Below are 57,671 nucleotides of genomic sequence, written 5' to 3'. Positions count from 1 at the left end.
TCGAAGCGAATGCCGATGAGGGCATCACAATGTGCTTTTAATGCAGCGATATCCATGTTTATGTCGGTTGCCTATTTTACGACTTATAAAATCAAGCCCGCTTCTTTCAAGCTTTGACGTAACGCTTCTGCACGTTTGCGGTTCGCACTGAAATCTGAATAACCCACACGAGACTCTGAACGCACAATCAAATTGTCACCATCAATACGCAGTTCAAGATCGTCCACGAAACGGAAGACACTGCTCACCGATTCAATGCGTGCGTAATCTTTTGCGCGATCACCAGAGCGAGAACCTGGCAGTGTCAGTGCGACTTCGATAATTTGCGATATCGTGACATCGTCAGACACTAGGGTAAAAGGCGCTAACTGGTAATCTTCTCGTTCATCAAGCGTGGATACACAGTTTGGCTTATCACCACAAGGCGTGAGCGATTTGTCTGTCATGGCGGTATCTCCTTGAGCGCAACCGACGGATAACAAAAGTCCAAGGCTTGTGAGTGAGCCAATTATCGTTTTTTTCATAGGGCCTTCCTTGTAGGGGCTTCTTAGCGAGCGATAAAGTAAAAGGCGGCAAATCCAAGCCAACTCAGTACGAGCAACACCCAAGGTAGGGAGGATGTGTGTGTTGAGTCGCTGTGCGATACCACTACTTCGCGATCAGCTTGCTGAGATTGTTCGCCTGCGTTTTTAACTTTGATTTGTTTCTTACGTTCTTTGTCACGATCACGCGCTTTGACTTTTTGCTGTTTTTTATAAAGCGCGATGCCTTTTTCAATACCTTGTGCAATGAGCTTAGTTTGCTCTTTTGATTGCCCAGGCTTTTGCGTCGCTTTTGCGATTTTCATCGCTTCATTTTGCGTCTCTGGAGAGGGGGTTGGATTGCTCATCATACTGTTCTTGTTCACTTGTTAGTCTGGATTATACCTTTGATAACAATATGCCACGAAACCAAAATCCACTATTCGTGTCAAAGTTCCAAATATAGGAAAAGAAGACATGGTCATGATCTTAACCACGACACCTTTGGTGGAAGGGAAAAGTATCACGGAATACCTCGGCGTCGTTGTTGGATACGCGATACTTGGCAAGAACTTGTTTAAAGGTATCTTCGCCAGCGTTCGTGATATTGTCGGCGCGCGCTAAGAGGCTTGCAGAGGGTAAGTGTCAGTGACACTGCAATAAATGTGATGCACATAAAATCCCGCAGTGAAACTGCCTGCGCTGCCCCGCAATTTTCTGCGTCAACACTATGCCGTCCGTGTAAATATTGAGACAGTGAATACGTGGTTGATGAACATTGTTTTATTGGCCGTACCGTAATAAAGAGGGGCTGCAGGCCCTAAAACATGAATGAATACACCTTTGTACCAATCACCTGATTATTTCGACAAACATGGCAACGCGAAGCCCGCGCTTTTTTTCTGGCTCGCGTGTATTTTTCTCGCGAGAGCGTGGATTGTGTTTGTCATTGCTGGCGTAAGCCGCGAACAAGGCGCTGATATGCTTGCCTTGATTTACCCAAACCATGACGCGCTCTATATGGGGTTAGCGGTCGGTTTTCCTTCCGTCGCATTAATGCTAATGGCAGGTAACCTGCACCGATACCCGAGGGTGATAGAAAGTGTCTGGCATTGGGGAAGAGCCATTTTATTAGCAGCGTTTAGCTGCGACTTAGTACTACAAATTAAGCATTTAACTGTTGGGCACTGGCGTTTTCATTGGAGCAGTGCGGTGACATTACTGATTGCGCTTTGGCTAGTGATCTACTTATTAAGAAGCCGTCGCATTCAGTTTCTATTTGCTTCTCCGATTTACCGAGAAACAGAAAGAGAAAAAAAATGAACGAGTGGAAGAAAGGACTTGTCCTGTTTAGCGCAATGCTTAGCCCGTTAGCCATGGCTGACTGGCAAGTAGACGTGAACTTTGAAATTGATCGCGCAGGTAAACATCAACGTGCGCAAAGCTCGGTATCGCTGATCCCGGGTGAAGAAACCATTCTATTTGAAAACAGCCAACAGCACGGCGTATTGATTGGTAAAGCCGAGCTGCTTGAAGTAACGGCTGATGAAGTCAAAATTTCTCTGCTTATCCAAGAGCAATGCAGCGACGGAAAATGGCGCACAATCATGTCTCCTGTTGTTCAGGCTGGATTGAACGCACCAACCTCTATCGAATGTGCTAACACACAGCGTGATGAGTTGGCGTCTTTGAAAGTCGAAATAACGTCTGTTTAATCATCATCTCGTCACGTTTCCAGATCTAGGACAAAGTCTGAGCATTTCCCTGCTACTATGCTTGGACTTTTCGCACTATCAGACTTAAGAAGCTGAAAGAGCTGTATTTATCTGGAGGTAACAATGGCGGTATCCCAGCCAGCAATCGTGGCCGACGCAGGGCCATTTGCACTGTACGTATTGTTCAAAGTCACCGGTTCAGCATCTGCTGTTCTTGGGCGCTCTCGTGACGTGCATACGCTTGTTGATGACATCAACTCCAACCAGCCTGGCAGTAACATGAAAGCGGCCGTGTCGTTCACACCTGCATTTTGCCAAGCCAATAACATCGTAACCCCTGACGATTTTACGCCTTTCCAAGCACTTGGTGAAGGTGACACACATGCACCAGCAACGGATTGTGATGTGTTGCTGCACGTACACTCAACGCGTCATGACCTGAACTTCTATCTACTGAGAAAGTTCCTTGAAAACATCGGCTCAGACGTTACGGTTGTGGATGAAACCTATGGTTACCGCTACTTGGATTCTCGTGACATGACGGGTTTCATTGATGGAACGGAAAACCCAGAAGGTGAAGACGACCGTCGTGCAGTTGCCATCATTGCTGATGGTGAATGTGCGGGCGGCAGCGTTGTCATGATGCAGCGTTATGTGCACCGCCTAAACGCGTGGGAACCTCTGTCAGTCAAACAGCAAGAGAAAATCATCGGTCGTACCAAGTCTGACTCTATCGAGTTGGATGATGTGCCTGCGACATCGCACGTAGGACGTGTTGATATCAAAGAAGATGGCAAAGGCCTAAAAATGGTCAGACATAGCCTGCCTTATGGCTCAGTGTCGGGCGATCATGGTTTGCTGTTTATTGCCTACTGCCACACGCAACATGTTCACAAAACGATGCTAGAAAGCATGTTCGGCGAGCGTGATGGCAAAACGGACATGATGCTGCGTTTCACAACACCAGTGACAGGCGCGTATTTCTTCGCACCGTCTATGGATGCATTAAGCAAGATCGCATAGTTTATCGATGCATCTTAGAGAACAGAAAGCACTGCCAATGGGCGGTGCTTTTTTTGTTTTTAAAGGGAGGGAAGGCGGGTAAGTCATAGGCATTGGCGTCGATGGTGCCGGTGTTTTTCCTCGATTTGTGACTGATGCAAAACAATCATTTTTACTAAGTTTGACCGCGCTTTGCTTTTGCGACACATCATAAAAATGTCCAGTGAATCTCACTCGACGCACCCTCGCTCAGTGTGGTGATCTTCAGGGTAATAACGTTATAAAAACAGACGTGCTGGAGAAGATCATGAACATTGTTGCCATTACTGCCTGCCCTTCAGGTGTTGCCCATACTTACATGGCCGCTGAATCATTAGAACAAGCTGCGATTGCTCGCGGGTTGACCATTAAAGTTGAAACCCAAGGTGCGCTTGGGGCGGAAAACGAAATTACATTAGACGATGTGGAAAACGCCGATGTGGTCATCGTGACGACTGACATTGAACTGGCGGGCATGTCTCGCTTTGATGGCAAAACCATCGTCGAAACAACGGTGAAAAAGCTGGTGGTGAGTGCCGCTGAAATACTGGATGCAGCTTGTGACGTAGCGGTGGCCTAACCATGACCATGTTGAAACTAGACGGCCAATGGCAACTCACTTCTTTGATGGATGCGTCCATCGTTGCCCTTATCACCTTGCCGGGCGATGTGCACAGTGCGTTGCTTGCTGCGGACATTATTCCTGACCCTTACCTTGGCTGTAATGAAACCAAGGTGCAGTGGGTGGGCGAACACGATTGGGTGCTTGAGAAAACCTTCATCGCAGATGCCGATCTTCTGAGTGCGAAGGCAGTGGACCTGATCTTGAGCATGGTCGATACCATGGCTGAGATTGTGTTGAACGGCGAAACTATATTGCTGTGCAGCAACATGTTCCGCCATTACCGCCGCGATGTTCGCCCGTATTTGTGCAACGGTGAAAATACACTGAAAATCACGCTTAAACGCGCAGACATTGAAGCCAAAGCACGTGCTGAGCGCTTGCCTTTCCCTGTGCCTTGGGCGGTGGGTAACAACCAGATTCCACACATGAATACCTTGCGTAAAACCCAGTGTCATTCAGGCTGGGATTGGGGCATTTGCTTATTGGTGAGTGGTATTTACGACAGCATTCGCTTGCAACCTGTGTCTGAGGTGCGTCTTCAACAGGTCCGTTCTACACAGCAATGGCACAGCGATGGCAGTTGTGATGTCACGGCCATCATTTCTGCAGAACAGATCAGCCCTGATAATGACGCTCAGATTGAATGTTGTTTGGTTAGCCCTGATGGTGAGCGCATGTCGCAATCTGTTGCGTTAACGGGCACAGAGGTGGAATGTTGTTTTCGCATGGCGCAACCTAAACGCTGGTGGCCTGCGGGTTACGGCGAACAACCGCTCTATACACTGACAGTGACAACAGATGCTCAAACCATTGAGAAACGCTTGGGTCTTCGCGAGCTGTATTTAGAAACGGGCGAAGACGACGTGGGTGCGGCGATGACGTTTGTCGTCAACGACAAAGCCATCATGGCGAAAGGCGCGAACTGGATCCCACTGGATGCGATGCCTGGCAAGCAAACGCCTGATCATTACCGACGCTTGTTGGAAGATGCGAAAGCCGCGAACATGAACATGATCCGTGTTTGGGGTGGCGGCATGTATGAGCGCGATACCTTCTATGATCTGTGTGACGAGCTAGGTCTGTTGGTGTGGCAAGATTTGATGTTCTCATGCGCCTTGTACCCGTCGACACCTGATTTCCTCCGCGACGTAGAACAAGAGATCACCGAACAAGTTCGCCGTCTGAGCGATCATCCATCGTTGGCGTTATGGTGTGGCGATAACGAAGTGATCGGCGCGATCAATTGGTACCCAGAATCCCGCGCGAATCGCGAAAAATACGTGGTGAATTACGATCGTTTAAGCCGTGTTCTGCAAGAAGTGGTTGAGCGCGAAGACACCAGCCGCCGTTTCTGGGCGAGCTCGCCATGTAATGGTGAGTTGGACTTTGGTGATGCGTGGCATGACGACAACAAAGGTGACATGCACTTTTGGGATGTGTGGCATTCCGGCAAATCCTTCGATGCCTACAGCAGCATTAAGCCGCGTTTTTGTAGTGAGTTTGGCTATCAGTCTTGGCCGTCATTACCAACGGTAAAAACCTTTGCATCAGAGGAAGAGTGGAACGTTACTTCTCCTACTTTTGAGCAACACCAGAAAAATGGCCGTGGGAATAGCATCATCACTGAAATGTTCACACGCTATTTCCGTTTCCCTTCTGACTTCTCTCAGATGCTCTATTTAAGTCAGGTTCAACAAGCGCTAGCCATTAAAACGGCGAGCGAATACTGGCGTGCGAATAAGCCTGTTTGTCGCGGTATCTTGTATTGGCAATTGAATGATTGCTGGCCTGTCAGCTCTTGGTCGAGCATTGAATACACAGGGCGTTGGAAGCAGTTGCATTACCATGCCAAACGCTTCTTCGCGCAGCAATTGGCGGTGTTTGTGGATGAAGAAAACACGGTGCGATTGAATGTGATTAATGATGAACACCGTTGCTTGGCAGCAAAAGGTCAAGTGACTTGGTATGACTGGCACGGCGAAGTGATCGACACATGGCCGATTGAGAGCATGTTGGGTGAAGACGATAACCAAGTGGTATGGCAGTGTGACCGCAACGTGATTAACGAGCGCAAGCACGAAGGCTTCTTCCATGCGGTTGTCGAGTGTGATGGTCAAACCTTTACCAACATGTGGTTTGACGATGCATACAAGCGCCTGCCATTACCTAAAGCGAACATCGAAACCAAGGTGGAAGAGGTGGATGGTCGTGTGATGGTGACCTTGAGTGCCGACAAACCAGCCTTCTTTGTTCATCCTGAATTTGATGGCGAAGGCGGTGATACCGGACGTTTTGATGACTCAAGCGTTACCTTGTTGCCCTCTCAGCCTATTACCTTGGAATACACGGGGAATACATCCGCTGAACAGGTGAAAGCAGGATTAACGGTGTACCACTTAGCGGCGAGTTACTGAGTTAAATTGATAGCAAAAAGCCCTCTTCGGAGGGCTTTTTTGTTGCTGGTCAAACAGAGACTGGGCCAAATAGAGGCAGGGGAATACAGAGGTTGGGGCAAGTAGAGGCAGGGGAATACAGAGGTTGGGGCAAGTAGATGCTAAAGGAAAAGGAATTCGAGATGAATTATTTTCCAAATGGCGCTTCGGTAGACACCCAGTTTTTAATCGTCTCTCGGTCAAGTGATACGTAATGATAGTAAAGGTGGTCTATGGCCATCAGCATAGGCAGTTGGGCTGAAATCATACCGGTACGTTCTTCACCATTGAGCGAGGCAGTGAGCAAGGTTGCCGTTGCTGATTGTGACATTTTTGATTTCGGGTTCGCCGAGATCAGATAGGTTTCGATACCGCGGCGTGTCAGGTTTTTCACCACCTTCGCCATGTCATCATTTTGCGCATTTAAACTCAGCACGATCACCAGGTTGTCGGTCGTCAAAATGTCTTGGTACATTTGCATGGAGTTCGTGTCTTGCACCACTTCGACAAACTTGCCGAGTCGTCCAAAACGGAATTTGAAATCAGCCCCTGCAAGAGCACTGAATCCGGTGCCATACACATGGATGATTTGATGCCTTGCAATGGCGTGGGTGATTTGCTCGATAACGCCTGTATCAAGGCAGTGTTTTAGTTGCTGTAAAACATCGAAGTAATCTTGCTGCAGCCCATCATTCTCCGGTTTGGTGAGGGGGGTCGCGCTATCCAACTGCTCTTGATAGAGAAAGAGAAATTCTTTGAGGTTATTCAGGCCAATCTTTTGGCAAAATCGCGTGATAGAGGCGGTGGAGACACCAATGTCCGTCGCCAGTTCTTCAATGGTTTTGACAGGACGATGTGCGAGAAAATAATCCGCAATCTTGTTGTCGGTAGTGGTGAATTTGCTCCGTGCATATTCAAACAGCAATCCAATATCTTTGTTCATCAGTACCATAGGCCATCAATCATTCGCCCCACTACCGTAGGGCGAACGCTCCTCTTAATCAAGCATGATCTTAATGGTGCGGATTTGCTTCGCACGGAAGTCGCCAAGTTGAATCACATTGCCATCAACCACCAAGGTATTCAGAGTCTTGAGCATCAGGTTGGTATCCGCTGCGTTTTTGATTGTTGCATGCCCGACAGTGAGGCTGCCTGTGTTCTCAATGCTGTATTCCGATGGATTGAAAAGACGTACATACAGCGCGTTGTTGTCGAACTGGACACTGCTACAAACAAGATGCGGCGCATCAAGGGTAAACAGGCTGTCATTATCCTTCACCGCATTGTCGAGTTGATGCATGACAAAATATTTCAAGGTATTGGTGAATTGATTGAGCGTTTGCGCTTGATAGTAAGGCGTTTTCACACTCCACGTTTGCCATTGCTGCACAGCAGTCGCCGGCGAGAAACTTGGATCGATGTGTAGTCCCAGTGTGATGTGCTGGTGGCCTTTCATCTGGCTATCAGGGGTGGGGATGTATTTAAACTGCTGACCTGATGCAATTCCTGGGCGACGAAGTAGGTCGGGCTTGCCTAACCAACCCACGCTGCGGAACAGCGTGAGGGCGAGGGTGCCGCTTGGCTGTTCCGCGCTCTCGATAAGCACTTCATACTCTTTTATGCCTTGGGCGAACACCGTCAAACTGGCTTGCTCATCGTGCAGGTTGGCGTAGTTGATCATCGGGTAAATCCCGCAAGGCTCTTCTTTCCAGCCGCGCTCACGCCAATCCGCCAATTGCGTTTGGAACAATGGGCGACGCGCAAAGCCAAAGGGTGTATCCGCAATGCTTTCTTTCGCTTTGATTGGGCTGTTAATGACGATCTGTAGGCGATGATCGTCGGCTTGATTGTCGATGGTGACATCGATCTGCAAAGGCTGTTCATCGTTGGTGAGCGTCACGTTCACGGTGTACTCGCAAACAGTGTCGCGGAAGCCCTGAGCACGAGCCTCTAAGTTTTCTGGTAGCAACCATGAGCCTTTCAAGGTCATTTGTTGCTTACATTGACCGGATTGTGTCGTGCATGCTGCGTGACTGAATGACAAGGTGATCACCCAATCATTTTCAGGTGGTGAGTAGTCGTAGGTATCGCCATCGTCACCGCCATCACGCAACGTGAAGGCTTGCGGCCAATGCTGGCCTGTTTGCTTGTCAGTAAGGTTCAATTCGCCGTTTTGATAGTCGATACGGTATCGATCATTTTCGATGTGTTTCCCAAGAACCGTGGGTAGCACTAACGCATCTTTTTCTGCTACTTCTTGAATCACGAGAGACGTGAAACCTAATGCGGGAAGCGCATATTGAACGGCGATGTCGGTTTGGTAGTAGTAGCCATTCGGGTCATTGTCTTCGGGATTGCGTTGAATGCTGCCGTTGTAGTGTTGGGTTTGTGCAGTTACATCAAATGCTACGTTCTCACCCGCTAAGGTGCTTAGCGTGAATTGCGGCGATTTGGTTGAAAGCGTGATGTCTTGAACCTGCTCTCGTGAGACGGGCAGGGTATTGAACAAGGTCAGGCGCGTGCCGTTATCGAGTTCAGGTTGAGAATCCGCCAGTTTGCGTACCAAATAGTCTCGCGCTGCACTTGATGTTTGATCAACCTGTTCAAAGCGTTCAAGGATGATCTTGTTGGTTTTGTCCGTGTTGCAACCTCCGGCACTGTCGTGGGCATGATTGCGGGTCATGGTGCGCCAAAGGTTATTAATGAGTTCAGGCTGATAGCCGATACCATAACGGGTGGCCAGCGCCATAAGGGGCTCAAGCTCAAGGGTGATACGTCGCTCAAGCATATCGTTCAGGCGCTTATGATCGGCGCGTGACGAGTAAATGGAACGGTGGATTTTCGATACTTGCCCATCGATCATCTCGCCGCTCAGCGTGTCCATTGGCAGGTCTTGCGCATTAAGCGAGGCGAACAGTTTGTCGTAGCTGCTTTCAATCAGTTGGCTATCGATGTTGGCGTCTGCCAGCTTTTGATTAAACAGCGCAATGCGTTCTTTGACATTGCGATCAACGAAGCGTTGGTCGCCACCCAATGGCAGGGCAACGTGATCGCTAAGGCAGTCTTTCTCGACTTGGTTAGTTAGCGAGATAGCATCGTCGGAATAGATCAGTTGCCCGCCCACGTAATAGCCATCTTTGATGTTGTAGAAAAGCACATGGCTGCCGTCTTCACTTTGCCATTGACCTTCTCGGTACGGATAAACGTCCGTAGACAGTCCACGCCAAAAAACCGTTTTATCGATGCCGACACCGTTATAGATTTTTGGCATGTCCATGCTTTGACCAAAAGCGTCCGGCACATAGCCCAGCATTTCGCAGCCACCGAGTGATTCACCAAGACGAATACCCAGTTGCAGGTTTCGGATGATGGACTCACCCGAAATGATCAGTTGATCGGTTTGGCTATACCAAGGGCCGATCTTGAGTTTTCCGCTTTCGACCAAATGACAAAAACGTTCTTTGTGCTGCGGGCAGGCAGATAAATAATCTTCTACGATGCTCAGTTGTCCATCCAAGTAGTAGTTATCTACTTCGCCGTTCTCGAGCGCGTCCATCACTTCTTCGAGGTGATAGATCAATTGAATGAGCGATTCATGAGCGGAGAAGTACCACTCAAAATCCCAATGAGTATGGGAGATAACATGTAGTTGTTTTTTCATAAACCTGTCCGCTTTGGAATGCTATCCGCAGAATGTGAAGGTGCGGCTCGGCGAGCGGCACCCTCATGTCATTGGATATGTAAACTCACGCAATCACGTGTTGAATGGTATCTAAAATGGCTTGCGTGTCGTTCTGTTGTAGCGTGTTTCGAATGTCGGGTTTCATCATGGCGCGCGATAACTTCGTCAGCATCATTAGGCTTTCTTCTGCCCCTGATTCTGGAATCGCTAACGACACTGCCGTGGTGACAGGTTCATCGTCCATGGTGTCCCACTCGATAGGGTTGGCAAAATGCACCACAAAAATAGCCGGTGTTTTTACATGGGCTGATTTGCAGTGTGGCACTGCCATTCCGCCAAGAAACCCGGTGCTGTCATGCGCCTCACGCGCTTGCAACCCACGTGCAAAACCATCAACGCTGTCGATGTAACCCAGTTGATGGGCGTGCTCGGCAATGAACTGAAACGCTTGCTGCTGAGAGGTTGAGTGGGCGTCAGTCAGAATATGCTCGACGTTAAAGACGTTGTTCATCAGGGTTATCCATTCACTGCGGTTGAAGTAGCAACAGCGGGTGTGGCTGTTTCCTGCTGTATGGAGCTTGATGTTGTGCCCGCTTCTTTTGCATTAGCAACTGGCTGTTTAGAAGGGCGTCGCCAGAAGCCAATGATCATTGCGGTGGTTGCGATACCCGCGAAGGTACACGCAATCCACGTCACGAAAGGAATCGGCTGCTCGATGTAACCGATGAACGTACCCAACGGAGAACCGATACCGCCGTAGAATTTCACGTCCAAGTAACCCACAAGGCCACCGGCTAGGGCTGAACCTGCCACACTGGCGGTGATGATTTGAACAGGGTTTGCCGCAGCAAACGGAATAGCACCTTCAGTTACCCCAACAATACCCATACCGAACGCAGAGTTTGCAGAGACTTTTTCAGTGTCAGTGAAGCGGTTTTTAAACAGCTTTGACGCTAGGAAAATACCAAGTGGCGCGACAGATATTGCAGCTTGTGCCGCGGTGCCTGGAACGAAGTTAGCGCCTTCAATGCCGTATTTTGCAACGGTGTCAGTCCATACCGCAGTACCGAAAATCAGTGCGGTTTTGTTGACTGGGCCACCGAAGTCGAAGCCGATCATTGCGCCGATAATGGCACCGATGATGAAGGTAGATGCGCCATACGTGTTGGTTAGCCAGTTAAGGCCTTCATACAATGCACTCATGGCACCCGCGATAGGTTGACCAATGAAGTACAACACCACGACGGTAATGAAGAAGGTTGCGATCAAAGGGATGATCATGATCGGCACAAGCGGTTGAAGCAGTTTCGGCCATTTGATTTTCTTCAGGTACTTCACGAAGTAGCCAACAAGGAAAGCAACAAGGATGGCTGATAGGAAGCCGCCGCCCGCGTCAGTGCCTAAAAATGCTGGGTCGTTTGCCATGTATGCACCCAGCATCGCTGGAGCAATCGCAGGGCGATCCGCAATGGAATTTGCAACGAAGCCTGCAAACAGTGGGATCATGAGAAGGAAGCCGATTTGACCCACTTTGAATAAGTGCGCCATGAAATAACCGAGTGGTTCTGTTTGGTCAAAGCCCCACGCGACCATACGGCCCAGGTCATCACGTTGAAAAGCGAAGATATTCGCGATGGCCAGCAACAAACCTGCTGCAATAACCATCGGTACCATGTAAGAGATACCGCTCATGATGTGCTGAACAAAACCGTTTTCTGTGGTTTTACCCAAGGTCACGTTACCGACTTTTGTGCCTTTCGCACCAAAGACAGTCGCATTTTCTTCGGCTTCTTTGATAAGTGCCATTGCATCGCGAATCGCGGCTTTTGGACGTGCCTTGTAAACACGTTTCCCTGCAAAGCGAGCAAGATCAATTTCAATGTCAGAGGCGATGATCACCAGTTCTGCATCGTTAATTTCTTTTTCGGTCAGAACATTCTGTGCGCCGATTGAACCTTGGGTTTCAACCTTTACAAAAAAATTGTGTTCTTTGCCAGCTTGCTCGAGGGCTTCAGCTGCCATGTAAGTGTGAGCAATACCAGCAGCACAGGCGGTTATCGCAACAACATTTTTGGTCATGAGGTTCTCCTTCTACGACCTTCAAATAGGGTTTTGGCAGGAAGATGATGAAAATATTTCCAATTTAAGACTGTGATTGAGCGCATATTAGTCATTTTGTTGTAAATATTTACAGTTAAAGGGTGCAGTCCATCATGGAAATATTCTCAAAAAACTGTAAATTTTTTCATCATAAAGTGAACAGTTAAAGTTCTCGTGAATGTATTTTCACATCCAATAGTGAGAGTGACACCGAATGCCCAACACGACTAACCAACCCGACACGTATTCATATTTGGTGCTTTCTGAGATTGCAGGTCGTTTAGACGGAAAGCTCAATACGGATTGCCACCGTGCATTGCCATGCAATGACATGCCGCTTTTGGCATGGTGTACGCCAGAAGAAAGAGTGGAAATAGTTGTCGAGGGGGCGGTAGACATGATGTTCAGTTACGGCGGTGGCGAGCGAGGTGTGGTGCGCATGAAGCCCGGTGATGTGCTTCGCGTAGAGGCTCACGGTTGGAATTTGCCGTATGCTGATGAGGCGAACACCTTGAGCATTTGTTGTCGTGGTGAAAAGCTAGGGCTAAGTTATAACCACTGGCAAGATGGCCGTTGCATCAGTTTGGCGAAATGGGCCATGCCACTGACATCACTCAATGCCTTGCTGCTTGGCTTGACGTCAGAAGTGAGGGGGTTGGGTGATGTGAAGCTTGATGTATTGCTACGGACGATTTCTCGTAAGCTAAGTGCTCATGCGTCGGATGTGTCTAAGCAAAAGCAGCTCTTCCATCAGATTCTGACTTACATGCGTTGCCATTTCCATGAGTCAATTTGCCGTGAGTCAGTGGCTGATCACTTCTGTATTTCATCAAGTTACCTTTCTCACCTGTTTCAGCAACACAGCGACATTGGTTTTAACGAATACATTAATCGAGAGCGCTTTGCTCATGCTCGGCATCTTCTTATTGAAAAAGGGTTGCGTGTTAAACAGGTGGCGCTGGAAAGTGGGTTTGTGGATGCGGATTACTTTTGCCGCCTGTTTAAACGGCTAGCAGGGATGACCCCAACACAATATCGTCAGCAATACATAAGCCAACAGCAGAGTTTCATTCATGAGTTTTCGAACTAACTCTTCGTGAGCAGTTAATGGCGGCGGTCAGTCGTGGCGTTTGGGAAGTGGATGCTAAGCACGTTGATGCTTGTCGGCGCAGTGAAAGCGGGCAAAATATCGTTGAGCGGATATAAACTTGAGGCAACAAAAAAGCGCAGCCGAGGCTGCGCTTTTCCTTACACATTAAGCATTACTTCTTGATGCGTAGTACTGGTGTTTGACCAACAACAACAGAACCAGAAAGCTTGTTCAGCTCTTTGATTTCGTCCATGTTAGAAATAACAACAGGTGTCAGAGTAGACTTCGCTTTTTCTTCTAGCATTGCTAGATCGAATTCGATGATTGGGTCGCCAACTTTTACAGTTTGACCTTCTTCAGCGATACGCTTGAAGCCTTCACCTTTTAGCTCAACAGTGTCGATGCCGAAGTGAACGAACATCTCGATGCCGTCTTCAGATTCGATTGAGAAAGCGTGGTTAGTTTCGAAAATCTTACCAATGGTACCGTTAACTGGTGCAACCATTTTGTCGCCAGTTGGTTTGATTGCAATACCGTCACCAACGATTTTTTCTGCGAAAACAACATCAGGCACATCTTCGATGTTTACGATTTCACCAGAAAGTGGTGCCATGATTTCAATCACACCTGCATCGCTGCTGTCGTCAGAAACCAGCTTCTTCAGTTTGTCAAACAGACCCATAGTGTATGCTCCTAAGCGTTATCAATTCTTTGCTGCCGTAGTTTAGCAGACAGTTTTTTCAGCAATGAATTTTTCTACATGTTCAGCGATTTCAGCTGCAGTAGGCATTGCCAGTGCTTCGTCTGCCATTGCTTTAACATCAGCAAAGTTGGCATTACGGATAATTTTCTTGATGCGTGGGATTGAGATGCCGCTCATGCTGAACTCATCTAGACCCATACCCATCAGTAGTAGCGTTGCACGCTCGTCGCCTGCAAGCTCGCCACACATGCCAGTCCATTTACCTTCTTTGTGAGAAGCATCAATTACCTGCTTGATCACAGTAAGTACAGCCGGAGACAGAGGGTTATACAGGTGCGAGATCATCTCATTACCACGGTCAACCGCAAGAGTATACTGGGTTAAGTCGTTTGTACCAATGCTAAAGAATGCAACTTCTTTCGCTAGGTGATGAGCAATCGCTGCGGCTGCTGGCGTTTCAACCATTACACCGATCTCGATGTTCTCGTCAAACGCATGGCCTTCTGCACGAAGTTCCACTTTGTATTCTTCGATGGCTTTCTTCAGCTCACGGATTTCTTCTACAGAGATGATCATAGGGAACATCACGCGTAGCTTACCGTGTGCAGATGCACGAAGGATGGCACGAAGTTGGTCGCGTAGAATTTCACGACGATCCAAGCTGATGCGAATTGCACGCCAGCCTAGGAACGGGTTCATTTCTTTTGGCAGATCCATGTAAGGTAGATCTTTGTCACCACCGATATCCATAGTACGGATAATCACTGGGTGACCTTGCATTGCAAGCGCAACGTCTTTGTATGCTTTGTACTGCTCTTCTTCAGTAGGCAGTGCATCGCGGTCCATGAATAGGAATTCTGTGCGGTAAAGGCCTACACCTTCGCCGCCATTACGGTTGATACCGTCGCAGTCTTTAACGGTACCGATGTTACCGCAAACTTCCACTTGGTGACCGTCCAGAGTGATTGCTGGCAAATCTTTCAATTTAGCCAGTTCTTCTTTCTCTGCGATGAATTCATCACGGATCGCTTTGAATTTGTTTAGCTCTTCTTCGCTTGGGTTGATAACAATCTTGTTGTTGATTGCATCAAGTATCAGCATGTCACCGTTGTTCACTGTTTTAGTGATGTTCATGGTGCCAACGATTGCTGGAAGCTCTAGAGAGCGCGCCATGATTGAGGTGTGAGAAGTGCGACCACCGATATCGGTGATGAAACCTAGTACGTAATCTAGGTTGATTTGCGCAGTTTCAGAAGGTGTTAGGTCGTTAGCAACCAAAATCACTTCTTCGTTGATAGCGCTTAGAGAAACGATGTTGATACCCAGTGCGTTCTTAACAAAACGTGAGCCGATGTCACGAATATCAGTTGCGCGCTCTTTTAGGTATTCGTCGTCAAGAGATTCAAGCGTCGTTGCTTGCTCTTCAAATACGCTGTAAATCGCGTAATCAGCCGCTGCGTTGTTCTCTTTAATGAAAGCTATGATTTCTTCTTCTAGCTCTTCATCTTCCAACAGCATGATATGGCCTTCAAAGATAGCTTCTTTCTCTTCACCAAAGGTGATGAGTGCTTTTTCTTTGATAGCTTCTAGCTGAAGTTTAGATTTTTCGCGCGCATCGAAAAGGCGCTGAATTTCCGCATCCAACTGATCAGCTGGAAGAGGGTTTTTATTGATGACGATTTCGTCTTCTTGAAGTAGCAGCGCTTTACCGAATGCAATACCAGGAGATGCCAGAATGCCTGAAATCATAGCTTTACCTTACGTTGACCAAATTTAAATGCTAATGGATAGAAAAAAGCTGGATTATTCCAGCTCGTCCATCAGTTTAACTAGGTGATCAACAGCTTCTTGAGCTTGTGCACCATCAGCTTTGATGGTTACAACAGTACCTTTAGTCAGGCCAAGAGTTTGCAGTTTGAACAGGCTAGTTGCGCTTGCTTCTTTACCGCCAGATTCAACAGTAATTTTTGCATCGAAGCCTTTTGCTTCCTTAACAAACTGAGCAGCAGGACGAGTGTGCAGACCGTTTTCAGCAGTGATTTCTACTTGCTTTTGATACATGATTTACCCCGATACATTATTTATTTAAGTTTATGTATTAAATCTGTTGATAGCTTAAACCGAATGACCTGATTTGGCTATCGGTGGACGATAAACTAACGAAGATTTGCATGCCTTTGCTTAATCCAAGTCAAATTTTTGTGACATTTTCGCTTGAATGGGCATGTGCCTCGAAGACGAGGCGGCTTTTTATTTCGAGCCTCGAAAATAATAAGCGGGGATTTTTTACTAGAGCGGACTAAAAAAATCAAACAAAAAAGCCCCTCAGGGGCTTTTTTGTTGTCTCTCAGACTATTGTCTGTAACAAATTGTATCTATTACTGCTGATTTTCTAGCTCAGTGAAGATACCTGCGAACAGTGCAGTACTGAGGTAACGCTCACCAGAGCTCGGCAAAATGGTCACAATGTTCTTGCCATCAAATTCAGGAAGCTCTGCAACTTTGTTCGCTGCAACAACGGCTGCACCTGATGAAATACCGGCCAGAATGCCTTCTTCTTCCATCAAACGACGTGCCATAGCAATCGCTTCGTCAGAAGTGACGTGAACCACTTTATCAATCAGTGAAAGATCAAGGTTGCCAGGTACGAAGCCTGCACCGATACCTTGGATTTTGTGTGGTGCAGGTTGAACTGCATCACCCGCAACAGTTTGTGCAATAACTGGTGATTCTGAAGGTTCAACGGCAACAGTAGTGATCGCTTTACCTTGCGTGTTTTTGATGTAACGGCTAACACCCGTTAGTGTACCGCCCGTACCTACACCAGCAACAAAGACGTCGATTTCACCGTCAGTGTCTTCCCAAATTTCAGGACCCGTTGTCTTTTCGTGGATCTCTGGGTTAGCTGGGTTATCGAACTGTTGAAGCAACAGGTATTTTGCAGGGTCAGTTGCGACGATTTCTTCTGCTTTAGCAATGGCGCCTTTCATACCCTTTGCCGCTTCTGTTAGCACGAGGTTTGCACCCAATGCTTTAAGCAGTTTACGGCGCTCGAGGCTCATTGATTCTGGCATGGTCAGCGTTAGCTTGTAACCACGAGCAGCAGCAACGTAAGCCAGCGCAATACCTGTGTTACCACTGGTAGGCTCAACCAACTCTATACCTGGCTTCAGAGTGCCTTTTTTCTCGGCATCCCAAATCATGTTCGCGCCGATACGACATTTAACGCTGAAACTTGGATTACGCGCTTCAATCTTTACCAGCACTTTTCCGTTAGATACACGGTTAAGGCGTACTAGAGGGGTGTTACCAATGGTGGTTGTATTATCTTCGTAAATCTTACCCATGTTCTTCGTTCCTTCGGTTTGCTGGGGAATACGTCTAAAATAATATCGCTGTTTGCATAAATGCAAAGGAATCGTTGGTTATATCTTATTGTGATTTCAGAACTTAGACAGTTATTTTTGGCATTTTTGATTTGGAAAGTAGACTGACGTTGGCTAATTATGAAGGCATTTGTGTGTGGAACTCTACCGCCCGTGAGGTTGGGCGGCAAAGTGAACGAGAAGTATGTAGACCTGCATACTAAAAAAGCGTTTCGTTCTTCGATATTTAGTATCGCGCGAGTTCGCCACGATATTTGTCTACCCACATTGCGGTTGCACCACACACGGCGACTGGCATGACAAACAGGTTGAGCACTGGCGTCATGGTAAACACCATGACTAATGCGCCAAAGCTCATGGTCATGCCTTTTTGTTCGCGCAGTGTTGCTTTCATTGATGGAAACGACACGCGGTGGTTATCGAACGGATAGTCACAGTATTGAATGCCCATCATCCATGCGCTGAATAAAAACCAGAGCACAGGCCCGAGCGTTTGCCCGATAGCTGGAATCCACATCAATATCAGCAAACCTAGTGCTTTAGGTAGGTAATACCAAAGCTTTTGCCATTCCCGTTTGAAGATACGCGGTAAATCTTTAACGATCCCAGCGATGCCATCATCCGGTGGGCGTTTGCCAGTGAGCTTTGCTTCCAAGTGCTCAGCAAGTAGGCCATTAAAGGGCGCGGCTATCCAGTTGGCGACCGTGCTGAAAAAATACGAACAGATCACCAACGCGAAGATTGCCAGCAATGGCCATAATAAGTAAGACAACCAGTCCAACCAAGAGGGTATATAAGAGAGCCACCCGTCAATCCATGTACTGAGTTGTGACAATAGCACGCTAATTAGGGTACCCATCAACAAGAGGTTAACCATCAGTGGAATGATGACAAATCTGCGGATACCTGGTGTAAATGCCAGAGAAAATCCACGCAGGAAATAACCTGCACCGGATGTTGGTTGTTGTACCAGTTGTGAGGGGGTCATAGTGTCTCCTTGCTTTAACCTCTGCATGGTAACGGTTTCCTGTTGGTATTGGCAATTTATGCTGACGTGGAATTTTTAAGTGCATTGCGTGTCAAAAGCCAGAAAGAACAGGCACTTTTTGAGTGTTCTTATTGGTTGTGCATTAACTTTTATGCGCTTTTTGGTACAGTAGTCAGCAAATTGTATGCGCGACATTGCCAAAGCTTGTTCCAAGGTGTTTAGATAGGGGCTTGCTCTATGGTTTCTCGTCGCTAATTAGATAAATACTGAGATTAAATGATGCAGGAATTGCGCCTTGTATTGATCATTTTGGGAGCGGTAGCGATAGCTGCGCTTCTGCTTCATGGCCTTTGGACCAGTAGGAAAGAAAAGCCTGCCAAATTTGGTGAAAAACCCATTGGTAAGCTGACAGGGAAGGATGACACTGGCTTTGATCAGGACGGTATCGGCTCTGTTCGTGTTATTAAATCGGGTGATGACGCACCCAAAGTGGACAGGAAGGAACCGGGTTTAAGCTTTGGCGATAAATCTGATGTTGATCCGCTGTTCGCTAACGAAACGCATTCTGACGATGCATCGGCACCTGATACGCGTGTGGAAAATGACCTTGAGTCAAATGTTGTCACGAATGATGTGGTTGTCGACACGAAAGAAGAGGCGTTTGATTTACCGGCTTTCTCTGCGTCTGACAACGATGCGCCATCTTTTACCGTTGATGAGCCGCGTGTTGAGGCTGAATCGGTTGTAGTTGAGCCGAAGAAAACGTCGAACGATTTCTATCAAACTGCGTCGTCTTACGATGAAGATGTGGTGGATGAGGCTGTTAAGGACGCCGTTGCTGAAACAACGGAAGAGCAGGACATTGTTGCGGTTGATGAAGAACCGGAGGCTGCAACTGAGCCTCAACAGCAAGTGCTGATCCTCAATGTGCAGGCGGGCAACAACCAAGAATTTGATGGCACAGAGCTGATTAACTGCCTTGAGCAACATGGTCTGCTGTACGGCGAAATGGAAATCTTCCATCGTCACGCTGATTTAGCGGGCACGGGAAAAGTGTTGTTCAGTGCGGCGAACATGTTCAATCCTGGCAGTTTTCCATTAGAGACGATTCATCAATTCACGACACCGGGCATTTCGTTGTTTATGACGCTGCCATGTTATGGCGAAGCGGATCAAAACTTTAAGTTGATGCTGCAGACCGCTCAGCAAGTTGCGGATCAGTTAGGTGGCTTGGTGACGGATGATTCCCGTACCATGATGACGCCTCAGCGCATTGATACGTACCGAGACAAGATAAAGAAATTCCATTCACCTGCTTGAGCAGTGTGAAGAAAAAACGCCCTTTAAGGGCGTTTTTTTATGGGATTTTTTAAAAATCACCTTATGGTTGTCTTTTACTTCACGCGTTTCCAAGGCCCGCCGTTTGATGGAAGATCGCCTTTCGTCCACCATTTCGCTTCATAATTTTCGCGCTCAAACATCACGATATCACCCGCTGAGTACGCAATCCCTTCGCTCCATGCTTGATTGTTACCATCTGCTTGTGCCGACCATACTGTGGATGTGCCCGGTTCTTCGCCTTTCGTCCACCACAGTGCGGTGTATTGCGTACCAAGATGGTTTACTGAATCTCCCGCCAGATACACGTTATTGGCACTCCAATCTGTTTGTCCTACGGGACCACTGCCTTTTACTGCAATTTCAACGATCGTTGATACGGCTGCTTGACCATCTGTCGCTGTAATTTGAATTTGCTGGCGCAGATCCTGAAGAGTGTCTGGGGCTGAATAAGTCACAGTGGCTGTGTTTCCTTGAATCGAGAAGCTACCTGCCGAGAGGGTGAAATCTACAGGGTCGTTATCTGCATCCGTAGCGGACACTGAGAATTGAACATCCTGACCGCTGTCAACAGAGACTGAGGCAGGGGCTGACAAAACAGGTGCAGAATTAACGGTGGCTTTTTTCACTTCCAATTGGAAACTGTGGTTGGTGTTTTTCACAAAGACCAAGTTGCTATAGAGGTCACTGCTGTCCCAAGCAACTGTGCCGTCTTCTGCCAATTTACCCAAACGTGCGCTTGATGATGTGTTGTTGACTGTGTCAGCGAGTTGCCCACCCCACACTGTTTCAGCGTCATTGCTAGCGTCTATTGGTAGCTTTTCGAATACCATTTCAGCACCTGAACCATCAAACACGCGGAACCACACGGTGTCGCCAGCAGAAGCATCCGTGGTGGATTTAATCGCACTGCCGATGTCGTTCCATGTTGGCGCAACAATATCACCGCCAAAGTTGAGATCACTGCAGTTATAGAAACCTTCCCCTGCCGCATCGACGCGTTGCCAGCGTGAAAAGAGTACAGCATTGCCTGTTCTATCTGTCGGGAGGGTTACTTGCATTTGGTAGTATTTTTTCTCGTTGATCACGACAACGGGCAAGTCATCGAATTCAGCGATTAAATCAATATCAGACCAAGCCAGTGGTGACGAGGCCGGATTGTAATTGGCGTTTGATAAGTAGATCTTCCAGAAACTTGGGTTGTGTGGCGTGTCGGCATGATAAAGCAGCGTCAGTTTGCCATTGGCGGCGGGGTCGATGGGCGTGGATTGCCATTCTGAAGACGGTAAATCAATACCCGCTTTATCAGGATCGCCACCAGAACACAGAGCGCCGCTTGGTATGGCTTCTTCAACGGCGGCTTGGTTGGTGTAATCAGAGACGAGCTTGGCGAACTCATGTTTTTGAATAAAGGGTATCCAACTGGATTCCCAGAACGCAGCGCGACAGGCTGTGTTGGGGATGGTTGATCCGTCTGCTGAATCCCAGAAGCCGCCATCACTGTCGCAGATTTCTTGTCGTGCGGGCGGATAATCCATATACCCATGTGCGGATACCGTGTGCGGAATTGCTGCTGAAACAGCAGAAACCATCGCGATATAGGGGAGTAATCGAGTACGTAACATGTTCCTTCCTTTTGTGTTTCTCGTTGTTTTAGTGATTGCCTCCTTGGTGTGCGCAATTATTAAAAAGGCTTCAATTCTTTGTTATCACAATTAAAAAGTGGCTCGAAAAAGAAAGCGAATTTTTTCAAAAGGATGAAAATCTTCGTCGTAAACAGGAAGGTAAATCACTAAACAGTCGTGGAGGTAAACGCAGTGCAACCTGGCTTAACATATTGAGAGATATGGAAGAAAAATGGCGTTGTTTGAAAGGGTAAGCATGAAGGCAGGGAAGGAGGAAACCGAGTGAGGGAGCCTTCCTCACTCGGTATTGATCAATGTTTGTCTAGAGCAGACTCAATCAGCGGCGCAAGCTTCTCCGCGGGTAAGTAGCCTGGTAGAACACCATCGCCAATGATCATGGCTGGTGTGCCGCGCAGGCCCAGTTGCTGGAATAGAGAAACGTTTCTCTCAACCATCTCGACGGTAGCATCGTGTTGTTTTAGTTGATCTCGCGTCCCCGTTTTATCAGCGATACGTGCAAAAGAGCGTTGATCATGAGCGCTAGGCTTGGTGAGGAGTAACTGGTGAACTTCAAAGTACTTATCACGCGCCTGCTGCCATACGTTCAATGCAAACGCCGCTGAATTCATGTCAGACAAGGGGGCGTCCATTTCTTTTAGTGGCACATAAATGTTGACCACTTTTATGTCTGGGTAGGTTTTGGCCATGTCATGCAAAACCGGATCGAGGCGTTTGCAGAAAGGGCAGTTGTAGTCGGTAAAGTTCACGATGGTGAGCTTGGGTTCAGTTGCGCCGAACTGCGTATGTTTGGGGTTGCTGTAGAGGTAGTCATGGTTGGCGGTGAGTATGCCCTTGAAGCCTTGTTGCTGCGCGACGTATTGCGTCAGGCTTTGGTGTAAGCCTGGAATAATGTCAGGGTTTTGCTGAAGCAGCGTAGTGATGGCATTCAATTGCTGTTGCTGCGTTTTATTCAACGCTGTCTCTGACACTGCATTGAAAGAGGTCAAGGTGGCGATCATCACCAACAGGAGCGAAAACAATGTATTTTTCATCTTTTTAACTCATCAATTGTTAGGAAAACCACAGGCGAGCCAGCAGACCCAGCGGCGTAGAAATGCCTGTTGTTATAGATTCAACCTTGCCATTTTTAATGATGACGATGGTAGGTGTGGCTTGAATGCCCCAGGTTTGTCCAAGTGTCCCTTTCTCGTCGTTGACGGTATCAAACTGAAGGTCATGACTATTGAGAAAGGCGCTAATCCGTCGGTTGTCGCCTGATGTCATGGCAATAGATACCACGGGATAAGAATCAGACAGCCAGTTGATAGTTGGCGTGACAAATTTGCAGGCCGGACACCATGTCGCCCAAAAATACAGCACAACTGGCTCATCATGGCTGAGGGCGACCAAGTCGATAGCATAGCCGGATATTGTCGTCATTGGCATTGCTGGCACTGCGCCTTTTGGCATGTCTTGGGTGCGCCACCAATCCATCGCAAATGCCATCACACTGAAAAGAACCACTAAAGTCGCAAACTCTCTAAGCCACCATTTGGGGTTCTTCCATTTTCGTTTGGGTTCCATTTTCTGTGGCGTGTTGTCACTCATAAGACGTTCCTTGTGCGAGCTTGATGGCATTGAGTACGGCGTCGTTGGAAAGGATCACAGGTAGAGAGATCCCATTGGGTGCATTGGGGCCATAAACTATGTTGAAGGGCACGCCATATCTGCCGTGACGTTGAAGGTACTGTGTGACGGAATCACTGGGTGACGTCCAATCACCCTGCATTCGAATGATGTTCTGACCGCTGAGTGCACTGTAAACCGGCTCTTGAAGCAATACGCCGATCTTGTTGGCTTTGCAGGTGATACACCAATCTGCCGTGACATCAACAAAGACGATTTTACCTTGTGCGACATGGTGACTGATTTGGGCGGAGGAAAGTTTCTCCCAGGTGTGATCGGCGGGTAGCGGTGAGGCCCATTTAGACGCTGTTAAGCTTGCCGTTACTATACCGACGACAAGCAACACCATGGCAAGCGCACTGACGATAATCGTTGTTTTTCGCCCGTATACTGACGATGTTCGCCACAGAATAATCATTGTCGCCACGACTACGATAGTGGCTACCCAACCCAAAGAAAAATGGCTTTGCAGTAGAGACATTAGCCATACGCTGGTGGCAAGCATCATCACACCGAAGGTGACTTTGAGTCTGTTCATCCAACGGCCGGGCTTGGGTAACCGTTGGGCGATGGATGGCATAGCGGCAACCAACAACCAAGGCATAGCCATGCCGAACGCCAATGCGGTGAAAATGACAAACAGCATGAGGTAATTTGTTGTGAGGGCAAACGCGACAGCCGTTCCCAAAAAAGGTGCTGAACAAGGTGTTGCCAATAAGGTGGCAAACATGCCTTGGGTGAAATGACCGGCGTAAGAGTTATCCCCTTTGCTGGCAAGCCACGTATTTGCTGTGCTGGGAAGGCGGATTTCAAACAAGCCAAGCATGTTGGCGGCAAAAATAGCGGTTACCGCCACCATCACGCCGATGAACAATGGGCTTTGAAATTGAATGCCCCAGCCAAATGCGTGTCCAGTGAGCTTTAAGGTGCTGATTAGTGCAGCAATCACCCAGAACGAAAATAGAATTCCCATCGCAGAGGCAATGAATTGGCGTCGGATCTGCGATTTTCCCAGTCCTTGTGCGGATATCACGCTGCTGAGCTTCATGCCGAGGACGGGCAGGACGCAGGGCATGATATTCAAAATCAATCCGCCCAATACGGCGAATAAGATGGCCGTGAAAAATGACGGTTGAGATGGCGAAGTCGCGATGCCTCTTTTCGCTGTTGATGCATGCTCTGCGATAAAGCTGTCATCGAGAAACGTCACTTTGAGTGTTTCATCGCTTAACTCAGGTTTTCCCATCCAACTGCTTGCGTCAAAGCGCGCGCGCAAGGTGTTTCCCGTCACTTGAATGTTGGGAACAGAAAAGAAAGTGTCCTGAACCGCGTCGGTGCTTCCATCAATCAATACATCCGGCGTTTGCCAGCCCGTCGTTTTTTTCGCAGTGATCTCTACCAGCTGCGCATTTTCATCCCAAATGACAGAAAGCGCTTCAATGAGCGGCGAGGGCTGAGGCACGTTGCTCATGCCTTGTGCGAATAAGTGAAGTGCCTGCGAGTCAGTTTTCAAGGCCGCCGGTGTTACTGTGAAATCAATGGGGTAGTCGGTGAGTACACACACGGTTGTGCATGACGATACCGTGACCTTGCCTTTGATGTTTACAGGCTTCTGAATATTCTCTGCCGTAAACGTGAGAGGAAAGATAACGTGCCCTTTGTAACCAAGGGTATCAATACCTAAAAGGTCAAAGCGCTGAGGAGCAGGCCAGTGCCAAGTGATATCTTTTATGTTTTCTGATGCTTGCCAGTCAAAACTGGGGGCAATGCCACCTTCACCTGGCGTTCGCCAGTAGGTTTTCCAATCATCATTCAATTGGACTTCTAAAAAGCCATCAAAGGTATTGGCGTCATAGTTCGTTGAGCCCGTTAACACGACACGGGTGCTAAGCGGAGGGTGAGCGGGGTTAGTGAGCCAGCCTGTTGACGGGGTCTCTGCTTGTGCTGCCATAGCTGCGGATAAAGCGATGCTCAAACTCACGATGAGCAAGACCAGCTTTCGTGAGAGTGTGTTTAGAACGTGCATGGGTGTATTCCTAGAAAATAAAACAAATATAAAAACGTCTAGCGTGTGCCAGTGTTTGATATGTTTATTCTCTAAAAACGCAAAACGTGAGGTGTAATCGCCGGGGCGGAGGAATGGGTTCAGGGGGCTTTGGAACAAATGTGGATGTCGACAGCAGCCAAGCAATAATGGCGAACGCAAACACCCACATGGTAAATGTCGCCGATTCCCACGATGACGAAGATAGCTGAACCAGCTTTTCAGAAAGCTCGCAACTACTCGCCATTGCAGTGGTGTCATTGTTGGGTGTTAGTGAGGTACTTTGCGTTGACGTCGTGGCTTCATTTATTACAACGCCATGGTTCATGCCGCAGGCATTGAAGGCGCCCGCGTTTTGCGACAAACACACAAACACCACCCACCAAACTAGGGTAAGTGCCCACTGCGCGCGTGTGATCGATGTTGTGTAGGGTTTAATGTGTCGCAATCTCAGAAAACTCGGCGTTATCGAAGTTGTTGTTTATCTCTCTATTGAACACGGTTGGACGCGGATTGGGAATGTTTGTTCAGCATTTTTTTATAAAAACATCTAAATCCAGTTGGTTGTATACGGTAAAAAGCAGTAAGGCCCAAGAAGATGGGCCTTACTGTTGGATTGAACATCCGTGCTGGTTCGTGTCTATGGTGTGTCAGACACTGGTGCTGGTGCGTAGTGTTGAGGACCAAGATGCGTGAGTTCAGGGATGATGGTGGCAACTGTCATGGTTGACCATGTGCCAGCAACGATGCCGATGAACATGGTGATAGAGAATCCATACAGTGGCTCTCCCCCAAGCAACCACAGCGATCCCACCGAAATCAGCGTGGTGCCAGATGTGATCAACGTGCGCGACAGGGTAGAAACAATGGCGCGGTTGTTCAATTCAGCAATCGGCAGGCTGACATTGGCTTTTAACAGTTCGCGAATGCGGTCTGAAATGATGATGGAGTCATTGAGTGAGTAACCTAATACTGCTAGCAATGCCGCCAGCACGGTGAGGTTAAACTCCATTCCTGTGACCGAGAAGAAGCCTAACAGCAGCACCACGTCATGAACCAAGGCCAGTAATGCGCCAGACGCCAGTCTCCATTCGAAGCGCATACTCAAATACCCAAGTATTACCAACAGCGTAATCAGTACCGCTAAGCCACCTTGCTCTGCCAGTTCTTGCCCTACTTGAGGGCCAACCAGACTGACGTTGAGCATTTCAACGTTGTCAGAAAAGCCATTGAGTAGCGTTTTGATTTCTGGTTGATCGCTTAGCGTCTCAGGTGCGGCATAGCGAAGCACCCACTGACCTGGGTTTCCCGCTTCCACCACCGACACGGGTTGGTTCAAAGCGGTTTCTAAGTGGGATTGAATCTCTTTGGCTGTCAGGGTTTTGTCCAGTCTGACTTCACTGATCATTCCTCCCGTGAAATCGAGCCCGTAGTTCAAGCCTTTCGTCGCGAGTGTGAAAATGGAAATCAACATCACTACACAAGAAAGCAAGGTGCCGATATGGCGCCATTTGGTCATGTTTTTGATTGTTATCATGGTTATACCCTCACATCACGGCGCGCATCTTTACCCCAAAATAGGTTAATCACCGCGCGAGAAGCGAAAATACCCGTGAACATGCTTGTTAGAAGACCTAGCCCCAATGTGAGGGCGAAGCCCTGAATCGGGCCATTACCGATTGCGTATAACGTTGCGGCGGAAATTAGCGTGGTGATGTTTGAGTCCAAAATGGTGGCAAACGCACTGCTAAAGCCAAGGTCAATAGATTGCGCGAAGCTTCTTCCTTCACGCATTTTCTCTTTTATTCGCTCGAAGATAAGCACGTTGGTATCAACGGCCATACCGATGGTGAGCACGAGACCTGCAATACCTGGAAGCGTCAGAACCGCCCCTGGCAGTAACGCGATAAGACCCAGCAACATCACCATGTTGATGAGAAGCGCAAGGTTCGCCACCCAACCCAGTTTGCGATACCACACCGCCATGAACAGCAAGGTCAAACCCATGCCAAGCGCCAGCGCCGCGAAACCGTTTTGAATGTTTTCAGCACCCAAAGAAGGGCCAATGGTGCGCTCTTCAACGATGGTGACTGGCGCGGTCAGTGAGCCTGCGCGCAGCAACAGTGCTAAGTCTTGAGCTTCTTCAAGTTGGCCGACACCCGTAATGCGGAAGCGGTTACCCAGCTGAGATTGAATCGTTGCAATGCTGATGATGGTGTTGGTTTGCTCGACATTGCCTTTGCTGTCGCGGCTGTATTCGCTATACGCCGTGCCCATCGGGTCGCCAATGTGCTTCGCTGAGTAATCTGACATCATTTTGCCGCCAGAGGCATCCAATGAAATGTTCACTTCAGGTGTGCCCATTTCGCCCATTCCTGCTCGTGCATCCACAATGTGTTCGCCAGAAAGAATCGGCTTGCGGCTCACGTAAACAGGGGCACCTTTGTCATCGGGGATCATCATTGAGCCCGGTGTTGGTGATGTTTTTACTTCATAGAACGCCAAACTTGCTGTTGCGCCGATAACATTTTTTGCCGCAGCTGGGTCTTGAACGCCTGGCAATTCAATGCGGATGCGGTGTTCACCTTGACGTTGAACGGCGGCTTCAGTAATGCCCAATTCTTCGATGCGGCTGCGCATGGTTTGCAGGTTTTGCTGCACAGTCAGGTTGGTGAGGGTTTGTTTTTCTGCCTCTTTCAGACTGACTGACAAGCCCAAGTCACCTTTCCCTTGCACGTCCCACTGCGGGAATTGCTCACGAAGGTATTGTCGAACGGCACTTTGTGCCTCGTCAGAAGGCGCATTCACAACAAAGCCATCGGCGTTTGATTGGTGAACACGCAAGCCACGAATGCGGTTTTCGCGGGCAAAAGCTTTGACGGAATCTGCTGCTTGATCGGCGTGAGAGCGGAATACTTGCTGCATATCCACATCAAGCAGGAACTGCACTCCGCCGCGTAAATCTAGTCCGAGCTTGATGGGCTTAAAGCCCATTTCAAGTAACCAACTTGGCGCGGCGGGCACCATACCTAGTGTGACAATGTCATCTTTGTTCGAGAACTCCGTCAGGATACCTTTGGTTTTGTTCTGATCGGCGGCATCTTGCAGCACAACTGTCGTGCTGTTGCCTTTTTGGTCAATGCGTTTTATATCGACGCTGTGGGAATCCAATTGGTGTTTTAGTGTGACAGGGGCGATGCCATTGTCTTTATGTTTGATGAAAACGGCCGCCTCTTCACCAAACCAAGAAGGAAGGGCGCTCAGAAGCATAATGATGATGGTCGTAACTAGGACGACGTATTTCCATGCTGGATAATGATTCAGCACGGTCTTTCGTTTAGGTTTTAACTGCATAGCAATCGTCTCACTGGCAATTGGCCAGCAACTTTGTCTTATACCAATCAGATTGGTATTCATTCATGACACGTAAAGACCCGCCAATACGATAAGTTCGCGTATGACTGATTGTTTAAACGTGCAAAAGCGGTGAGCGAGACGCTCAAATGATAAGAATTAAGACGCAGTGTCAGCTTGGCTGATAAACCGATAGAGCAGATTGGATTCCTTCCATCCTGAAATACGGTGCAAAGAGGAAGGGGGGCCTCTTAACGTCCAATCGTGCCAATGGCGTGAAGAAACGTGCACATATTGCAATCGTGATGGAATGCTTGAAGGTTCGAAATCAAAGACGAGTTCGTAGCTTGGTTCTGTATTGTGTAATCGCTCGGGCAGGAAAGATCCATTTCGAAGAATGGATGATAAACCGGGAGCAATGGATTTTGCAGGAGCGCGATGTTCCAGATGCGCATCGTTTTGTGATTCTGTGGCATCTTGCTGGTGGTGAGTCAGGGGTGACAAAACCATGGTCGAAAGATCCGACACTGCCGTTTGTCGTTCGAAAGTGGTGGATGCGCCAGCAGAAAAACAGACGAGCAGAAAACTGAGCAAGACGCCCAATAGACTTCGTTGTTTATTCCAAAAACTGCACATACAAGGACTCACTCATAAATTCGGTTTCATATTACTGGCGAGTGCGCCTTTCAACAAGCAATGAATGCGGCTTTGTAAGGAATCTGAATATCGGTTAATCCTTCTTCAACATCGGTGAATTTCGACATTGTGTAACTGCAACGCAGATAAGCTTGAGGTTATACTACGGCCTTATTCTATTTATCCTTTACTCGTCGTTTGAGTGAAGAAGACTGACTGGGCTGAATTGATGACCTCGGATATCCAACAACAATTGCAAGCGCTGAAAGCGCAGCTTAATTATCATGGGCACCTTTACTACGTAGAAGACAAGCCAGAGCTTCCTGATGCGGAGTATGACCGTTTGATGCAGCAATTGCTTGCGATAGAGTCAGAGCACCCTGAGTTGGTTTCTGCAGATTCACCGAGTCAACGTGTTGGCGGTCAGGCTCTCAGTGCATTTGTTCAAGTTCGTCATGAAATTCCGATGCTGTCGCTCGACAATGCATTCGATGATGACGAGCTAAAAGCGTTCGAAAAGCGCATGAAAGACAGATTGAACGACGCTGCTGATTTTACGTATAGCTGTGAGCCTAAGTTGGATGGTCTCGCGGTGAGTTTGATGTACGAAAACGGCGTGCTAGTGCAAGCTGCCACCCGTGGTGACGGTGCGACGGGGGAAAATATCACGCACAATGCCCGCACGATCCGCAACGTTCCACTGCAACTTCAAGGCTCAGGCTGGCCTGCACGCTTAGAAGTGCGCGGCGAGGTGTTTATGCTCAAAGATGGCTTCGATAAGCTGAATGAGAAAAACCTAAAAAAAGGTGAAAAAGCCTTCGCCAATCCCCGAAATGCCGCGGCTGGCAGCCTTCGCCAGCTAGACCCAAAGATTACTGCAACCCGTCCTCTTCGCTTTTATGCTTACTCGGTGGGTGTCATGTCGGAAGCGTTCGGCGATTCGCATATTGGCCGTTTAGAGCAGCTTCGTCTGTGGGGTATTCCATTAAGTCCTGAAGTGAAGAAAGTGAATGGCTTAGACAATGTGATTGCTTACTATCAAGACATCATGGAACGCCGCAACGCGCTGCCTTACGAAATAGACGGCGTCGTGATTAAAGTCGATGCTATTGCAACGCAAGAACAGCTGGGTTTTGTTGCTCGCGCGCCGCGTTGGGCCATTGCTTATAAATTCCCTGCGCAAGAAGAAATCACCATGTTATTGGATGTCGAGTTCCAGGTGGGGCGAACCGGGGCGATTACACCAGTAGCCAAACTTGACCCTGTCTTTGTTGGTGGTGTGACAGTCTCCAATGCCACGCTTCATAATGCAGATGAAATCGCTCGTTTAGGCGTCAAAATCGGCGATACCGTGATAATTCGTCGTGCTGGAGACGTTATTCCACAAATCGTGAATGTGGTTGAGAGCAGAAGACCCGATGATGCAAGAGACGTAGTGTTTCCAGCGGCTTGCCCTGTGTGTCATTCACACGTTGAACGCATTGAAGGTGAAGCCGTTGCGCGTTGCTCGGGTGGTTTGATTTGTCGCGCGCAACGTAAAGAAGCCATCAAGCATTTCTCATCGCGTAAGGCGCTTGATGTTGACGGCTTGGGCGATAAAATCGTTGAGCAACTGATTGATAAAGAATTGGTTCAAGCCCCTGCGGATTTATTCAAGTTGTCAGCTGGTCAAATCACCATGCTAGAGCGCATGGGGCCTAAATCAGCACAAAACCTTGTTGATTCACTGAACAAAGCGAAAGAAACCACGCTGCCACGTTTTATCTACTCTTTGGGAATTCGGGAAGTGGGAGAGGCTACCGCGGCGAATCTCGCAGACCATTTCTTCACGCTTGACGCCATCCGTGAAGCGACGGAAGAAACACTGATTGAGGTTCAAGATGTCGGTGTCATTGTCGCCAAGCACGTGACATCGTTCTTCAGTGAAGAGCGCAACAAAGAAGCCATAGATGCGCTATTGGAAGCGGGTATTCACTGGCCAGAAATTGCTGCGCGCGATGAAAGTGTGTCGCTAGCGCTCGAAGGGAAAGTGGTTGTGTTAACTGGCACGCTTTCTCAGATGTCTCGTTCTGATGCCAAAGCGGCACTTCAGGCGCTGGGTGCGAAAGTGACAGGCAGTGTTTCCGCCAAAACGGATCTTCTCATTGCGGGTGAAGCGGCAGGCTCCAAACTGACCAAAGCACAAGATCTTGGCATCGATATCTTAGATGAAGATGGAATGATGCAACTGCTCTCCTAAATCCCGACGCTTTTTTCGCCCATGAGCGCCAGTCTATGACTGGCGTTTTTTTGTGCTCGGAAAACAATGAGTCCATGAGGTAGATAATTATCCAAGAGAAATATCATGTTTCTTTAATGATTATCCGTTCCTTTTTGGAGAATATTTTCTTGTGATCTAGATCGTCAAGATTGAAAACTTCCCAGTTGTATTAATGCAATTATTTATTTAAGTATCTGAAATTAATCATTTTATATTTTTAACTTGATGTTTTTATATAAAATGGAGATCTTGATCACGAACATGGCTGGAACTTTGCACCGAGTCATATTTTTTTAATAACAAATAAAGTTCTCATTGATGTTTTTTCACGTGGAAGTAGGCTGAATACATCGGTTGAGGGAGAGTTCAATCGGTTTCTAAAAATTTAAAGTGATGAATAATTTATCATTTTTTACGAACGAGTAATCACATCATTGCTTTCGGCGGCCAACCTTTAAAAGCAATGGTATGACGTTTAGAAATCCCTTTTAGGAGTTTATTCCATGGAAAAAATGTTCAAACGTTCACTATTGGGTGCAGCAGTAGCAGTTGCAGCAGTTTCAGGTAGCGCAAACGCAGCAATTGAGTTGGTTGGCGAAAACGTAGTTATGTACGGTCAAGCAGCGGGCTTCATTCACTTGACTGGCCCTGAAGCTCAAGGTAAAGACGGTGCTGCACAAGCTGTTATTGAATCACGTATCGGCTTCAAAGGTCGTGTTGCTTATGATGACTTGGGTCCAGATTTCATCTGGCAAATTGAAGGCGGCAACGCGGACAATGGCGCAAAATCTGGCCAACTAGGTGCTCGTGATACTTATTTAGGTTTGGACTTTGAAGGTGTTGGTTCATTCAAATACGGTCGTCAGCTTATCGCTGCATATAACTATGTTGACTGGCCACATTCAAACCCTGGTTTGGGTAACGTTTTTGACTGGCACAACAAAATCGATGCTGGTTTTGGAGACCGTGTAGACAACAACTTCCGTTTTGATTCAGCAAGCTTTGGTGGTTTTAATTTCCAAGCATCGCTTAGCGGCATGGGTGATTCTACTAAACAAATGGTTTCGAGCCTTGCAAGTTCTTACTCTCAGGACATGTTTAGCGTTCATGCTGGCTACTATAACCAAGCTGACTATGTAGATGACGCTGGCGATAAAGCAGGTGATGTATCATACACTATCGTTGGTGGTAGCGTATTCCTTGATAGCTTGACGCTAACAGCAGCTTGGAAAGCAATGGATAACGGTCTAACTAACAACGACCAAGACGCTTACTCTGCGACTGCTCAATATGTTATCAATGGTACGTGGGTTCTTAAAGCGGGTTATGCGGCAACTTCAGAGTCTAAGCTTGGAACTGACGATGATTCACAAGCTATCACTGGCCGTCTAGGTTACATCCTGCCAAGCACTTACCTATACATGGACGTTCGTAGCTATGACTACAATGGTTCAGATGAAACTGACGATGGCACTAACCTACTAATTGGTGCTGAATACTACTTCTAAGTAATAGAGCACTTGTAGTAATATTGATGCGAGCGCCAAATAGGTGCTCGCATTTTTCATGGAGGGCAGTATGAAACAGATTCTTAAATCAGTACTCGTAGTTGGAGCATTAGTACCTTTTGTCGCTAATGCTGAAGTAAACGTTACTCTGCATAAGGATGTGGAGGCAGTAGTTGTCAATGGCGAAGAACTCCCTATTACTGTTATGGGAAAAAGCCAATTCTCCCTGGAAAATGGTACAAACCAACTTGTCATTCGTCTCTCAAAGCTTATCGCGACTGGCTCTGAATATGAAAAGTTCAAGTCAGACCCTTTGGTTGTCACTTTTACGTCTGAAGATAAAGAGATAATGATAGAGCCGACACGCCAGATTATGCGTGAGGCTCAGGTCAAAGATTTTAAACAGTCCCCTTCTTTTACGATGACTGATCAATCAGGGAAAACGGTATCCTCTCAACAAAATGTTCTCCCTCAAGGCCCAGGTTTTTTGAGAGATTACGAAAAAGAACTAGCGAGATTTAATGAGAAGCAGGGCGTTGTTCTGGGTGGGGCAGCCTTAACTGCGTCGGCTGTTGCGAATGCAGCTGAAGCAAGCGCGCCGAGTAACGTTCAAAAAACAAGTGAACCAACGGTCATTGCACCACAGAAACAAGTATCTATTCAGCCGGCACAGGGTGTATCTCCTGAAAACTCAATCATTTTGATGCAAGCAGATTTCCTACGAATGAATCCAGAGACGCAGAAACAATTTCTCCAGTGGGCAGTGAAAAACGTTCGTTCTTAACGTTGCCAGTCTATGAGTGCATTTGTATTAAAAAAGAACGCCATATGGCGTTCTTTTTTGTATTTAATTTGTTCGGTATTTGATGCTACAGAACAATTTTCCCATCGCCGTATCGGCAAAGGAGTGACGGTGTTTCGGTTGTCGAACCATCACTATGCTCGCATGTGACGAGTGGGCCCGCTTGCGTTGCGGCTGATGCGCCATCTGCTAGCGCGGAGAAGCTTGTTGCTGAAGTGAAGCTGAATGCAGCGATAATAAGTAGTAATTTTTTCATCAGTATCTCTCCTAACTGTTTGTTATGTGTTTCACGTTTATGTTAGGAGTTATTTACACTTCGTGTTAATAAATAAGATCTAAATCTTATTTTTAGTGTTGAATGGTTGCAAATTTAATATTCTATCAGTTCGCTTCGTTGCATTGAACCTCCCTACAAAGTCTAACGTTGTCCAGGCGTGAGACTCCGCTTACAATAGCGCCCTTACGGAGCTCTCTCCGCATCACTCAAATTTTGCCAAACGTAATAGGATTAACATGAACGTTAAAACACGTTTTGCTCCAAGCCCAACAGGCTTCTTGCATGTAGGCGGTGCACGCACTGCACTTTATTCATGGCTTTACGCTAAACACACTGGCGGAGAGTTTGTCCTTCGTATTGAAGACACTGATATTGAGCGCTCTACTCAAGGAGCTATCGATGCGATCATTGAAGGTATGCAGTGGTTAGGTTTGGATTGGGATGAAGGTCCTTACTACCAAACGAAACGCTTCGATCGCTATAACGAAGTGGTTGATCAGCTACTCGCTGAAAATAAAGCCTATAAATGTTATGCGCCAAAAGAGCTTCTTGACGAAATCCGAGAAAAGCAGATGGCTGCTGGCACTAAGCCGCGATACGATGCTAATCACCCGCGAGTCATTGCGGCAAACGCTGAAGCCACCGACAGTTCTCCTTTCTGTATTCGTTTCCGCAACCCGAAAGAAGGGACGGTAGTATTTGATGACAAGATTCGTGGCCGAATCGAAATCGCTAACAGTGAGTTGGATGATTTGATCATCCGTCGTACCGACGGTAGCCCGACCTATAACTTCTGTGTTGTCATTGATGACTGGGATATGGGTATTACTCAAGTTGTTCGTGGTGAAGACCATATCAACAACACCCCTCGTCAAATCAATATCTACAAAGCGATTGGCGCAGCGGTACCTGAATTTGCGCATTGCTCTATGATTTTGGGGGATGACGGCGCGAAATTGTCGAAACGTCACGGTGCTGTGAGTGTCATGCAATACCGTGATGAAGGCTACTTGCCGCAAGCGCTACTGAACTATTTGGTACGTTTGGGTTGGTCTCATGGTGACCAAGAAATCTTCTCTCTAGAAGAAATGATCAGCTTATTTAGCCTTGAATCTGTGAGTAAATCTGCATCAGCATTTAACACAGATAAGCTTCTTTGGTTGAACAACCATTACATCAAAACGTCTGAGCCAGAGTATGTGGCTAAATACCTTCAATGGCATCTTGATGCTAAAGGTATTTCAACGGAAAACGGTCCAGCAATCGCCGATGTTATTGTTCTTGTGGGTGAGCGCTGCAACACATTGATCGATTTGGCTGAGCAATGTCGCTACTTCTATCAAGATTTCGAAGAGTTTGAAGCAGGCGCTGCGAAGAAACACCTTCGCCCTGTTGCTAAAGAAGCGCTTGAGCTCGCACTTGTTAAAGTAAAAGCGCAAGATGCATGGACAGTTGAAAACCTGCACGCGGTGATCGCTGATACTTGCAGTGAGCTGGATCTTGGTATGGGTAAAGTAGGGATGCCACTTCGCGTCGCGGTTACCGGCCAAGGCCAATCACCATCGGTTGATGCAGTGATGGCATTGGTTGGGCAAGCGCGCGTTGTTTCTCGTATCGAACAAGCTCTCGCCTTTATTGCCCAACGTGAAGCGCAATAACATCAGATAGCAACTGCTCACCAGTTCGCACTCGAAAGCCTCTCGTTTTTACGAGGGGCTTTTTCTTTGTTCAACGCCTATCGATAAGCAAATGAATAGGCCTTCTTGCAATTTTTCACCTTCGAATGAAATGAATTCTGCGTCTGAGATCACTTTACGCGGTTTAGATTTTAGTGATCTTGGATTAGATATTTCTTTTCGAGAAGAAAGTGTGTGAGTCAGATCTTTATTCTAAGCGTTTATCTAAAAATTGTTGATATTTATAATAAATCACAACATCATAAGTTGTTGATTAATAAGTGATTATATCGTTTTAGATGTTAAGTTTGAACTAATTCAAACTTCATTCAGCTGCGTGTTTTTTTTTAATCGATACGAATTAAGCTGCACATCGTTGATATACAGAATCAATAAATAAACACCGGTGTCGTTGCTCACGGCGGCCAACTAAGAGCGATGAACTCTCCACCGGGCATTTACTTTTTAAGGAGTTTTCCATGGACAAAACTTTTAAACGTTCTCTACTAGGTATGGCTGTTGCAGTTGCTGCAATGTCTGGTTCTGCAAACGCAGCTATCGATCTTAACGGTGAAGCAGTACAAATGTACGGCCAAGCAGCTGGTTTCATGCACATCACTAACCCAGAAGTGGGTGATGGTGCAGCACAAGCTGTTATCGAATCACGCATTGGTTTTAAAGGCCGTGTAGCATTTGACAACTTTGGCCCAGACTTTATCTGGCAAATCGAAAGTGGTGACGCAAACAACACTGATTACGGTGCGTTCGGTATGCGTGATACTTACCTAGGTCTTGATTTTGAAGGCGTTGGTAGCTTCAAATTTGGTCGCCAACTAGTTGCTGCATATAACTACGTTGACTGGCCACACACGAACCCAGGTCTAGGTAACGTTTTCGATTGGCACAATGCTATCGATGCTTCATTTGAAGACCGTGCAAATAACAACTTCCGTTTTGACTCTGCAACTTGGGGTGGCTTCAACTTCCAAGCAACATTGAGCGGTATGGGCTCAACGACTGACGCGCTGGTTGCAAGCATCGCGACTTCTTACACTCAAGACATGTTCAGTGTACACGCGGGTTACTATAACCAAGGCAAATATGACGCAGCAGTAGCTAAGACCGAAGACAGCGTTGTTATTGATGATAATGGTAATATTGTCGTTAAACCAGGCACAGCAGCGACCACAGAAGAAGCTGGTGATGTTTCTTACGCTATCGTTGGTGGTAGCGTATTCCTAGGTGACGTTACGCTTACTGCTGCATACAAAATGATGGAAAATGGTCTGACTGGCGATGACCAAGATGCATACTCTGCAACTGCACAGTACGTTATCGACGGTACTTGGGTACTTAAAGCAGGCTATGCAGCAACAAGCGAGTCTAAACTTGGTAACGACGACGATTCTCAAGCAATCACTGGTCGTCTAGGTTACATGCTTCCAAGCACTTACTTGTACATGGACGTTCGTTCATACGACATGGATGGTAGCACTGAGAAAAATGATGGTACTAACATCCTAATCGGTGCTGAATACTACTTCTAATCCATTAGGACGTAGCTATCACATACAAACGGGCCTTTATGGCCCGTTTTTCCGTTTGTGATAAACCAAAAAAATGAGCTGGATATATTGAAAGAAGGGTTTTGATTAGGTTTATTGTTTGGAGGTATATGAGGCCAAGAAATGGCGCTCCCACAGGGACTCGAACCCCGATCGATCGCTTAGGAGGCGACTGCTCTATCCTGTTGAGCTATAGGAGCATTGGCGCTACAAGGTGGGATTATGCAGCGCCGATATTCAGTATACCTAAATACGGGATCAGATTAAGGGGTATCTAACGTTATTGAGTGTGTTTGGTCACCATATCACCAATTTGAACACTTGAGCCGAGTTCAACAGGGGCGATTGAGATTTCTGATGAGTTTTCATACACACGCGTGACGGTTAGCAGCATGTCACTTTTCTTGAGCTGGGTGCGGTGCGTACCGTATTGGTCGGTAAAAGATGCGTTATGCCACAATGACAACTCATCACCGTACTTCACACCATGAATACGTCCGGCATTAATTTGCCCTCTCTGGCCGTTAATTTGCACGACTTCTGGTGTCGTTGCACGGCACGCCAAATGCGTTTCTAAATCTAGCAACACGTTTCTGCTCATTCGCTGCGCCATCTCACCGTACGCGGATGTCCAAAAACGGGCGGTTTTGGTATCGACTTTGCTGTGTCGCTCAAAAGGCCATTCGGCGATATCGCGATACAGGTTCTGATAAATCACGTCCCCCGACTTTCCGTCGATCACATCGACAGACAATGCCAATTGTCGGTTGGTTTTGTCTTTTCTTAATACCTTGGTGTCGATCGTTGCCGACATGTCAGTGATGTTTCCAACCAGCAAATATTGAGCGCCAGTGTCTTCGGCAATCATAGTGGCAACATCAGGCTGGGTAGGGGAGATGGCATGAGGCGTAATGCCTTGCACCACAAAGCTTTGTGCTTGCGTTTCAAATTGACGCTGAAGTAAGACGGTGAAGTCATCCCCGAAGCGGAAAATACCGCCGAGTGCGGCATGATCAGGAGACACAATGTCAAAACGGCCCATCACAAGCCCTTTTTTATATTGGTTCTTGTGGCAAGCATTTGCCGTTGGATAGATATCAACCCGCGCAGTCAATTTTATGACGCCATCAGATTGCTTCGATTTCAGCACTTGGACGTGGCGAATTTCATTTCCGCTGAATTGATAGTCGTTGCGGGTCTCTTTCAGGTACGGACGGATTGCCGTTAGGCCCGCGATATCAGCACCAGAGAATTTTATCGCCTGATAAATAGCGTCTTCAAGCGCACGTTCTCGGGCTTGGTCTTTGTTCTCTAAAATGGTGCTGACGCCAGTGACTTCGTACCATGCCGCGTTGGCTGACGGTGCTGAGAGTGCAATACAAGCAACCAATGGCTTAAGAATTTTTTTACGCATAGCCCTGATATCCAATAGTAGGTATAAAAATTGCTAGACCAAGATACATCGCAGTAAAAGCGGCAACGCGGTTAGCAATACATTGCACGAATAAACCGTATAGATGCAAATAATGTTCCCAAAAAATGGTGCGATAAATGGATTTGAAATTTCACACGTATGATGTGGTGAAATATCATGCGTTAAACGTATCCGGAGCCAGACGACAATGAAAAACTGGATAGTGATATTACTGAGTCTCGCAACCGTATCTTGTGCGTACAACCCGATCTATAACGGTAAAGAACCGTATCCGGGTAGCCAATTTCTGTTGCAACAAACACCTCGGCACACTCTCGATTATTTTCTCGATGGTTTGGCGACCGAATTGCTTGAGACAAACAACTACCTGACGGCAAGAACACCAATGGCAGTGGTCTCGTTTGTTGACGTCGAAGAAATGGACGAAACCAACTGGCTCGGAAACTCCGTGACAGAAGGCATGATCTACCAAATGCAGCGCCGTGGTTTTACAGTCATTGATTTTAAAACCACGGGGGCTATCCGCGTGACGCCTGAAGGTGATTTCACCCTTAGCCGTAACTGGAAAGAGTTGAACCCCGAACAGCAGATTGACTATGTCCTGACGGGCACCATGTTGCGCCAAGGCGGCGGGGTATTGGTGAATGCGCGTATTGTTGGCATGCGCTCACGCGTTGTCGTTGCGTCAGCGCAAGGCTTTTTGCCTGCGGATCGCATTGGTCGAGACATTGATACGCTGCGTAAAGTACGCATTGAAGATGGTGTGATCATTCGTGGCGATAAGCGCAAACACATGTCTGATACCGTCACGTTGAAGCCTTGAACCGCGAAAAATGAATAAACAAGATTGATGAGTGGAGTTCACATGAAAATTTGGCTAATGCTGACAATGGTAATGCTGCTCAATGCTTGTCAGCCTATTACACGTATTCGTTCTGATGAAGTACTCACTGCTGTGGGTACCGCGTCGGTCACCGCTCAGCGTGGTGAAACCCTAGAAGAAAAACAGTTTCGTGCCATGCGCGCATCAAAACTTGAAGCGTATAAAGAATTATCCGAACAGGTTTATGGCATTCGAGTAAGCGGGCTGACACAAGTGGATGATCAAGCGCTAGGCATTGATAAAACCCACGGTGCGGTCGATGGCATCATTCGTGCTGCGGAAGTTGTGAGCACTTATCAGGTGGGTGACAGTTACGTCACAGAGCTTGAATTGAATCTACGTAAAATGAAGAAGATGACTGAATACGGTGAATCTCACCATGTGCCTCGCAACGACGCGATCATTTTCTAAGCGTGTTCTTTTCGCGTCATACTGTTGAATACGACAAAAGCAGCCATGGGCTGCTTTTTCTATTTGGTTTCTATTCTGATGTTTTGTTCTAAAACGGGAAGCTTGAACGTTAACTTACGCTTTTATGTTGGTACCGAGCGTGCGGCTGCCAGACGCTTGACCTTCACTGTCATAGGTCATTTCACTTTTCCCTGTGGCTTCTTGAAATAAATTACGAAGCTTGTGCATGCTGAGCTGAGCGCGCTGAAGGGCAATGCCGTTATTTTCGTTTTGCTGGTGGCATTGAGTGAGAACATCTTGAATGTTGATGATCTGTTCTTTTGTTTCATCAGAAGGAGCGGCGAGCTCAGGGCATCGAGCAAGAAATTGGTCGCGTTGTCGTATGGCATTAATCAAAGCGAGCTTTTGCTTTGCAAGGGCGTCAATATCCGTTGCTTTACGAGAAGCAATCGCCGATATTTCGGCTTGCATCACGTCAAGTAATGCGTTGACGTCCTCAGCTTGTGCGCTGAGTTGTTGTTCGAACGTGAGCGTTTCGTCAGACATCGTCAATTACTTGATACTACGAAGCTCATCTTCGTGCTTCATGATATTAGCCGCAAGGCGGTCTGCATCGACTTTGTAAGATCCGTTTGCGATGGCGGCTTTAATCGCAGCGACTTTCGCGCTGTCAAAATGTGTTTCACTTGCCATTTGTTGATTCATAGCGCCAATCGCTCGACTCTCATCGCTCATTGAAAATGCATCACCTCGGGTTTGGCGAACATCACTCGCCGCGCCTGTTTCTGCTGCTGCATTTTGCGTTTTGTTTTGATTGCTTCTGTTCGTGTTAATGGGTTGACCAGAACGCAAATGATCAATACTTGCCATAATAAAACCTTTTAAATGCCCGAACCTTCTGTTGCTCACAGTATCGGCCGTACTCATATGAACTTTAGCACTTAATTTCAGGAAACTAGAATTTTACAATTACTTGGCCGACGGAGGTTATTGTAGCATCGACGATTCGATTCGATTTGCTGTTGCGTACTTTAATTTGTTCGCCGAGAGCACCGTCACTCAATGCTGTACCTTTTGCAATAATATTCAAGCCACTACCCGTTGCTGTGATAACGACCTCATCACTTCGACACACCATACAAATGTCATTACCTTGCACTGGCTGCCCAATACCTACCACGCGTTTAATGCGAGAGCCCACAACCGTCGACACATCTGTATACGTTTGACCGCGTTGAAAGCGAGCATCAACAAGTTGAACGGTTAAATCGTCGTTTGTAAGCATCACTCCGCGATCTAACGGGCGTTTTGCTACCACGACCGGTGTGAGTAGACTGATTTGCACAGGCACATAAACTTGCCAGTCATCTTCTTCACACGTAACCATCACCGTCACGCTTTTGTTCAATGATTGTCGTCCAGGAACAGAAACATCAAGAGGTGATGGGCAATTTGAAAGGCGTAATCGAGCGTCAAGGTTTCCGGCTTGCACATTTAGCTCCCCCTGTGCGGGCGGGGTTATCAAGGTCGTAACATATTCCTCTGCGGCAACTTTTACGGCTTCAAGTTGATTTGCCGGAGCAGCGGCTATAATGGAGCTAAAGCCAATGAGAAATGTGCCGATAAAGAGACAGGCTAATCGTTGGTAACACATAAGTCACAAATTGGTTAGTATGTTAAACATAGCTGCAGTGTTCCACGAATTGGTTCGACGATGAAGTTTGTTGAGCCAATGTTTGCTGCAATACGATAAAAAAAATCAGGGCAATATGGAGTTTATCTTATGTCGGGGATTCTTGATACGGTCAATCAGCGTACACAATTGGTGGGTCAAAACCGCCTAGAGCTATTGACCTTCCGATTGATGCGAAAACAACGTTACGGCATCAATGTGTTTAAGGTAAAGGAAGTACTCCAATGCCCTAAGCTGACTTCCATGCCAAATTTGCATCCGCTGGTCAAAGGTGTGGCACACATTCGTGGGCAAACCATTTCAGTCATCGATATGAGCCTGGCAACGGGTGGGTTGCCAATCACTGACCCGGAAAACCGCTTTATTATCATTTCAGAGTTTAACCGCTCCACTCAAGGCTTCTTAGTGGGTTCGGTTGAGCGCATTGTTAACATGCACTGGGAAGCGATCCTGCCTCCACCAGAAGGTACCGGTAGCTCGAACTACCTCACTGCTGTGACTGAGATTGAAGGCGAGCTGGTAGAAATTCTCGACGTAGAGAAAATCCTAAACCAGATTTCACCGGTGAACGAAGATATTAGTGAGGAAGTGCTGGCCAACAAACCGGTATTTGAAGAGGGCGGTTCAGACCCAACAACTGTGCTCGTTGCTGATGATTCAAGTGTCGCTCGTCGCCAGGTAAAACGTGCTGTGGAAACCATTGGGTATAATGTTGTACTCGCACATGACGGCCGAGATGCACTGGAAAAACTCCAGGTTATGGCGGCTGAAGGCACCATTAACGATCTTGCGCTCGTTATCTCAGATATCGAGATGCCAGAGATGGATGGTTACACTTTAACAACTGAAATTAAAAAAGACCCTAGCCTCAAAGATATTCATGTAGTATTGCACTCGTCTCTCAGTGGTGTCTTCAATGAAGCTATGGTACAGCGAGTTGGGGCAGATGCATTCATACCGAAGTTCGACCCAGATGAACTCGGCGAAGCCGTAATGAACGCGGTAAAAGGTCAAGAAAATTAATCCATGACGAATATAGCGATCACAGAACAAGAGTACCGTGATTTTTGTAAATATCTCGAAAGCAAATGTGGCATTGTTCTTGGCGACAGTAAGCAATATCTCGTAAGAAGCCGACTTAGTCCGCTTCTTACACGCTACAAACTCGCTTCGATGTCGGAGCTGTTTCAGCTTGTGCTGACCAACCGCAATCGCGATTTGGCCGTTGCTGCTATTGATGCAATGACAACAAATGAAACCTTATGGTTTAGGGATACCTATCCGTTTGATGTTTTGGCAAACAAACTGCTGCCAGAGGTAGCGGAAAATAAACGCCCAATCAAAATTTGGTCAGCGGCAAGCTCATCAGGACAGGAACCGTACTCCATCGCGATGACGATCCAAGAAGTGCTTGCGAGGCGACCAGGCCTTTTTCAAAGTGCACAAATCACTGGCACTGATATTTCTTCAACCATGCTGGAGAACTGTCGCGCAGGGATTTATGACAATTTGGCATTGAGCCGAGGTCTGTCTCCTGAGCGGAAGCGAAAATTCTTCGAAGATGCTGGCGAAGGCCGCATGAAGGTGAATGATTCATTAAAGCGCATGGTGACGTTCAAGCCTCAAAACTTGATGGAAAGCTACAGCCTACATGGAAAGTTTGACATCATTTTTTGTCGAAATGTGCTGATCTATTTCTCGCCGGAAATGAAAGCACAGGTATTAAATCAGATGGCATCAAGCCTTAATCCTGGAGGGTATCTGTTGCTGGGCGCATCGGAATCTCTGACAGGATTGACGGATCGTTTTGAAATGATCCGTTGTAACCCTGGCATTATTTACCGTCTGAAATAGGCCAACACACGAACTACGTAAAAAGCGGCACAGAAGTTGCCGCTTTTTTTGTGCCTGATGGATAGTGAAAGCATGAAAATTAGCACTGAAAAATAAAGTAATACATTGAATAGTAAGTGGTAATTTTACTTTTGACGATATGTGGTGAAAGTTGGCATCCATATTGCTTTTCTATCAATAGAAGATTTTAGGAGGTTGCCACATGGCAATATCGTTCGATAAAGCGCTGGGGATTCATCAACACACTGTCGGTGTGCGCTCTCAGCGGGCTGAGACACTGGCAAGTAACCTCGCGAATGCGAATACGCCAGGTTACAAAGCTCAAGATATGGATTTCGAACGTGCGCTTCAAGCGGCAACTTCTGGGGCAAGCATTGGCCTGAGCCGAACGGATGGGCGGCACATTACTGCCTCTTCACAAGTGGATGGTCAAAAGATGTACCGTGTTCCAAATCAACCTGACACTGGCGATGGCAACACCGTGGATGCGCAGGTAGAACGTAACTTGTTTATGCAAAACGCACTTGAATATCAGGCGTCGCTGGACTTTCTTGGTTCTAAGTTCAAAAACATGTCCAAGGCACTGAAAGGGGATTAATGGATGAGTCTATTTAATGTGTTCAACGTCACCGGTTCTGCCATGAGTGCAGAGTCTGTTCGACTGAATACCACGTCCAGTAACTTGGCGAACGCGAACTCTGTCAGCAGCTCAGCTGAAGAAACGTACAAAGCACGTCACCCTATATTTGCCGCGGAATTGAACAAGTTTGCGTCGCAAGGACAAAGTGTTCCAGTACGTGTTGAAGGTATCGTGGAGAGTCAAAAGCCACTGCGTGCCGAGTTCAATCCTGATCACCCAATGGCAAATGCGGAAGGCTACATTTTCAAACCAAACGTAAATGTAATGGAAGAGATGGCCAATATGATTTCGGCCTCCCGTTCCTATCAAACCAACGTAGAAGTGGCAGAGGCAAGTAAACAAATGCTGATGCGTACACTACAGATGGGTAAGTAAGGTAGAAGGACGGCATTATGAATCCGATTGACGGCGCAGGTGGTGCAGGTGGCGGCAGCTACATTGACCAACTCAAAGCCCTACAAGAAAAGCAACGCACAGAGCGCGGTGATACGGGAGAAAAAGTCACAGGTCAAACTGACCTGAATCAAGAAGACTTTCTCTCACTATTGACCAAGCAGCTTGCGAACCAAGACCCGTTCAAACCGGTTGATAACGAGCAAATGATTGCCCAAATGGCATCGTTCGCGACCGTTGATGGCATAGGCAAAATGAATGAACAATTTGGTTCATTGAATGCAGCAATGACGTCGAGCCAAGCGCTTCAAGCATCGTCACTGGTCGGCCAAGATGTATTAGTGCCAGGTAACGAGAGCTTTAAAGCAGCCGCGGGTGGCATTGCAGCGATGGTTAAACTGCCTCAAGCGATGAATGACGTCATGGTACGTATTCAAAACGAACAGGGTCAGTTACTTAAAAACTTCAGTATTGGTGCGAAATCACCGGGCGATCACCGCGTCGAGTGGGATGGCTTGGATGACAGTGGCAATCCATTGCCGGAAGGCAAATACACCATGAACGTAAGCGGCTTTGTTGATGGAAAGTCTCAAGACTTCGAACTATCGACTTACGCCAATGTAAACAGTGTCCTACTGGGTAACGGTGATGGCAACGTCATGCTAAACATTGCAGGTTACACATCACCGGTGAAACTCACCGAGGTGCTTGAAGTAGGTAATGCTAACGTCGGCGGCGCGAGCAAAGGTTAAAGGATAGAGGAGTTCCAGCAATGGCATTGAATATCGCACTGAGTGGCCTCGCGGCAGCTCAAAAGGACATGAATACCACCAGTAACAACATTGCGAACGCCAACACTTTTGGCTTTAAAGAATCGCGCGCTGAATTTGGTGATGTTTACTCGGCTTCGATTTTCTCGAACGCAAAGACCACGACGGGTAGCGGTGTGCAAACCTCTATTGTGGCGCAGCAATTCCATGAAGGTTCAAGTATTTACACCAACAACCCGCTTGATCTTCGAGTAAGCGGCAACGGCTATTTTGCCGTGGCGAACGACAAACTGGCGACACAAAACAACGTGTTGACCCGTAACGGTGCTTTCCATCTGGATAAAGACAACAACGTCGTTAACTCTGAAGGTCAGTACCTATTAGGTTACAACGTAGATACTGAGACCGGCCAAGTGGGTTCGTTTGAGCCAAAATCACTTCAAGTGCCAGACCAATTTGGTCAACCTCGTGCTTCTCAGAACGTTGATATTGGTTTGAACCTACCAGCGGGTGCTGCAGAAAAAGATCCAACTCTGTTTAACCCAGAAGATCCTGATACCTATAACAAAGCGACCTCTGCGACGATCTTTGACTCACTAGGCCAGCCGTACAAACTGACAACCTATTATGTTAAAGATAACGTTACACCGAACAAATGGGCGGTGTACTACAGCGCAACTGACTCTGAAGGCGAGAAGCCTGTTAACTTAACCGCGGGTGACTTCACCAGCGCAACCGGCCACGTTGGTCACTCTGTTGAGTTTAACAGCGACGGTTCCGTCAACACGGTTAATGGCGGTCAGCCTATTCAAACCGTTGAATTTGGTCCTAACGGCGCGGGCTTGGAAATGAATGGTGCAGACGGTGCACAATCGCTGGCGATTAACTTTGAAGAGCCAACACAATACGCATCACCGTTTGAAATGCGTAAGTTTAACGAAGATGGTGCAACCACGGGCTACCTTGCAAAAGTCGATATCGATCCGAAAGGTACCATCATGGCGACGTACAGCAACGGTGAAAACGTTGCACTAGGCCGAGTGGCGTTGGTGCGTGTTTCTAACCAACAAGGTATGTCACAAGCGGGTAACACCCAGTGGAAAGTCACCCAACAATCTGGTGATGCGGTGTGGGGTGAAGCGATGCAAGGTGCGTTTGGTAAAGTGAAAAGCGGCACCATCGAACAATCAAACATTGATATGACCCAAGAGCTGGTGGATTTGATCACTGCTCAACGTAACTTCCAAGCGAACTCGCGTTCACTTGAAGTGGGTAATTCGATGCAACAGACTATCCTTCAGATTCGCTAATCGGTTCATTGATCGATACGTGAAATTGCCGCTTGCATGTCAGGCGGCAATTCATTTCCTACAACTCCCCCCTTTCTCTCTTCTGTTATTATGTGTTTATTGCACTAATGCCTTGTAAATTATTATTATTTTAAATTGGCACTCTTCTTGCTTTATGTCTTGCATAAGCGACAGGAGAACGTCAAATGGATCGCGCATTATTCCTCGCCATGAGTGGCGCAAAACAAGACATGCAAGGCATGCAATTACGTGCCAATAACCTCGCTAACGTAAGCACCACAGGCTTTCGTGCTGATTTAGAGCAGGCACGAGCAATGCAGGCTTATGGTGAAGGTTTGCCAACGCGCGTATTCAATATGACTGAGCGTCCAGGGCACAGCTTTGCTCAAGGTTCAACCATCACGACAGGTCGTGAACTTGACGTTGCCATTAAAGGTGACGGTTGGTTGGCGGTATTGGACGGTACGGGCCAAGAAGGTTACACCCGTGTGGGTAACTTGAAAGTGGATCAAACCGGTATGCTGCAAAATGGCCATGGTCATTTGATCTTGGGGGAAAGCGGCGCACCTATCTTCTTACCGTTACCGGTGTCAAAAATTGAAATCGGTACGGATGGCACTGTGTCTGTGTTGCCGCAAGGTGCACCACCTGAAGCCATGGAAGAAGTGGATCGCATCAAACTTGTTCGTCCTGACAACAATGATTTATTCAAAGACAAAAATGGCGTGTTCAAGCCTGTGAACCCAGGTGCCACGTATGCCGCTGATGCAGGGGTCACTCTGCTTACCGGCGCGCTAGAAGGCAGCAACGTCAACGCCATTGGTGAAATGACTGGTCTGATTGATCTTCAACGCCACTTCGAAATGCAAGTCAAACTCATGAAGACCGCCGAAGAAATGGATCAAGCATCCAACTCTTTGCTTCGCCTGGGTTAATTAAGAGGGAATCATTATGCATCCAGCTTTGTGGGTGAGTAAAACGGGCCTAGACGCTCAGCAGACCAATATTTCGACCATTTCTAACAACTTGGCGAATGCCTCGACAATTGGTTTCAAAAAATCCCGTGCTGTGTTTGAAGACTTGTTCTATCAAAACATCAATCAGCCGGGCGGCCAGTCGTCTCAAAATACTGAACTACCGAGCGGTTTGATGTTGGGTGCCGGTGCTAAAGTCGTGGCGACACAACGTGTGCACAGCAACGGTAATGCGCAAACGACCAATAACGCCTTAGATCTGATGATCGAAGGTGACGGCTTCTTCCAAGTCTTGCTACCTGATGGCAACATCGGTTACCAACGTAACGGCCAGTTCACGCTGAATGATGAAGGCGTGATTGTAACGACAGGTGCGGGTTACTCCCTTGAGCCTGAAATCGCTGTGCCGCCTGATGCAATTCAAGTGACTATCGGTACTGACGGTGAAGTCTCTGCTCGACTGCGTGGCCAAACGGCAAACGCCGTGTTGGGGCAAATAACGACGGTAGATTTCATCAACCCAGGTGGCCTTGAGCCTATTGGCCAAAACCTTTACTTGCCAACGGGTGCCAGTGGCGACCCACAAGAAGGTGTGCCGGGACTTGATGGATTAGGCAGCATTCGTCAATCAATGCTGGAAACCTCCAACGTTAACGTCACCGAAGAGCTGGTTAACATGATCGAAGCGCAACGCGTTTATGAAATGAACTCCAAAGTCATTTCTTCTGTCGATCAGATGCTGAGCTATGTGAATCAGCAACTTTAATGGAGTAAAGCGCGGATGAAAAAGTTACTAATAACAAGTTTGATGCTGGTGACTGTATCGGGTTGTAGCTTGATGGATCCAGAAGCGCTACTTGCGCAAAATGAAGTGGCAGAAGCCACCACAGAGACTGATGCCGTTGAAGGCAACACAGAGCCGCAGGGCGAAGGCTTGATTGGATTACTGCGTCAGCGTGAAGACGCGATGGCAGGTGATCCTTCTTGGTCACCACTACATCCGCCACGCCAACCTGAGCACTATACGACAGCCACAGGTTCGCTGTTCAGTATTGCACAGGCGCAAGATCTTTATGATGACACTAAACCGCGCGGCATTGGCGATATTGTCACCGTGTTGTTGGAAGAAAAAACACAAGCGAAAAAAAGCGCCAGCACCGATGCGAACAAATCAAGCGATTTGAGCATGGACCCGCTTGAAATGGGGGGGCAAGAAGTCACTATCGGTGATTCCAACTTGTCTTACGCCGCGGGTCATGACAACAAAACCAGCGGCTCAACCAGTGCTGATCAGAGCAACAGCATTAGCGGCTCGATCTCTGTTGAAGTGATTGATGTGTTGGCGAACGGCAATTTGATCATTCGCGGCGAGAAATGGCTGACGCTGAATACCGGCGATGAATATATTCGTTTGAGCGGCACCATCCGTCCTGATGACATCAGCCAAGAAAATACCGTGGCTTCAACGCGTATTTCGAATGCGCGCATTCAGTATTCTGGTACTGGCGATCGACAAGATACGCAAGATCAGGGCTGGTTGGCACGATTCTTCAATGTTGTTCTGTAAACGTAATGACGTTGTCGGAGATTTGACGTGAAGAATTGGCTAACGCTTTTATTGATTGCTGCACTGGCTAGCCCCATTGCCTATGCTGCCCGCATTAAAGATGTGTCGGAAGTGGCGGGAGTGCGCAGCAACCAATTGGTCGGTTACGGCTTGGTGGTAGGCCTTGCGGGGACAGGGGAAAGCACGCCTTTCACTGATCAAAGCTTTAATGCCATGCTGAAAAACTTCGGTATACAGTTGCCACCAGGCACCAAACCGAAAACCAAAAACGTGGCAGCTGTTGCTGTGAGTGCAGAGCTTCCAGCGTTTGCAAAGCAGGGTCAGAAAATTGACATCACAGTGTCATCGATCGGATCGGCGAAAAGTCTGCGCGGTGGCACGTTAGTCCAAACCTTCATGAAAGGCCTTGATGGTAAAACCTACGCCGTGGCACAAGGTAACCTCATTGTTGGCGGTTTCAGTGCTGAAGGGGCTGACGGCTCAAAAATCGTGGGCAATACGCCGACAGTGGGTCGAATCACCAACGGTGCAACGGTAGAGCAAGAAGTCCCGTCTCCATTTGGGCGTGGCGACCACATTACCTTTAATCTTTTTGAATCTGATTTTACGACCGCACAGCGCATGTCAGATTCTATCAACAGCTTCCTCGGCCCTAATACTGCCGCAGCGATGGACGCGACCTCGATTCGTGTTCGCGCACCGCGTGACTTGTCTCAGCGCGTTGCCTTCTTGTCTACCATTGAAAACCTCGAATTTGTGCCTGCCGATGCCGCCGCGAAAATTATCGTGAACAGCCGCACTGGCACCATCGTTGTTGGTCAGAATGTACGCCTTCGTCCCGCTGCGATTACCCATGGTGGCATGACAGTCACGATCAATGAAAACTTACAAGTCAGTCAACCGGGCGCATTCTCGGGGGGAGAAACCGTTGTCGTGCCTGATTCTGGTGTCGAAGTATCAGAAGAAGATGGACGCATGTTCCACTTTAAGCCGGGCGTGACCTTGGATGATTTGGTTCGTGCGGTAAACGGTGTCGGCGCAGCGCCGTCTGATTTGATGGCCATCTTGCAAGCGCTCAAGCAAGCAGGGGCTATCGACGGTCAACTGATAGTGATTTAAGCCTATGAAAACGCCCATTGATACCGGATTCATCCATGACCTTAGCCGCTTAGACTCGTTGCGTCAGAAAGCATCGAACGGCGATGGGAAACAATCAGATGAAGCTATGCGTGCAGCGGCTGAACAATTTGAAGCGATTTTTACGCAGATGTTGTTTAAATCAATGCGTGAGGCGAATGACGCCTTCAAATCTGACTTGATTGATAACCGCACGTCAAAGTTCTACGAGCAAATGGCCGATGAACAGCTGTCGAGTACCTTGTCTCGTGAAGGTTCGCTCGGGCTTGCGGATTTGATCGTTCAGCAATTTAAAAGCGCACAAGGTGAGCCGATGGATGTCGGTGAGAACACGGCAAGTGGGCGTATCGATTTATCGCCAACTTTGCGTGTTCCTCCTGTGAATACAGACGAAGAGCCAGTGCTTCCAAATCTCGAAGCGTTGGAACAGGCAATCAAGCCGAACGTTGAGGTGAAGCCTCAGCAAAGCGCATTGGCCCCTGAGATGAACGCCAAGCCTTTTGAAACGCCGGATGAGTTTGTTTCTCGACTCACGCCTTATGCGCAGCGAGCCGCTAGAAGCTTGGGCACTGACCCGGCGATGTTGATAGCGCAAGCGGCACTGGAAACGGGTTGGGGTAAGAAAGTGATTGCGAATGCCCGTGGCAATAGCCACAACTTATTCAACATCAAAGCTGACCCTCGCTGGGCTGGGCAAAAAGTCGCCACTCAAACACTCGAATTTCACAATGATATTCCAGTGCAGGAAATGGCGTCATTTCGATCCTATTCTTCCTATCAGGACAGCTTTGATGATTATGTCCGTTTTTTGAATACCAACCCTCGCTATGCGACCGCCCTTGAGCAGTCGGAAAAGCCTGAGCAATTTATTCGTGGCTTACACAAAGCGGGGTACGCAACCGATCCGCAATACTCTGACAAAGTGATCAGTGTGTTCAATCGTGTTAAAGGTCTGATGGACCAATAATTCCGAACGTTACGTCTCGCTTGTCAATTGCATGAGCGAGGCGCTGTTTTAGCGTTGGTGACTGAAAGGCAACGAACATGCTAGAACAGGAAAAAGACGCGCCAAATAAAAACAGCGAAAATGTTCAAGTGCTTCAATCTGGATCGATCCGACGCGATCCGTTTATTCGCGCTTTCCTCGAAAAAATGCCTTCCGATGTCGAAAAGACCTTCACCGATGCGCAATTGCTGCAAGTAAAGCTCATGTACGGCACGCGCGCAAAAGCCAGCCATATGGTGGACATTCGAACCGTGGTCGGGGCGTGGAATTGGCAATACTATCTCGTGTTTTTGTTTGGTCGTAACCGCCGTGATTTAACCCGCGCTGAACAAACGATTTCCAATATCTCGCGCGTGTTAATCCTCCTTCTTGGCACTTTTGTACTGTTTTGCGTGGTCACGGTATCGCTTTATTTACTCAAGTCTTTTGCCGGCATAGACATACTACCGAACTTTTCCTTTGGCCTCTGGCATCAGCTCTCCGCCTAACGGCAAGCCCTTGCCTGTTTTTGTGTGAAAATTAAACAAATCACTTCATAAACCCGCCGTATTGCCGATATAGGTATGTAATGGTTATGGCATGATTCTTGAATTGAATGTCATATTAGAAGTTTTATCGGCTATGCATTACCGCATACGGGGGCTGAATGGGTTTTGATTTGCTGGCGCTGGGTGCTCAAGGCGTCCTAACAGCACAACGACAGCTAAATACAACGGGCCACAATATCTCTAACGTGAACACGGAAGGATATAGTCGCCAGTCTGTAGAGCAGCGCGCCAACGACACTGCCTATTGGTCTGCAAACCAATGGGGGCAAGGTGTCCACGCGGCGTCGGTGCGTCGTAACTACGATAAGTTTGCCGCCAACGAATTCAGTATCTCCACCTCTGCGCTTAGCCATGCGACAACCCGCAACAGCCAGCTCACCATGCTGGATGACATGATGTCTCACTCCGCCAAGAAAATTCCTGAAAACATGAATGAATTTTATGGTGCAGTAAAAGGCCTAACGGACAGCCCAAGCGACATGGGTGCGCGCAAAGTGGTGCTTGAAAAGTCTCGCTTGGTTGCTGCGGGTCTTAACGACATGAATACCATTCTTCAAGCGCAAGAAATGGATACCTCGGTTGAAATCGATGCCACCTTGACGCGCATGAATGATATTGGTGCGGAAATCGTTGATGTTCATAAAGCCTTGCTGAAAAGCCAAGCCGTCGATAACGATTTGCTCGATAGGCACCAAAGTTTGATCAACGAGCTGTCCGAATTTACTCAGGTGAGCGTGAACCAACGTGATGATGGCTTGTATAACGTCATCATTGGCAGTGGGCACACCTTGGTATCAGGCTTACATTCCAGTGAATTAAAAACAGTGCCTGGCGATCCTGACCATCAAAAACGCCGTTTGGCGTTGGTGGAAGGGAAAAGCCTTAAAGCGATTGATAACGATGACATCCGCGGTAGATTGGGTGCGATGTTTGAATACCGCGATAACACACTAGGCCAAGTGCGTGACGAGCTAGGGCGTTTAGCGGCGGGTTTCTCCATGTCATTGAATGACATGCAATCTCAAGGTTTTGATTTGAGTGGTGCGATCGGCGAGAAAATTTTTACAGATTTCAACGATGACAGAATTTCACGCGACCGCGTGATTAAGGGCTCAAACTCGACGGCTGATATCAAGGTCACGCTCGAAAACTTATCGGCGCTGAAAATTGGCGATTACCACCTGAAATACGACGGTAGCCAGTACACCTTGGTTGACCCCGAAAAGAACATGGTGAACGTCACCCCAACAGGTACACCACCTGCGTTTGAATATGATGGGTTGAAAATCCAAGTTGATGCAGGGCTTGCCGCTGGCGAGCGTGTGATTATCCGACCGCTCCGACAAGCGGCAGGACAAATAGGCGTCATCATGGAAGACCCGGCAAAAATTGCCGCACAAAGCTATGTGAGCTCTAAGTCCAACGTGACGGGCCAAGGTGACGTAAAAATACTGACGCAAGGTGCGCAGCAAGAATTCCAAGTCGCGATTTCTCCGGATGCGACCCAGTTTGCAGTGTTGGACATGAAAGGTAATATTCTTGTCGCGCCGCAAGCTTACCCACCAACAGGGTCGGTGAATGTCAATGGTACCGTGTTTGAATTGTCTGACGGTGCTGCACCGGAAGATGTGTTTGCTATCAGTCTGCAACCAGCAGATGGTGAGAACGGTAACTTGATCCGTATGCAGAAACTGCAAACACAGAAACTGATGGACGGTGGCCGCTCGAGCTTGATTGATGTTTATGAGGGCTTGAACACAGACATTGGTGTTCAAAAGGCCTCGTTTGCACGCTTGGAAGACGTGAGCCGCGTTGAGCATGATGCCGCCGCAGGGCGCGTTGCAGAAATTTCTGGCGTTAACCTCGACGAAGAAGCCGCAAACATGATGAAGTTTCAACAGGCGTACATGGCCTCCTCTCGCATCATGACGGCTGCCAATGAAACCTTTGAAACTCTGCTGAGTGCAACCCGATAAGGATATGACTGATGATTAGCCGTATTGCCAGTTTCCACAACTATCAGTCTGTATCGAATGATTTGATGCGCCAGCAGGTCAAGCTGCAAGACAATCAAGACCAGCTTGCCACGGGTAAACGTGTGCTTACCTCTGGTGATGATCCTGTCGCGTCTATCTACATTCAGAACTTCCGTCAGCAAGACAAGCAACTTGATCAATACGTTGATTCGATTACGCTGGCTCGCAACCGTCAAACCCGCGCTGAAATCGCGATTGACGATTCGGAGCAATTGATTGATAGCGCCAAGCGTACCACGATGGAAATGATCAACGGCTCGCTGTCAGATGACGACCGTGCCGCGCACAAGCAAGACATGAAAGGCTTGTACGATAACTTCATGAATTTGGTCAACGCCAAGGATGAGTCAGGCAATTTCTTGTTCTCTGGTACGCAAGCGAGCAAGCAACCGTTCTACCGTGATAATGCAGGCAATGTGCGTTATGCCGGGGACAGCTATCACCGCACGGCACAAATTGCCCCTGCGGTAGAAGTGCAAACCAGCGATCCGGGTGACGAAGTCTTCATGGAAATCAAAAACCCGTTTGGTGACTATCAGCCGGACTATGAGCTGGAAAGCGGTTCTCTGTTGCTGTTAGCGTCAGCGACCAACACCAACAATGCCGATACGTCCGATTATGCGGTGAATTTCAGTGTGGATGGCAATGGTCAAACGCTGTACGAGCTGACGCAAAACGGCGCCATGGTGAGTTCGGGCGTTTATGACCCAGCCACTGGTGTGCAATGGGGAACGCTAAGCGCGAGCTTTGAAGGTGAAATGCTGGATGGCGATTCCATCACATTGGCACGCCAAGATACGTTCAACGTGTTTGATGCCTTTAGAAAAGGCATGGAATTGTCCGAAGAAAGTATTTTCAATGCGTCGGCAACGGCAGAACTTCACCAAGTGACGGAGCAGTTTGCGGCGGCGTTTAAGCATTTGAACACAGTACGCTCGGAAGTGGGTACGCGCTTGAATACGCTGGATCGCCAAGAAAGCATGCATCAAGATTTCAAACTGGTGCTAAACCGTTCACTCGGAACGATGGAAGATCTGGATTACTCAACGGCAGTGATTGACATGAACGAAAACCTGTTGGCACTGCAAGCGTCTCAACAAGCGTTTTCAAAAACCAAAGAGTTGTCGCTGTTTAACTACATTTAATCAAGATGGCGAGAAAGAGCAGTTTCTAGACGCGAGATAAAATCAAAAACACTGTTAAGATCGTTATTTATCTCGCTAAAAACTGGTGGACTGTCGCTCTAAACAGCTAAGATTTTCTCGTTTCTCGTTTCTCGTTTCTCGTTTCGCTACAAAAACTGCTTTCTAAACGCCATCGGCGTCATGTTCTTTATCGCTTTAAATTGGCGATTAAAATTCGACAGATTTGAAAACCCTACCTTTTCAGCCACCACGGCAATGGGCGTTTTTGTGCGCATCAGTAGTTCACACGCTTTGCCTAAGCGATAGCGCTTTAGGTGATCAGAAAAACTTTCAGAGAAGTGCTTTTCAAACATGCGGTATACCGAACTTTCGCTCATATGAAGGTGACGACACATATCATCCACGCCGAGAGGTTTATGATAGTGGTCTGCAATAAACTGCTGTGCTTTCTCTAGCTTGTCGTTAATTGGCGAGTCTTTGGCGACGTAAAAACAGTAAGGCCTTGAGGTTAGGGGCTTGGCAGCTTTGTCTTCGCACAGTAGCAGTAAGATGTCGATGACGTGAGAGAACTGAACGGACGGTTTCAAATCACAGGCATCACTCATCAATGCATGCAGTTTCTCACCAGTGTCAGGCGAAAATTTGAGGCCTTTGTGGGCGCGGACCAGCAACGCTGAAATAGGCGAAAGTTCTGGCACGGTGGCAATGAGTGATTCTAGCCAACATTGATCGAGCCAAAGTACGTGCGAACTGGCGGGGTGATCTTCTGTTGCGGATGCCGTGCTGCTGACCATATGTGGCAGCCCTGGGCCCATGAGGTACGCACAGTTGTGTTCCGCATCACCAATGTAATCACCCAGTACGGTTTTGGCACTCACTACACCATGTGGGTCTTGATATACCACGAGTTCAATTTCGTTGTGATAGTGCCAACCGCAGTGGGACTCTCTCACCGTATGATCGCAGTGATAATCAACGAAATGCCAAGACAAACTTGTCGATTTATCAATGGGTTCAATGGTTGGCTTCATCTTGTGTGCTCTTTCATCAAGTTGGCTGTATTTACATCAGTCTTTACGAATATTGTCAGTGAAAAGGAAGATGTTGAAGGAATAGTATTAGTTGTTGCGTGATATTTATCACATATGCAATCTGTTTGTTTCTAAAATTCACTATGTAAATTAAGTGCAGCCGTTTTAGATAGAGAGAACATGAGATGAGAAATTACGGTCGTTTTTTAACGCAAAAAGCACCATTGGGTTACCTATTGGTGTCCCTCTTTTCGGGCTTAGGAAGCGGCTTTTTCTACCCACTTTCAGGCTTGTTTGTGGTTGATGCCTTGGGCGCCTCACCATTACAAATGGGGATTTTCCTCTCGCTCTCTATTTTGAGCGGCGTGTTGGTATCACAGCGCATCGCCAAGCAATCTGATCTTGGTTTGGACAGACGTAACATCATCTTGACTTCGCAAATGAGTTTTATTGTCGTCATGGTGTTGTTTCTGTTTATTAGAAACTACTACTTGGCACTGGCGGTGATGGTCTGCATTTCCAGCTTTAGCGCCGCGGCAATGCCACAAACCTTCGCCATTGGCCGTGAATATGCGGATAAAGACATGGGTAACAACGGTACGCTCTTTCTGTCCTTGATGCGCGCCATGATGTCTTTGTCTTGGGTGATTGGCCCGCCGTTAGCGTTTATTGTGAAAGATGCGGTCGGTTTCAATGGTGCATTTATGTTTGCGGGCATCATGATGAGTGTGTCGGTGTTGATTGTTTGGCGTTTGTTCCCGTCAGTCACCATTAAGAAAGCAGAAACGGCAACGTCGGTTGTGAATCATTCATGGCGACGCATAGAGGGTGTGCCTATGTATATTGCCGCCGTTTTCATGTTGTTCTGGGCGAACAACATGTATGTCACCACCATTCCATTATATGTGTCGAAAGAACTGATAATGGGTGGCGCAGTGGCAGGGCAATTGTTGGGGTTGGCAGCCTTTGTCGAAATTCCCGTCATGATTTTGGCAGGGCTTTGGGCTACGCGTGTTGATCCTCAAAGGCTGATGATCCTTGGCGTTACGTCAGCGTGTTTGTTTTACACCTTGCTGTGGGGCGCAGAGGAACTGTGGCAAATGTATGCCCTTCAATTGTTAAACGGCACGGCAGTTGGGATTTGTGCGGGCCTTGGCATGGTGGTTATTCAAAACAAAATGTCGACCCAAATGGGTGTGGCGACCACCTTGTTTAACAATGCCATCATGGTGGCAAGCCTGATTTCGAGTGTTACCGTGGGTGTGATTGCGCAGTTCTTTGATTATCACTCAGTGATTGGCGCAATGATCATGGTTGGGCTGGTGGCGCTGTTGCTCTTGATGCTTTCTGTCAGAGAAAAAAAACAGCCTTGCCCTCCAGAAGCGACGGCAGAGGTACACTGACTCAACTGTCGCGATAGCGAAAAAAATAGCGAAAGAAAATAGAGAACTCAAAGAGAAAAGGTCAGCAGATGCTGTAATGCATGTGAATTAAGCTGAATTACGCCTTCTAGAAGGCCTGGTCGCATAGCGACTGGGCCTTTTCTTTACTGCTCTTGGATATGTCCTCTCCCTCCTCTCTGGAAGCACAAAGCTCTCTGCCATATCGAGGATATACCTGAGCACTTCTGGATATCTTCCGGGCGCGACAGCCGGGAGCATCTGCAACTGACTCACCAAAAATATCGATGCCTGCTTAAAACCTATTTGGTATGGCATTACCGTATTCAAGGAATACGCCATCTGGCACATCATAAAACGCAGCAGGTTGTAGGCAAGCAACAT

The 57,671-nt window shown here is 47.6% G+C and carries 55 protein-coding genes, 1 tRNA gene and 1 pseudogene (1 of these 57 running past the window's edge); 30 read left to right on the top strand and 27 right to left on the bottom strand.

All coding sequences use genetic code 11. The features are described 5' to 3' along the window. The 3 genes in view from BM082_RS16720 to BM082_RS16710 are tightly spaced (at most 27 nt apart) and all read right to left on the bottom strand, a layout consistent with a single transcriptional unit that may run on beyond the window. On the bottom strand, positions 1-56 hold the 5' portion of the coding sequence (locus BM082_RS16720) for an MmcQ/YjbR family DNA-binding protein (protein WP_017009010.1). 307 nt of this gene lie to the left of the window's left edge; 56 of the gene's 363 nt are visible here — the first part of the coding sequence; its start codon is at positions 54-56; its stop codon lies off the left edge, out of view. Positions 57-83: 27 nt separating this feature from the next. After that, positions 84-524, bottom strand: coding sequence for a DUF1499 domain-containing protein (locus tag BM082_RS16715; RefSeq protein ID WP_017009011.1), 441 nt, complete (start codon positions 522-524; stop codon positions 84-86). A 23-nt stretch (positions 525-547) separates the two neighbouring features. Then, positions 548-889, bottom strand: coding sequence for a DUF2956 domain-containing protein (locus BM082_RS16710; protein WP_017009012.1), 342 nt, complete (start codon positions 887-889; stop codon positions 548-550). A 109-nt stretch (positions 890-998) separates the two neighbouring features. On the opposite strand from BM082_RS16710, the gene BM082_RS16705 reads away from it, so the two are divergent. The 6 genes from BM082_RS16705 to BM082_RS16680 all read left to right on the top strand — a co-directional run bounded on the left by BM082_RS16705 (position 999) and on the right by BM082_RS16680 (position 6,316). Next, a complete protein-coding gene (locus BM082_RS16705; RefSeq protein WP_017009013.1) occupies positions 999-1,145 on the top strand; it encodes a heavy metal-binding domain-containing protein in 147 nt (48 codons plus the stop codon). Between the two features lie 207 nt (positions 1,146-1,352). Further along, on the top strand, positions 1,353-1,844 hold the full coding sequence (locus BM082_RS16700) for a DUF2919 domain-containing protein (protein ID WP_017009014.1): 492 nt from the start codon (positions 1,353-1,355) through the stop codon (positions 1,842-1,844). Continuing rightward, positions 1,841-2,236: a hypothetical protein gene (locus BM082_RS16695; RefSeq protein WP_017009015.1), complete on the top strand. Its 396-nt coding sequence runs from the start codon at positions 1,841-1,843 to the stop codon at positions 2,234-2,236. The genes BM082_RS16700 and BM082_RS16695 overlap by 4 nt, the downstream gene beginning before the upstream one ends. 123 nt (positions 2,237-2,359) lie before the next feature. Next, positions 2,360-3,259: a Dyp-type peroxidase gene (locus BM082_RS16690; RefSeq protein WP_074927827.1), complete on the top strand. Its 900-nt coding sequence runs from the start codon at positions 2,360-2,362 to the stop codon at positions 3,257-3,259. A gap of 286 nt (positions 3,260-3,545) precedes the next feature. After that, positions 3,546-3,857 carry a PTS fructose transporter subunit IIB gene (locus BM082_RS16685; protein WP_017016930.1) on the top strand — a complete coding sequence of 104 codons (312 nt, stop codon included), beginning with the start codon at positions 3,546-3,548 and terminating at the stop codon, positions 3,855-3,857. A gap of 2 nt (positions 3,858-3,859) precedes the next feature. After that, positions 3,860-6,316 (top strand): beta-mannosidase, encoded by a 2,457-nt coding sequence (locus BM082_RS16680; RefSeq protein WP_074927825.1) that lies wholly within the window; start codon positions 3,860-3,862, stop codon positions 6,314-6,316. Positions 6,317-6,482: 166 nt separating this feature from the next. On the opposite strand, the gene BM082_RS16675 is transcribed toward BM082_RS16680, so the two are convergent. From BM082_RS16675 to BM082_RS16660, 4 genes are all read right to left on the bottom strand, one after another. Then, positions 6,483-7,277 carry a MurR/RpiR family transcriptional regulator gene (locus tag BM082_RS16675; RefSeq protein ID WP_026024929.1) on the bottom strand — a complete coding sequence of 265 codons (795 nt, stop codon included), beginning with the start codon at positions 7,275-7,277 and terminating at the stop codon, positions 6,483-6,485. Between the two features lie 54 nt (positions 7,278-7,331). After that, a complete protein-coding gene (locus BM082_RS16670) occupies positions 7,332-9,995 on the bottom strand; it encodes a glycoside hydrolase family 38 N-terminal domain-containing protein (protein ID WP_074927823.1) in 2,664 nt (887 codons plus the stop codon). Between the two features lie 85 nt (positions 9,996-10,080). Beyond that, the gene (locus BM082_RS16665; protein ID WP_074927822.1) at positions 10,081-10,527 is read right to left on the bottom strand and encodes a PTS sugar transporter subunit IIA; all 447 of its coding nucleotides are present in this window, start codon (positions 10,525-10,527) and stop codon (positions 10,081-10,083) included. Between the two features lie 5 nt (positions 10,528-10,532). Then, positions 10,533-12,095 (bottom strand): PTS fructose transporter subunit IIC, encoded by a 1,563-nt coding sequence (locus BM082_RS16660; protein ID WP_083417935.1) that lies wholly within the window; start codon positions 12,093-12,095, stop codon positions 10,533-10,535. 235 nt (positions 12,096-12,330) lie between these two features. Between BM082_RS16660 and BM082_RS16655 the strand changes: the two genes are divergently transcribed. Continuing rightward, on the top strand, positions 12,331-13,206 hold the full coding sequence (locus BM082_RS16655) for a helix-turn-helix transcriptional regulator (RefSeq protein WP_017009305.1): 876 nt from the start codon (positions 12,331-12,333) through the stop codon (positions 13,204-13,206). Between the two features lie 172 nt (positions 13,207-13,378). Here BM082_RS16655 and crr read toward each other — a convergent pair whose 3' ends face one another. From crr to cysZ, 5 genes are all read right to left on the bottom strand, one after another. Further along, the gene (gene crr / locus BM082_RS16650) at positions 13,379-13,888 is read right to left on the bottom strand and encodes a PTS glucose transporter subunit IIA (protein ID WP_017009306.1); all 510 of its coding nucleotides are present in this window, start codon (positions 13,886-13,888) and stop codon (positions 13,379-13,381) included. Positions 13,889-13,930: 42 nt separating this feature from the next. Then, complete coding sequence (ptsI, locus tag BM082_RS16645) at positions 13,931-15,658, bottom strand: phosphoenolpyruvate-protein phosphotransferase PtsI (RefSeq protein WP_017009307.1); 1,728 nt, start codon at positions 15,656-15,658, stop codon at positions 13,931-13,933. Positions 15,659-15,712: 54 nt separating this feature from the next. Beyond that, a complete protein-coding gene (locus tag BM082_RS16640; RefSeq protein ID WP_002537934.1) occupies positions 15,713-15,970 on the bottom strand; it encodes an HPr family phosphocarrier protein in 258 nt (85 codons plus the stop codon). A gap of 317 nt (positions 15,971-16,287) precedes the next feature. Then, positions 16,288-17,256: a cysteine synthase A gene (gene cysK / locus BM082_RS16635; RefSeq protein ID WP_074927820.1), complete on the bottom strand. Its 969-nt coding sequence runs from the start codon at positions 17,254-17,256 to the stop codon at positions 16,288-16,290. 265 nt (positions 17,257-17,521) lie between these two features. After that, a complete protein-coding gene (gene cysZ, locus BM082_RS16630; protein ID WP_017009309.1) occupies positions 17,522-18,283 on the bottom strand; it encodes a sulfate transporter CysZ in 762 nt (253 codons plus the stop codon). 276 nt (positions 18,284-18,559) lie between these two features. On the opposite strand from cysZ, the gene zipA reads away from it, so the two are divergent. Continuing rightward, positions 18,560-19,603 (top strand): cell division protein ZipA, encoded by a 1,044-nt coding sequence (zipA, locus tag BM082_RS16620; RefSeq protein ID WP_074927818.1) that lies wholly within the window; start codon positions 18,560-18,562, stop codon positions 19,601-19,603. Positions 19,604-19,677: 74 nt separating this feature from the next. On the opposite strand, the gene BM082_RS16615 is transcribed toward zipA, so the two are convergent. From BM082_RS16615 to BM082_RS16585, 7 genes are all read right to left on the bottom strand, one after another. Next, positions 19,678-21,246 (bottom strand): lytic polysaccharide monooxygenase, encoded by a 1,569-nt coding sequence (locus tag BM082_RS16615; RefSeq protein ID WP_074927815.1) that lies wholly within the window; start codon positions 21,244-21,246, stop codon positions 19,678-19,680. 311 nt (positions 21,247-21,557) lie between these two features. Then, on the bottom strand, positions 21,558-22,298 hold the full coding sequence (locus tag BM082_RS16610; protein ID WP_074927812.1) for a DsbA family protein: 741 nt from the start codon (positions 22,296-22,298) through the stop codon (positions 21,558-21,560). A gap of 19 nt (positions 22,299-22,317) precedes the next feature. After that, positions 22,318-22,854, bottom strand: coding sequence for a protein disulfide oxidoreductase (locus tag BM082_RS16605; protein WP_074927810.1), 537 nt, complete (start codon positions 22,852-22,854; stop codon positions 22,318-22,320). Next, positions 22,847-24,958, bottom strand: a complete 2,112-nt coding sequence (locus tag BM082_RS16600) for a protein-disulfide reductase DsbD family protein (RefSeq protein WP_074927808.1) — start codon at positions 24,956-24,958, stop codon at positions 22,847-22,849. Before BM082_RS16600 ends, BM082_RS16605 begins: the two co-directional genes overlap by 8 nt. A gap of 658 nt (positions 24,959-25,616) precedes the next feature. Further along, entirely contained in the window at positions 25,617-26,513 is an 897-nt protein-coding gene (gene secF / locus BM082_RS16595; protein WP_074927806.1) for a protein translocase subunit SecF, read from the bottom strand. 2 nt (positions 26,514-26,515) lie between these two features. Then, positions 26,516-28,330, bottom strand: a complete 1,815-nt coding sequence (gene secD, locus BM082_RS16590; RefSeq protein ID WP_074927804.1) for a protein translocase subunit SecD — start codon at positions 28,328-28,330, stop codon at positions 26,516-26,518. 159 nt (positions 28,331-28,489) lie between these two features. Beyond that, positions 28,490-28,966, bottom strand: coding sequence for a hypothetical protein (locus BM082_RS16585; protein WP_069596084.1), 477 nt, complete (start codon positions 28,964-28,966; stop codon positions 28,490-28,492). A 229-nt stretch (positions 28,967-29,195) separates the two neighbouring features. On the opposite strand from BM082_RS16585, the gene ligA reads away from it, so the two are divergent. The 3 genes from ligA (at position 29,196) to BM082_RS16570 (ending at position 33,518) form a co-directional block, all read left to right on the top strand. Beyond that, positions 29,196-31,205 (top strand): NAD-dependent DNA ligase LigA, encoded by a 2,010-nt coding sequence (gene ligA / locus BM082_RS16580; RefSeq protein ID WP_074927802.1) that lies wholly within the window; start codon positions 29,196-29,198, stop codon positions 31,203-31,205. A gap of 524 nt (positions 31,206-31,729) precedes the next feature. Further along, positions 31,730-32,734, top strand: coding sequence for a porin (locus tag BM082_RS16575; RefSeq protein ID WP_017009323.1), 1,005 nt, complete (start codon positions 31,730-31,732; stop codon positions 32,732-32,734). A gap of 70 nt (positions 32,735-32,804) precedes the next feature. Next, the gene (locus BM082_RS16570; protein ID WP_017016054.1) at positions 32,805-33,518 is read left to right on the top strand and encodes a YccT family protein; all 714 of its coding nucleotides are present in this window, start codon (positions 32,805-32,807) and stop codon (positions 33,516-33,518) included. A gap of 85 nt (positions 33,519-33,603) precedes the next feature. Here BM082_RS16570 and BM082_RS16565 read toward each other — a convergent pair whose 3' ends face one another. Then, positions 33,604-33,792 carry a hypothetical protein gene (locus tag BM082_RS16565; RefSeq protein WP_017009325.1) on the bottom strand — a complete coding sequence of 63 codons (189 nt, stop codon included), beginning with the start codon at positions 33,790-33,792 and terminating at the stop codon, positions 33,604-33,606. Positions 33,793-34,049: 257 nt separating this feature from the next. On the opposite strand from BM082_RS16565, the gene gltX reads away from it, so the two are divergent. Beyond that, positions 34,050-35,471: a glutamate--tRNA ligase gene (gene gltX / locus BM082_RS16560; RefSeq protein ID WP_074927799.1), complete on the top strand. Its 1,422-nt coding sequence runs from the start codon at positions 34,050-34,052 to the stop codon at positions 35,469-35,471. 497 nt (positions 35,472-35,968) lie between these two features. Next, on the top strand, positions 35,969-37,036 hold the full coding sequence (locus BM082_RS16555) for a porin (RefSeq protein WP_074927797.1): 1,068 nt from the start codon (positions 35,969-35,971) through the stop codon (positions 37,034-37,036). Positions 37,037-37,178: 142 nt separating this feature from the next. Here the strand turns inward: BM082_RS16555 and BM082_RS16550 are convergent. Both BM082_RS16550 and BM082_RS16545 read right to left on the bottom strand, forming a co-directional pair. Beyond that, positions 37,179-37,254 (bottom strand) — tRNA-Arg (locus tag BM082_RS16550). Positions 37,255-37,334: 80 nt separating this feature from the next. Then, positions 37,335-38,468 carry a flagella assembly protein FlgT gene (locus BM082_RS16545; protein WP_017009329.1) on the bottom strand — a complete coding sequence of 378 codons (1,134 nt, stop codon included), beginning with the start codon at positions 38,466-38,468 and terminating at the stop codon, positions 37,335-37,337. Between the two features lie 208 nt (positions 38,469-38,676). Here BM082_RS16545 and BM082_RS16540 point away from each other — a divergent pair, with 208 nt between their 5' ends. Continuing rightward, entirely contained in the window at positions 38,677-39,312 is a 636-nt protein-coding gene (locus BM082_RS16540; protein WP_017009330.1) for a FlgO family outer membrane protein, read from the top strand. Between the two features lie 42 nt (positions 39,313-39,354). Then, positions 39,355-39,783 (top strand): LPP20 family lipoprotein, encoded by a 429-nt coding sequence (locus BM082_RS16535; RefSeq protein WP_017009331.1) that lies wholly within the window; start codon positions 39,355-39,357, stop codon positions 39,781-39,783. Between the two features lie 114 nt (positions 39,784-39,897). Here the strand turns inward: BM082_RS16535 and BM082_RS16530 are convergent, their stop codons facing one another. The 3 genes from BM082_RS16530 to flgA all read right to left on the bottom strand — a co-directional run bounded on the left by BM082_RS16530 (position 39,898) and on the right by flgA (position 41,437). After that, entirely contained in the window at positions 39,898-40,329 is a 432-nt protein-coding gene (locus BM082_RS16530; RefSeq protein ID WP_074927795.1) for a flagella synthesis protein FlgN, read from the bottom strand. 6 nt (positions 40,330-40,335) lie between these two features. Next, positions 40,336-40,653 carry a flagellar biosynthesis anti-sigma factor FlgM gene (gene flgM, locus BM082_RS16525; RefSeq protein WP_074927792.1) on the bottom strand — a complete coding sequence of 106 codons (318 nt, stop codon included), beginning with the start codon at positions 40,651-40,653 and terminating at the stop codon, positions 40,336-40,338. An 85-nt stretch (positions 40,654-40,738) separates the two neighbouring features. Next, positions 40,739-41,437: a flagellar basal body P-ring formation chaperone FlgA gene (gene flgA / locus BM082_RS16520; RefSeq protein WP_026024523.1), complete on the bottom strand. Its 699-nt coding sequence runs from the start codon at positions 41,435-41,437 to the stop codon at positions 40,739-40,741. Between the two features lie 129 nt (positions 41,438-41,566). Here flgA and BM082_RS16515 point away from each other — a divergent pair, with 129 nt between their 5' ends. From BM082_RS16515 to flgL, 14 genes are all read left to right on the top strand, one after another. Then, positions 41,567-42,499: a chemotaxis protein CheV gene (locus BM082_RS16515; RefSeq protein WP_017009335.1), complete on the top strand. Its 933-nt coding sequence runs from the start codon at positions 41,567-41,569 to the stop codon at positions 42,497-42,499. A gap of 3 nt (positions 42,500-42,502) precedes the next feature. Further along, positions 42,503-43,330, top strand: a complete 828-nt coding sequence (locus BM082_RS16510) for a CheR family methyltransferase (RefSeq protein WP_017009336.1) — start codon at positions 42,503-42,505, stop codon at positions 43,328-43,330. A gap of 202 nt (positions 43,331-43,532) precedes the next feature. Then, complete coding sequence (gene flgB / locus BM082_RS16505; protein ID WP_017009337.1) at positions 43,533-43,928, top strand: flagellar basal body rod protein FlgB; 396 nt, start codon at positions 43,533-43,535, stop codon at positions 43,926-43,928. Between the two features lie 3 nt (positions 43,929-43,931). Next, positions 43,932-44,345: a flagellar basal body rod protein FlgC gene (gene flgC, locus BM082_RS16500; RefSeq protein WP_017009338.1), complete on the top strand. Its 414-nt coding sequence runs from the start codon at positions 43,932-43,934 to the stop codon at positions 44,343-44,345. 17 nt (positions 44,346-44,362) lie between these two features. Continuing rightward, entirely contained in the window at positions 44,363-45,115 is a 753-nt protein-coding gene (locus tag BM082_RS16495; RefSeq protein ID WP_017009339.1) for a flagellar hook assembly protein FlgD, read from the top strand. 20 nt (positions 45,116-45,135) lie between these two features. Next, positions 45,136-46,443 carry a flagellar hook protein FlgE gene (gene flgE / locus BM082_RS16490; protein ID WP_017009340.1) on the top strand — a complete coding sequence of 436 codons (1,308 nt, stop codon included), beginning with the start codon at positions 45,136-45,138 and terminating at the stop codon, positions 46,441-46,443. 185 nt (positions 46,444-46,628) lie between these two features. Next, on the top strand, positions 46,629-47,378 hold the full coding sequence (locus BM082_RS16485; protein ID WP_017009341.1) for a flagellar basal body rod protein FlgF: 750 nt from the start codon (positions 46,629-46,631) through the stop codon (positions 47,376-47,378). Positions 47,379-47,394: 16 nt separating this feature from the next. Next, the gene (gene flgG, locus BM082_RS16480) at positions 47,395-48,183 is read left to right on the top strand and encodes a flagellar basal-body rod protein FlgG (protein ID WP_017009342.1); all 789 of its coding nucleotides are present in this window, start codon (positions 47,395-47,397) and stop codon (positions 48,181-48,183) included. A gap of 15 nt (positions 48,184-48,198) precedes the next feature. Next, positions 48,199-48,984 carry a flagellar basal body L-ring protein FlgH gene (gene flgH, locus BM082_RS16475; protein WP_017009343.1) on the top strand — a complete coding sequence of 262 codons (786 nt, stop codon included), beginning with the start codon at positions 48,199-48,201 and terminating at the stop codon, positions 48,982-48,984. 27 nt (positions 48,985-49,011) lie between these two features. Further along, a complete protein-coding gene (locus BM082_RS16470) occupies positions 49,012-50,103 on the top strand; it encodes a flagellar basal body P-ring protein FlgI (protein WP_074927790.1) in 1,092 nt (363 codons plus the stop codon). Between the two features lie 4 nt (positions 50,104-50,107). Continuing rightward, positions 50,108-51,088, top strand: a complete 981-nt coding sequence (flgJ, locus tag BM082_RS16465) for a flagellar assembly peptidoglycan hydrolase FlgJ (RefSeq protein ID WP_074927787.1) — start codon at positions 50,108-50,110, stop codon at positions 51,086-51,088. Between the two features lie 77 nt (positions 51,089-51,165). Further along, a complete protein-coding gene (locus tag BM082_RS16460; protein WP_074927784.1) occupies positions 51,166-51,615 on the top strand; it encodes a hypothetical protein in 450 nt (149 codons plus the stop codon). Between the two features lie 158 nt (positions 51,616-51,773). After that, on the top strand, positions 51,774-53,651 hold the full coding sequence (flgK, locus tag BM082_RS16455; RefSeq protein ID WP_074927781.1) for a flagellar hook-associated protein FlgK: 1,878 nt from the start codon (positions 51,774-51,776) through the stop codon (positions 53,649-53,651). A gap of 11 nt (positions 53,652-53,662) precedes the next feature. Continuing rightward, positions 53,663-54,856 carry a flagellar hook-associated protein FlgL gene (gene flgL / locus BM082_RS16450; RefSeq protein ID WP_017014217.1) on the top strand — a complete coding sequence of 398 codons (1,194 nt, stop codon included), beginning with the start codon at positions 53,663-53,665 and terminating at the stop codon, positions 54,854-54,856. A gap of 146 nt (positions 54,857-55,002) precedes the next feature. Here flgL and BM082_RS16445 read toward each other — a convergent pair whose 3' ends face one another. Continuing rightward, positions 55,003-55,887, bottom strand: coding sequence for an AraC family transcriptional regulator (locus tag BM082_RS16445; protein ID WP_017009349.1), 885 nt, complete (start codon positions 55,885-55,887; stop codon positions 55,003-55,005). A 185-nt stretch (positions 55,888-56,072) separates the two neighbouring features. On the opposite strand from BM082_RS16445, the gene BM082_RS16440 reads away from it, so the two are divergent. After that, the gene (locus BM082_RS16440; protein ID WP_074927778.1) at positions 56,073-57,290 is read left to right on the top strand and encodes a sugar efflux transporter; all 1,218 of its coding nucleotides are present in this window, start codon (positions 56,073-56,075) and stop codon (positions 57,288-57,290) included. 87 nt (positions 57,291-57,377) lie between these two features. Here BM082_RS16440 and BM082_RS16435 read toward each other — a convergent pair. Continuing rightward, positions 57,378-57,671 (bottom strand): annotated as a pseudogene (locus BM082_RS16435) (IS4 family transposase); the annotation flags it as partial.

The sequence above is a fragment of the Enterovibrio norvegicus DSM 15893 genome (assembly GCF_900115495.1).
Lineage (GTDB): Bacteria > Pseudomonadota > Gammaproteobacteria > Enterobacterales > Vibrionaceae > Enterovibrio > Enterovibrio norvegicus.
The sequence above is the reverse complement of the archived record's forward strand: the minus strand, read 5'-3'. Positions and strand labels throughout refer to the sequence as shown.

What these genes read in the sequence shown, in the direction of transcription:
- BM082_RS16715 (WP_017009011.1), bottom strand. Translation starts at nt 524, where the DNA reads ATGAAAAAAACGATAATTGGCTCACTCACAAGCCTTGGACTTTTGTTA.
- BM082_RS16710 (WP_017009012.1), bottom strand. Translation starts at nt 889, where the DNA reads ATGAGCAATCCAACCCCCTCTCCAGAGACGCAAAATGAAGCGATGAAA.
- BM082_RS16705 (WP_017009013.1), top strand. Translation starts at nt 999, where the DNA reads ATGGTCATGATCTTAACCACGACACCTTTGGTGGAAGGGAAAAGTATC.
- BM082_RS16700 (WP_017009014.1), top strand. Translation starts at nt 1,353, where the DNA reads ATGAATACACCTTTGTACCAATCACCTGATTATTTCGACAAACATGGC.
- BM082_RS16695 (WP_017009015.1), top strand. Translation starts at nt 1,841, where the DNA reads ATGAACGAGTGGAAGAAAGGACTTGTCCTGTTTAGCGCAATGCTTAGC.
- BM082_RS16690 (WP_074927827.1), top strand. Translation starts at nt 2,360, where the DNA reads ATGGCGGTATCCCAGCCAGCAATCGTGGCCGACGCAGGGCCATTTGCA.
- BM082_RS16685 (WP_017016930.1), top strand. Translation starts at nt 3,546, where the DNA reads ATGAACATTGTTGCCATTACTGCCTGCCCTTCAGGTGTTGCCCATACT.
- BM082_RS16680 (WP_074927825.1), top strand. Translation starts at nt 3,860, where the DNA reads ATGACCATGTTGAAACTAGACGGCCAATGGCAACTCACTTCTTTGATG.
- BM082_RS16675 (WP_026024929.1), bottom strand. Translation starts at nt 7,277, where the DNA reads ATGAACAAAGATATTGGATTGCTGTTTGAATATGCACGGAGCAAATTC.
- BM082_RS16670 (WP_074927823.1), bottom strand. Translation starts at nt 9,995, where the DNA reads ATGAAAAAACAACTACATGTTATCTCCCATACTCATTGGGATTTTGAG.
- BM082_RS16665 (WP_074927822.1), bottom strand. Translation starts at nt 10,527, where the DNA reads ATGAACAACGTCTTTAACGTCGAGCATATTCTGACTGACGCCCACTCA.
- BM082_RS16660 (WP_083417935.1), bottom strand. Translation starts at nt 12,095, where the DNA reads ATGACCAAAAATGTTGTTGCGATAACCGCCTGTGCTGCTGGTATTGCT.
- BM082_RS16655 (WP_017009305.1), top strand. Translation starts at nt 12,331, where the DNA reads ATGCCCAACACGACTAACCAACCCGACACGTATTCATATTTGGTGCTT.
- crr (WP_017009306.1), bottom strand. Translation starts at nt 13,888, where the DNA reads ATGGGTCTGTTTGACAAACTGAAGAAGCTGGTTTCTGACGACAGCAGC.
- ptsI (WP_017009307.1), bottom strand. Translation starts at nt 15,658, where the DNA reads ATGATTTCAGGCATTCTGGCATCTCCTGGTATTGCATTCGGTAAAGCG.
- BM082_RS16640 (WP_002537934.1), bottom strand. Translation starts at nt 15,970, where the DNA reads ATGTATCAAAAGCAAGTAGAAATCACTGCTGAAAACGGTCTGCACACT.
- cysK (WP_074927820.1), bottom strand. Translation starts at nt 17,256, where the DNA reads ATGGGTAAGATTTACGAAGATAATACAACCACCATTGGTAACACCCCT.
- cysZ (WP_017009309.1), bottom strand. Translation starts at nt 18,283, where the DNA reads ATGACCCCCTCACAACTGGTACAACAACCAACATCCGGTGCAGGTTAT.
- zipA (WP_074927818.1), top strand. Translation starts at nt 18,560, where the DNA reads ATGATGCAGGAATTGCGCCTTGTATTGATCATTTTGGGAGCGGTAGCG.
- BM082_RS16615 (WP_074927815.1), bottom strand. Translation starts at nt 21,246, where the DNA reads ATGTTACGTACTCGATTACTCCCCTATATCGCGATGGTTTCTGCTGTT.
- BM082_RS16610 (WP_074927812.1), bottom strand. Translation starts at nt 22,298, where the DNA reads ATGAAAAATACATTGTTTTCGCTCCTGTTGGTGATGATCGCCACCTTG.
- BM082_RS16605 (WP_074927810.1), bottom strand. Translation starts at nt 22,854, where the DNA reads ATGAGTGACAACACGCCACAGAAAATGGAACCCAAACGAAAATGGAAG.
- BM082_RS16600 (WP_074927808.1), bottom strand. Translation starts at nt 24,958, where the DNA reads ATGCACGTTCTAAACACACTCTCACGAAAGCTGGTCTTGCTCATCGTG.
- secF (WP_074927806.1), bottom strand. Translation starts at nt 26,513, where the DNA reads ATGATAACAATCAAAAACATGACCAAATGGCGCCATATCGGCACCTTG.
- secD (WP_074927804.1), bottom strand. Translation starts at nt 28,330, where the DNA reads ATGCAGTTAAAACCTAAACGAAAGACCGTGCTGAATCATTATCCAGCA.
- BM082_RS16585 (WP_069596084.1), bottom strand. Translation starts at nt 28,966, where the DNA reads ATGTGCAGTTTTTGGAATAAACAACGAAGTCTATTGGGCGTCTTGCTC.
- ligA (WP_074927802.1), top strand. Translation starts at nt 29,196, where the DNA reads ATGACCTCGGATATCCAACAACAATTGCAAGCGCTGAAAGCGCAGCTT.
- BM082_RS16575 (WP_017009323.1), top strand. Translation starts at nt 31,730, where the DNA reads ATGGAAAAAATGTTCAAACGTTCACTATTGGGTGCAGCAGTAGCAGTT.
- BM082_RS16570 (WP_017016054.1), top strand. Translation starts at nt 32,805, where the DNA reads ATGAAACAGATTCTTAAATCAGTACTCGTAGTTGGAGCATTAGTACCT.
- BM082_RS16565 (WP_017009325.1), bottom strand. Translation starts at nt 33,792, where the DNA reads ATGAAAAAATTACTACTTATTATCGCTGCATTCAGCTTCACTTCAGCA.
- gltX (WP_074927799.1), top strand. Translation starts at nt 34,050, where the DNA reads ATGAACGTTAAAACACGTTTTGCTCCAAGCCCAACAGGCTTCTTGCAT.
- BM082_RS16555 (WP_074927797.1), top strand. Translation starts at nt 35,969, where the DNA reads ATGGACAAAACTTTTAAACGTTCTCTACTAGGTATGGCTGTTGCAGTT.
- BM082_RS16545 (WP_017009329.1), bottom strand. Translation starts at nt 38,468, where the DNA reads ATGCGTAAAAAAATTCTTAAGCCATTGGTTGCTTGTATTGCACTCTCA.
- BM082_RS16540 (WP_017009330.1), top strand. Translation starts at nt 38,677, where the DNA reads ATGAAAAACTGGATAGTGATATTACTGAGTCTCGCAACCGTATCTTGT.
- BM082_RS16535 (WP_017009331.1), top strand. Translation starts at nt 39,355, where the DNA reads ATGAAAATTTGGCTAATGCTGACAATGGTAATGCTGCTCAATGCTTGT.
- BM082_RS16530 (WP_074927795.1), bottom strand. Translation starts at nt 40,329, where the DNA reads ATGTCTGACGAAACGCTCACGTTCGAACAACAACTCAGCGCACAAGCT.
- flgM (WP_074927792.1), bottom strand. Translation starts at nt 40,653, where the DNA reads ATGGCAAGTATTGATCATTTGCGTTCTGGTCAACCCATTAACACGAAC.
- flgA (WP_026024523.1), bottom strand. Translation starts at nt 41,437, where the DNA reads ATGTGTTACCAACGATTAGCCTGTCTCTTTATCGGCACATTTCTCATT.
- BM082_RS16515 (WP_017009335.1), top strand. Translation starts at nt 41,567, where the DNA reads ATGTCGGGGATTCTTGATACGGTCAATCAGCGTACACAATTGGTGGGT.
- BM082_RS16510 (WP_017009336.1), top strand. Translation starts at nt 42,503, where the DNA reads ATGACGAATATAGCGATCACAGAACAAGAGTACCGTGATTTTTGTAAA.
- flgB (WP_017009337.1), top strand. Translation starts at nt 43,533, where the DNA reads ATGGCAATATCGTTCGATAAAGCGCTGGGGATTCATCAACACACTGTC.
- flgC (WP_017009338.1), top strand. Translation starts at nt 43,932, where the DNA reads ATGAGTCTATTTAATGTGTTCAACGTCACCGGTTCTGCCATGAGTGCA.
- BM082_RS16495 (WP_017009339.1), top strand. Translation starts at nt 44,363, where the DNA reads ATGAATCCGATTGACGGCGCAGGTGGTGCAGGTGGCGGCAGCTACATT.
- flgE (WP_017009340.1), top strand. Translation starts at nt 45,136, where the DNA reads ATGGCATTGAATATCGCACTGAGTGGCCTCGCGGCAGCTCAAAAGGAC.
- BM082_RS16485 (WP_017009341.1), top strand. Translation starts at nt 46,629, where the DNA reads ATGGATCGCGCATTATTCCTCGCCATGAGTGGCGCAAAACAAGACATG.
- flgG (WP_017009342.1), top strand. Translation starts at nt 47,395, where the DNA reads ATGCATCCAGCTTTGTGGGTGAGTAAAACGGGCCTAGACGCTCAGCAG.
- flgH (WP_017009343.1), top strand. Translation starts at nt 48,199, where the DNA reads ATGAAAAAGTTACTAATAACAAGTTTGATGCTGGTGACTGTATCGGGT.
- flgJ (WP_074927787.1), top strand. Translation starts at nt 50,108, where the DNA reads ATGAAAACGCCCATTGATACCGGATTCATCCATGACCTTAGCCGCTTA.
- BM082_RS16460 (WP_074927784.1), top strand. Translation starts at nt 51,166, where the DNA reads ATGCTAGAACAGGAAAAAGACGCGCCAAATAAAAACAGCGAAAATGTT.
- flgK (WP_074927781.1), top strand. Translation starts at nt 51,774, where the DNA reads ATGGGTTTTGATTTGCTGGCGCTGGGTGCTCAAGGCGTCCTAACAGCA.
- flgL (WP_017014217.1), top strand. Translation starts at nt 53,663, where the DNA reads ATGATTAGCCGTATTGCCAGTTTCCACAACTATCAGTCTGTATCGAAT.
- BM082_RS16445 (WP_017009349.1), bottom strand. Translation starts at nt 55,887, where the DNA reads ATGAAGCCAACCATTGAACCCATTGATAAATCGACAAGTTTGTCTTGG.
- BM082_RS16440 (WP_074927778.1), top strand. Translation starts at nt 56,073, where the DNA reads ATGAGAAATTACGGTCGTTTTTTAACGCAAAAAGCACCATTGGGTTAC.